This is a genomic window from Streptomyces sp. CB01881 (genome assembly GCF_002953255.1).
Classification (GTDB): domain Bacteria; phylum Actinomycetota; class Actinomycetes; order Streptomycetales; family Streptomycetaceae; genus Kitasatospora.
Map to the genome: position 1 here is coordinate 10,016,368 of NZ_CP026498.1, position 44,183 is coordinate 10,060,550.

General features: G+C 75.1%; 37 protein-coding genes. 13 read left to right on the plus strand and 24 right to left on the minus strand.

The window, feature by feature from the left end:
* Positions 1 to 126: 126 nt before the first annotated feature.
* Positions 127 to 498: a peptidase inhibitor family I36 protein gene (locus tag C2142_RS33110; RefSeq protein ID WP_148646488.1), complete on the minus strand. Its 372-nt coding sequence runs from the start codon at positions 496 to 498 to the stop codon at positions 127 to 129.
* A 224-nt stretch (positions 499 to 722) separates the two neighbouring features.
* Here C2142_RS33110 and C2142_RS33115 point away from each other — a divergent pair, with 224 nt between their 5' ends.
* Positions 723 to 1,595, plus strand: coding sequence for a TetR/AcrR family transcriptional regulator (locus C2142_RS33115; protein ID WP_148646489.1), 873 nt, complete (start codon positions 723 to 725; stop codon positions 1,593 to 1,595).
* Here the strand turns inward: C2142_RS33115 and C2142_RS33120 are convergent.
* From C2142_RS33120 to C2142_RS33145, 6 genes are all read right to left on the minus strand, one after another.
* Positions 1,517 to 2,377, minus strand: coding sequence for a helix-turn-helix transcriptional regulator (locus C2142_RS33120; protein ID WP_148646490.1), 861 nt, complete (start codon positions 2,375 to 2,377; stop codon positions 1,517 to 1,519). The two genes, C2142_RS33115 and C2142_RS33120, sit on opposite strands and share 79 nt — an antisense overlap.
* Before the next feature lie 597 nt (positions 2,378 to 2,974).
* On the minus strand, positions 2,975 to 4,252 hold the full coding sequence (locus C2142_RS33125) for an MFS transporter (protein ID WP_148646697.1): 1,278 nt from the start codon (positions 4,250 to 4,252) through the stop codon (positions 2,975 to 2,977).
* A gap of 282 nt (positions 4,253 to 4,534) precedes the next feature.
* A complete protein-coding gene (locus C2142_RS33130; protein WP_148646491.1) occupies positions 4,535 to 4,909 on the minus strand; it encodes a metalloregulator ArsR/SmtB family transcription factor in 375 nt (124 codons plus the stop codon).
* Positions 4,910 to 5,439: 530 nt separating this feature from the next.
* The gene (locus C2142_RS33135) at positions 5,440 to 6,045 is read right to left on the minus strand and encodes a disulfide bond formation protein DsbA (RefSeq protein WP_174315798.1); all 606 of its coding nucleotides are present in this window, start codon (positions 6,043 to 6,045) and stop codon (positions 5,440 to 5,442) included.
* Positions 6,046 to 6,261: 216 nt separating this feature from the next.
* On the minus strand, positions 6,262 to 7,656 hold the full coding sequence (locus C2142_RS33140; RefSeq protein ID WP_148646493.1) for an FAD-dependent oxidoreductase: 1,395 nt from the start codon (positions 7,654 to 7,656) through the stop codon (positions 6,262 to 6,264).
* Positions 7,657 to 7,792: 136 nt separating this feature from the next.
* Entirely contained in the window at positions 7,793 to 8,716 is a 924-nt protein-coding gene (locus tag C2142_RS33145; RefSeq protein WP_346766406.1) for a PaaX family transcriptional regulator C-terminal domain-containing protein, read from the minus strand.
* Positions 8,717 to 8,938: 222 nt separating this feature from the next.
* Between C2142_RS33145 and C2142_RS33150 the strand changes: the two genes are divergently transcribed.
* The 4 genes from C2142_RS33150 to C2142_RS33165 all read left to right on the plus strand — a co-directional run bounded on the left by C2142_RS33150 (position 8,939) and on the right by C2142_RS33165 (position 12,897).
* Positions 8,939 to 9,841, plus strand: coding sequence for an SDR family NAD(P)-dependent oxidoreductase (locus C2142_RS33150; protein WP_148646494.1), 903 nt, complete (start codon positions 8,939 to 8,941; stop codon positions 9,839 to 9,841).
* 146 nt (positions 9,842 to 9,987) lie between these two features.
* Positions 9,988 to 10,842 carry an amidohydrolase family protein gene (locus C2142_RS33155; RefSeq protein ID WP_148646699.1) on the plus strand — a complete coding sequence of 285 codons (855 nt, stop codon included), beginning with the start codon at positions 9,988 to 9,990 and terminating at the stop codon, positions 10,840 to 10,842.
* An 11-nt stretch (positions 10,843 to 10,853) separates the two neighbouring features.
* On the plus strand, positions 10,854 to 12,437 hold the full coding sequence (locus tag C2142_RS33160) for a long-chain fatty acid--CoA ligase (RefSeq protein WP_148646495.1): 1,584 nt from the start codon (positions 10,854 to 10,856) through the stop codon (positions 12,435 to 12,437).
* Positions 12,438 to 12,441: 4 nt separating this feature from the next.
* Entirely contained in the window at positions 12,442 to 12,897 is a 456-nt protein-coding gene (locus tag C2142_RS33165; RefSeq protein WP_148646496.1) for a MaoC family dehydratase, read from the plus strand.
* Positions 12,898 to 13,004: 107 nt separating this feature from the next.
* Here the strand turns inward: C2142_RS33165 and C2142_RS33170 are convergent, their stop codons facing one another.
* The 8 genes from C2142_RS33170 to C2142_RS33205 all read right to left on the minus strand — a co-directional run bounded on the left by C2142_RS33170 (position 13,005) and on the right by C2142_RS33205 (position 20,849).
* Positions 13,005 to 14,180, minus strand: a complete 1,176-nt coding sequence (locus C2142_RS33170; RefSeq protein ID WP_148646497.1) for a 4-hydroxybenzoate 3-monooxygenase — start codon at positions 14,178 to 14,180, stop codon at positions 13,005 to 13,007.
* Entirely contained in the window at positions 14,181 to 15,377 is a 1,197-nt protein-coding gene (pcaD, locus tag C2142_RS33175) for a 3-oxoadipate enol-lactonase (RefSeq protein WP_148646498.1), read from the minus strand.
* Positions 15,374 to 16,735: a 3-carboxy-cis,cis-muconate cycloisomerase gene (gene pcaB / locus C2142_RS33180; protein ID WP_241003316.1), complete on the minus strand. Its 1,362-nt coding sequence runs from the start codon at positions 16,733 to 16,735 to the stop codon at positions 15,374 to 15,376. Before pcaB ends, pcaD begins: the two co-directional genes overlap by 4 nt.
* A gap of 118 nt (positions 16,736 to 16,853) precedes the next feature.
* The gene (gene pcaG, locus C2142_RS33185; RefSeq protein ID WP_241002923.1) at positions 16,854 to 17,402 is read right to left on the minus strand and encodes a protocatechuate 3,4-dioxygenase subunit alpha; all 549 of its coding nucleotides are present in this window, start codon (positions 17,400 to 17,402) and stop codon (positions 16,854 to 16,856) included.
* Positions 17,399 to 18,169: a protocatechuate 3,4-dioxygenase subunit beta gene (pcaH, locus tag C2142_RS33190; protein WP_148646500.1), complete on the minus strand. Its 771-nt coding sequence runs from the start codon at positions 18,167 to 18,169 to the stop codon at positions 17,399 to 17,401. Before pcaH ends, pcaG begins: the two co-directional genes overlap by 4 nt.
* 6 nt (positions 18,170 to 18,175) lie before the next feature.
* Positions 18,176 to 19,357, minus strand: a complete 1,182-nt coding sequence (locus C2142_RS33195; RefSeq protein WP_148646501.1) for an acetyl-CoA C-acyltransferase — start codon at positions 19,355 to 19,357, stop codon at positions 18,176 to 18,178.
* Positions 19,354 to 20,094, minus strand: coding sequence for a CoA transferase subunit B (locus C2142_RS33200; protein ID WP_148646502.1), 741 nt, complete (start codon positions 20,092 to 20,094; stop codon positions 19,354 to 19,356). The genes C2142_RS33195 and C2142_RS33200 overlap by 4 nt, the downstream gene beginning before the upstream one ends.
* Entirely contained in the window at positions 20,091 to 20,849 is a 759-nt protein-coding gene (locus C2142_RS33205; protein ID WP_148646503.1) for a CoA transferase subunit A, read from the minus strand. Before C2142_RS33205 ends, C2142_RS33200 begins: the two co-directional genes overlap by 4 nt.
* 187 nt (positions 20,850 to 21,036) lie before the next feature.
* Here C2142_RS33205 and C2142_RS33210 point away from each other — a divergent pair, with 187 nt between their 5' ends.
* The 4 genes from C2142_RS33210 (at position 21,037) to C2142_RS33225 (ending at position 27,158) form a co-directional block, all read left to right on the plus strand.
* A complete protein-coding gene (locus C2142_RS33210; protein ID WP_277347286.1) occupies positions 21,037 to 23,025 on the plus strand; it encodes an IclR family transcriptional regulator C-terminal domain-containing protein in 1,989 nt (662 codons plus the stop codon).
* 306 nt (positions 23,026 to 23,331) lie between these two features.
* Complete coding sequence (locus C2142_RS33215) at positions 23,332 to 24,774, plus strand: APC family permease (RefSeq protein WP_148646702.1); 1,443 nt, start codon at positions 23,332 to 23,334, stop codon at positions 24,772 to 24,774.
* Positions 24,775 to 24,939: 165 nt separating this feature from the next.
* Positions 24,940 to 26,577 (plus strand): amidohydrolase, encoded by a 1,638-nt coding sequence (locus C2142_RS33220; protein ID WP_148646504.1) that lies wholly within the window; start codon positions 24,940 to 24,942, stop codon positions 26,575 to 26,577.
* A gap of 284 nt (positions 26,578 to 26,861) precedes the next feature.
* Entirely contained in the window at positions 26,862 to 27,158 is a 297-nt protein-coding gene (locus C2142_RS33225) for a hypothetical protein (RefSeq protein ID WP_148646505.1), read from the plus strand.
* Between the two features lie 32 nt (positions 27,159 to 27,190).
* On the opposite strand, the gene C2142_RS33230 is transcribed toward C2142_RS33225, so the two are convergent.
* From C2142_RS33230 to C2142_RS33245, 4 genes are all read right to left on the minus strand, one after another.
* Complete coding sequence (locus C2142_RS33230; RefSeq protein WP_148646506.1) at positions 27,191 to 28,708, minus strand: carboxylesterase family protein; 1,518 nt, start codon at positions 28,706 to 28,708, stop codon at positions 27,191 to 27,193.
* Between the two features lie 44 nt (positions 28,709 to 28,752).
* Complete coding sequence (locus tag C2142_RS33235) at positions 28,753 to 29,826, minus strand: 5'/3'-nucleotidase SurE (protein WP_148646507.1); 1,074 nt, start codon at positions 29,824 to 29,826, stop codon at positions 28,753 to 28,755.
* Positions 29,827 to 29,986: 160 nt separating this feature from the next.
* Positions 29,987 to 31,768: a glycoside hydrolase family 3 N-terminal domain-containing protein gene (locus C2142_RS33240; protein WP_241002924.1), complete on the minus strand. Its 1,782-nt coding sequence runs from the start codon at positions 31,766 to 31,768 to the stop codon at positions 29,987 to 29,989.
* A gap of 104 nt (positions 31,769 to 31,872) precedes the next feature.
* Entirely contained in the window at positions 31,873 to 33,177 is a 1,305-nt protein-coding gene (locus C2142_RS33245; protein WP_148646508.1) for an MFS transporter, read from the minus strand.
* 236 nt (positions 33,178 to 33,413) lie between these two features.
* On the opposite strand from C2142_RS33245, the gene C2142_RS33250 reads away from it, so the two are divergent.
* Positions 33,414 to 34,115 (plus strand): TetR/AcrR family transcriptional regulator, encoded by a 702-nt coding sequence (locus tag C2142_RS33250; RefSeq protein WP_148646509.1) that lies wholly within the window; start codon positions 33,414 to 33,416, stop codon positions 34,113 to 34,115.
* Between the two features lie 50 nt (positions 34,116 to 34,165).
* On the opposite strand, the gene paaK is transcribed toward C2142_RS33250, so the two are convergent.
* Positions 34,166 to 35,512, minus strand: a complete 1,347-nt coding sequence (gene paaK / locus C2142_RS33255) for a phenylacetate--CoA ligase PaaK (RefSeq protein ID WP_148646510.1) — start codon at positions 35,510 to 35,512, stop codon at positions 34,166 to 34,168.
* 288 nt (positions 35,513 to 35,800) lie between these two features.
* On the opposite strand from paaK, the gene C2142_RS33260 reads away from it, so the two are divergent.
* Both C2142_RS33260 and C2142_RS33265 read left to right on the plus strand, forming a co-directional pair.
* On the plus strand, positions 35,801 to 36,727 hold the full coding sequence (locus C2142_RS33260; protein WP_148646704.1) for an ATP-binding cassette domain-containing protein: 927 nt from the start codon (positions 35,801 to 35,803) through the stop codon (positions 36,725 to 36,727).
* On the plus strand, positions 36,724 to 38,304 hold the full coding sequence (locus C2142_RS33265) for an ABC transporter permease (protein ID WP_148646511.1): 1,581 nt from the start codon (positions 36,724 to 36,726) through the stop codon (positions 38,302 to 38,304). Before C2142_RS33260 ends, C2142_RS33265 begins: the two co-directional genes overlap by 4 nt.
* A gap of 166 nt (positions 38,305 to 38,470) precedes the next feature.
* Here C2142_RS33265 and C2142_RS33270 read toward each other — a convergent pair whose 3' ends face one another.
* Both C2142_RS33270 and C2142_RS33275 read right to left on the minus strand, forming a co-directional pair.
* Positions 38,471 to 39,052, minus strand: a complete 582-nt coding sequence (locus C2142_RS33270; RefSeq protein ID WP_148646512.1) for a hypothetical protein — start codon at positions 39,050 to 39,052, stop codon at positions 38,471 to 38,473.
* A 240-nt stretch (positions 39,053 to 39,292) separates the two neighbouring features.
* Positions 39,293 to 40,201, minus strand: coding sequence for a LysR family transcriptional regulator (locus C2142_RS33275; RefSeq protein ID WP_148646705.1), 909 nt, complete (start codon positions 40,199 to 40,201; stop codon positions 39,293 to 39,295).
* 251 nt (positions 40,202 to 40,452) lie between these two features.
* On the opposite strand from C2142_RS33275, the gene C2142_RS33280 reads away from it, so the two are divergent.
* Positions 40,453 to 41,148 carry a type 1 glutamine amidotransferase domain-containing protein gene (locus C2142_RS33280; RefSeq protein WP_148646513.1) on the plus strand — a complete coding sequence of 232 codons (696 nt, stop codon included), beginning with the start codon at positions 40,453 to 40,455 and terminating at the stop codon, positions 41,146 to 41,148.
* A gap of 176 nt (positions 41,149 to 41,324) precedes the next feature.
* On the opposite strand, the gene C2142_RS33285 is transcribed toward C2142_RS33280, so the two are convergent.
* Both C2142_RS33285 and C2142_RS33290 read right to left on the minus strand, forming a co-directional pair.
* Positions 41,325 to 42,812: an MBL fold metallo-hydrolase gene (locus C2142_RS33285; RefSeq protein WP_148646514.1), complete on the minus strand. Its 1,488-nt coding sequence runs from the start codon at positions 42,810 to 42,812 to the stop codon at positions 41,325 to 41,327.
* A complete protein-coding gene (locus C2142_RS33290) occupies positions 42,809 to 43,993 on the minus strand; it encodes a sulfite oxidase (RefSeq protein ID WP_148646515.1) in 1,185 nt (394 codons plus the stop codon). Before C2142_RS33290 ends, C2142_RS33285 begins: the two co-directional genes overlap by 4 nt.
* Positions 43,994 to 44,183 lie beyond the last annotated feature (190 nt).

Sequence of the window (44,183 nt, forward strand, 5' to 3'; positions counted from 1 at the left end):
CGATTCCGTGTCGGCGGCGGCGAGTTGGTGGCGTCCGACCGGTGGATCACTCCGTTCCGGGACGCCCCGGCCGGGCCGGCGCGAGGTGCGCAGGCCCGGCCGGCTGGTGTGGCCGGTGCGGTGGGGTCAGCAGTTGCCCCAGCTGTTGGCGCTGCCCCGGTGCGCGTGGGCGGAGTCGCTCGGGGAGGAGGTGCCCGGCTTGATCACCTTGACGGAGCCCGAGTAGTCCGAGTACTGCCAGACGAAGGCACACAGACCCGAGGTGCCGTGGTTGTACCAGGAGGCGTCGTGGTTGTTGATCGCCCAGGACTCCCAGGAGTTGGCGTCCTTGAACTTGTACATGTTGCCGCGGTACTCGGTCTGGTCCCAGACGCAGAGGTAGCCCGACGGGCAGGCGGCGGTGCCGGTCGTGGCGGCGCCGGCGCCGGCCACCGGGGCGGCGACGGGCAGCACGGCGGCGAAGCCGAGGGTGAGCAGAGAGGTCAGGAAGCGGCGCATGGGCGCACTCCTCCGGGAAGAGGGCGGGTGGGGTGGACGAAGGCCTTCGAGACGATGGACGGGCTCGTTTGGTGAATAACCGTCACTTCGTGAAGACCATTAACGACCTACCATGGCGCCAGCGCAAGCCGATGCACTCGAAGGAGTGCGTACAGGAACGATGTTGACGCCAGAACGGCTGCCGCCCGCGGCGGCCGATGCCCACGACGGAAGAGGCGGCAGGAATGCAGGGCACCACCCCGGACGACAGCGGATCCGGCCCCCCCACCCGCCGCCAGCGGCTCCGGGCGGAACTCGAACGCGCCGCCCGGACCGAGGCCCGCCGGCTCACCGCCGCCCACGGTGTGGAGGGGCTCAGCCTCTCCGCCGTCGCCCGCGGCGTGGGCGTCTCCCCGCCCGCCCTCTACCGGTACTTCGACGGGAAGCGCGGCCTGGTCCTGGCGGTCTACGAGGACGTCACCGTCGACTTCGTGGCCGAGGTCGCCACCGCGGCCCAGCGGGCCGCTTTCGACGGCGTGGGCGCCCAGCTCTACGCCGCCACCCGTGCCGTCCTGGACTGGGCGGTCGCCAACCCCGCCGAGTTCGACATCATCATGGGCGCCGGCTACGCCCGGCTCGCCGCCTCCGAACGGTCACTGGACCAGGTGCTCGTCCGCGAACTCGGCGGCCTCTTCGGCATCCTGTTCACCCGGCTTCGGGAGGACGGCCGGCTGGCGTACCCGGCCGAGGAGGAGATCGACCCCGCGCTGCTCGGCCAACTCCGGGTGTACGGCGAACTGTTGGGACCGGACTACCCGCCGGGCGTCGCGCTGCTGATGATCACGTGCTGGCGGCAGATCTACGGGCTGCTCTGCATGGCCGTCTACCGCCACCTGGCCGCCACCTTCGACGACTGCCTTCCGCTGTTCGACCACATGCTGGACGACCTGCTCGGCCGGCTCGGCGTCAGCCGCGCACCCGAGAGCGCGGACTCACGCCCGCCAGGACGCGACTCAACGCCCGTCCGTGACGGCGGTGTTCACGCGACCGGGGCGGCGGACCAGGAGAGCAGCATGCGCAGGGCGTCGTCCGACGGCGTGCCGGGATCGGCCGCGTAGGTGATCAGCGCCTGGTCGGGATCGTCGGCCGGGCGCAGCGTGTCGTAGGCCAGGTCCAGCCCGCCGACCAGCGGGTGGCGGAAGCGCTTGCGCCCGGAGGTCTTGTCCTGCACCGGGTGCTCCGCCCACCATCGGCGGAACTCCTCACTGCGCAGGGAGAGTTCGCCGATCAGCTCGGCCAGCCTCGGGTCGTCGGGCCGGCGCCCGGCCTCCAGGTGGAGGAAGGCGACGTTCTCCCGCGCGCAGGAGCTCCAGTCCGCGTACAGCTCGCGCGAGGCGGGGTCGAGGAAGGTGATCCGGGCGATGTTCCGCTCCGCCGGGGTGAGCCTCTCGAAGTCGCCGAAGAGGGCGGAGGCGGCACGGTTCCAGGCCAGTACGTCCATCCGACGGCCCATCACCATCGCGGGCGCATCGGTCAGTTGCTCCAGCAGCCGGGCGAGCATCGGCCGGACCGGCTGCGGCCCCTGCTGCGCGGACGGGCCCCGGCCGGCGCGGCGGGCGGGCCGGGGGCGGGCCAGCCGGTGCAGGTGGCGGACCTCGTCGGGGTCGAGCCGCAGGCCGCGGGCCAGCGCGTCGAGCACCGCCTCGGACGGGTTGCCGACACGGCCCTGTTCGAGCCGGGTGTAGTAGTCGACGCTCACCCCGGCGAGCTGCGCCAGCTCCTCCCGCCGCAGCCCGGCGACCCGGCGGCGGCCGCCGAAGTCCGGCAGGTCGACGTCCTCGGGCCGGAGCCGGGCGCGCCTGGTCCGGAGGAACTCGCCCAGGGTGATGGTGGTGTTCACAGGAGGATTGTCGCCCCGGCGGCGACCGGCAGCCTGGCCCTGGCAGGACCAGGCTGCGGGCCGGGCTGCCGGGGACCTGGCCACCAGGGCCCCTTCGCGTTGAGGACGACGGACCCGCACCCGCCGCGTCGAGCAGCGGCAGCGCGTACTGGACGGTGAAGAAGACGCCCTTGAAGTTGACGTCCACGGTGCGGTCGAAGTCCTTCTCGGTGACCTCGTCGCCGCGCCGGAAGACGGCGGCCCCGGCGTTGGCGAACACGCCGTCCAACCGCCCGTACCGCTCGCCGGTCACGCCCGTCAGGTGCTTCAGCTCGGCCGGCACGCCGGCGTCGGCGCGGACCGCGAGGAGGCGCTCACCCGCGTCCGGCTCCGCCGTGGCCCGCGCCGGCTTGGTCTCGTCCCGTCCGGTGATCACCACGCTCGCGCCGCCGCCCAGCAACAGCCTCGCCGTGGCGAGGCCCGTCCCCCGGCTGCCGCCGGTGATCAGCACCACCTTGCCGTCGAACTCCCCGGAGCCGCCCGGGTACCGGCTCACCAGGCCCGCCGCAACCGGGGTCCGGCAGGGCCACCCTTCCGGCCGCGCGGGGCCCGACCTGCCTACCGGGCCCGGCCGACGGGGGCGGCCGCCGGGCCCGCGGCGACGGTCGCCCGGGGTTCCGGCGCCGGCCCCGCGGGCCAGACCCGGGCCGCGACCGTGCCCGCCGCCAGCGCGAGTGCGCCCAGGACGACCGTCGCGGCCGGAAGGCCCGCGGTGGCGCCGAGCCAGCCGGCCAGCGGATAGGTCAGCAGCCAGCAGCCGTGCGAGAGGGAGAACTGGGCGGCGAACACGGCGGGCAGGTCGGCCGGGCGCACCGCGTCGCGCAGGACGCGTCCGGTCGGGGTGAGGATCAGCGAACCCGCGGCGCCGAAGCCGGCCCAGAGTGCGAGCAGGGCGGGCCAGCGCCAGCCGGCGGTGCCGCCCGGGCCGGCCACCGTGAGCGCGGCCAGTGCGGCGAGGAGCCCGGCGGTGCCGAACGCCGCCGGGAGCATCACCGCGCGGTCGGTCACCCGGTCCAGCGCACGGGGCAGCAGCAGCGCGACGGCCATCGAGCCCGCGCCGTACGCGCCCAGGGCGAGGGGGACGTCACCGGCCGGACGGCCGAGCTGGTCGCGGACGTAGACCACGGTGTTGACGATCACCATGGCGCCGCCGGCGGCGACCGCGAGGTCGAGGGCGAGCATCGCGCGCAGCCGGGGCGCGGCCAGGAAGAGACGGCCTCCGCGGACCGAGCGTTGCAGGACGCCGCCAGGGAGGGCGGACGGCGCCGGCTTGGGGAGGACGACGGAGACAACCAGGGCCGCCGAGGCGAGGAACCCGGCCGTGGTGCCCCAGAACAGCCAGTGGTAGCCGACCAGCGCCAGCAGTCCCGCGGCGAGCACCGGACCGGCGACGCTCTCCAGGTCGTACGCGAGCCGGGAGAGCGACAGCGCGCGGGTGTAGTCGCGCTCGGCGGGCAGGACTTCGGGGATCACCGACTGGAACGCCGGGGTGAACGCCGCCGAGGCGGCCTGGAGCAGGAAGATCAGCAGGTAGACCTGCCAGACCGTGGTGACGAACGGCAGCGCGAGGGCGACCGTCGCCCGGGTCAGGTCGGAGGCGACCATCAGACGGCGACGCGGGATCCGGTGGGCCAGCGCGCCGACGACCGGCGCGATACCGACGTAGGCGACCATCTTGATCGCCAGCGCGGTGCCGAGCACGGAGCCGGCGTCCGCCCCCGCGAGGTCGTAGGCGAGCAGGCCGAGGGCGATCGTCGCCAGACCGGTGCCCACGAGGGCGACGACCTGGGCGGCGAACAGGTGCCGGTAGGTGGGCTCGCGCAGCACGGACAGCATGGGGACCCCGCTCAGGCTCGGCGCGCACGGCGACGGCGCGCAGGACGACAGGGCACCGGCACGGCGCACGGACAGCCGCAGGGCGAACGGCCGCCGTACGGCAGCAGCACGAGCAGCGGCGGAGCGGACGCCGGAGGACCGGGGCGACGACATCAGCATAGGACAACATGTGCATACGTGTGCACCTATTGGCCAGAGAAGGCCCGCCTCCGTGGCCGCCCACCGACCCACCGTCTGCCGTCCGCCGCGCGGCCGCCCCGCCGCCGGCTACCGCTCCGCCGCTCAGTCGTGCGGGGGCAGCCCGCTGATCTGGTGGTCGGCGACGTTCAGCGCCTCGTTGACGAGCCGGCGCAGGTGCCCGTGCCGCAGCGCGTAGACGACCCGCCGGCCGTCCTTGCGGGTGGTGACCAACCCGGCCAGCCGGAGCTTGCTCAGGTGCTGGCTGACCGAGGGCCGGGCCGCACCGCAGGCCTCGGTCAGCGTCGTCACGTCGGCCTCGCCCTCGCCGAGGCGCTGCATCAGCGCGAGCCGGGTGCGGTCGGCGAGCAGCACGAGGATCCCGGCGGCCGTCTCCAGCCGTTCGTCGTTCCGCAGCCGCTCGTCGGCGTCCGGCTGCTGCGACCGATGCGCACCTGATAGCTGAAGGCTCCCGCTCATGGGCACATCGTAGAGGGCGCACGCGGCGGCCCACCTGTTCGCACGCGCCGCCACCGGCCGGCCCGCGCGCCCCTGGCCTTCCCCGTGGCGGCCCCGGTCACGGCACCGGTCACGGCACCGGCGACCACCAGCGCCGGGAGCGGCGGGAGCGGCGGTGCAGTACGGGGAGGGGTGGTGGAGTACGGGGAGGGGTGGTGGAGTGCGGGGAGGGGTGGCGCGCGTCCGCCCCCGCCCACAGCGGCGGGAGACGGACGGCGCGGAGCGGCGCAGGCGCGGCGGGACGCCTCCGGGCCGGCGCGCGGCGGCGGCGGAGCGGGGAGGCTCGGTGCTACCGGACGCTGGTGACGACCGGGGCCGCGGATGCGGCGGGCTGCCGTGGTGGCGTGCCGAGCGGTTCACGTCCCTCATCCAAGCCCGCCCGCCGATGCGCGGGCAAGCCCGGCCCGCCGCCCTGATGCGGCTCCGACACTCCCCTGACGCCCCCTTGACGGCGCCTCACCTCTCCTGGCGCGCAGCGGTGTTCATCCGGCTCAGGAGAAGTCCAGCGACCCCGTGCGGGTGCGCTTGAGCTCGAAGAACTTCGGGTAGCCGGCCAGCAGCCGCACGCCGTCGAAGACGTTCACGGCGTCCTGCCCGCGCGGGATCGCGCTGAGCACCGGCCCGAAGAACGCGGTGCCGTCCACGTGGATGGTGGGCGTCCCGACCTCCTCGCCGACCGGGTCCATGCCCTCGTGGTGGCTCTTGCGCAGTGCGATGTCGAACGCCGTGCTGCGGGCCGCGTCGGCCAGCGACTCGGGGAGGCCGGCCTCGGCCAGGGCCTCACGCAGAACGGTGTCGTCGGCGGCCCGGTCCTGGTCGTGCAGGCGGGTGCCGAGCGCGGTGTAGAGGTCGCGCAGGACGTGCTCCCCGTGCTGTTCGGCGGCGGCGATGCAGACCCGCACCGGGCCCCAGCCGGTGTCCAGCAGCCGGCGGTAGCGTTCGGGGAGGTCCTCGCGGCCCTCGTTGAGGACGGAGAGGCTCATCACCCGGAAGGTGAGGTCGAGTTCGCGGTGGCGCTCGACCTCCAGGATCCAGCGGGAGGTGATCCATGCGAAGGGGCAGACGGGATCGAAGTAGAAGTCGACTTTGTTGGTCACGGTGCCCAGCCTAGGAGAGAGGTGGACCGATGGACAGGGCCGGTTGTCCCCCTGGATTCTGGGCCACTTGAGCCTCTGGGCCGCAGGGGGCGGCCTGGTCGCGGGGCGCGGCCCGGTCGCGGGGCGGCCGGGCCGGTCGCGGGGCGGCCGGGCCGGTCGCGGGGCGGCCGGGCCGGTCGCGGGGCGGCCGGGCCGGTCGCGGGGCGGCCGGGCCGGTCAGCTGTCGAAGCCGAGGCCGAGCCGGTCCAGGCTCCGCAGCCAGAGGTTGCGGCGGCCGGCGTTGCGGTCCGCCTGCGCGAGCGACCAGCGGGTCGCGGTGATGCCGGCCCAGCGGACCGGCTCGGGCGGGAACGGCAGCGGCTTGCGGCGGACCATCTCCAGCGCGGTCCGCTCGGTGCGCTCGCCCGCGAGCAGGTCCAGCATCACCTCCGCGCCGAAGCGGGTGGCGCCCACGCCGAGGCCGGTGTAGCCGGCCGCGTAGGCGACCCGACCCCCGTGCGCGAGGTCGAAGAAGGCGCTGAACCGGGTGCAGGTGTCGATCGCGCCGCCCCAGGCGTGGGTGAACCGCAGGCCTTCGAGCTGCGGAAAGGTCCGGGCGAAGTGCCGGGCCAGGGTGGCGAAGGTCTCCGGCCGCTGGTCGTGCTCGGCCCGGACCCTGCCCCGGTAGTGGTAGACCGCGTCGTAGCCGCCCCAGAGGATCCGGTTGTCGGCGGAGAGCCGCACGTAGTGGAACTGGTTGGCGCTGTCCGAGAAGCCCTGGCGGCCCTGCCAGCCGACGGCGGCGAGCTGATCGGCGGTGAGCTGCTCCGTCATCAGCGCGTAGTCGTACACCGGGACGGTGTACGGGCGGTGGCGCCGCAGCAGCGAGGGGAAGGCGTTGGTGGCGAGCGCGACCTTGCCCGCGAGCACCCGGCCGTACCCGGTGCGGACGGCGATGCCGGGGCCGGAGGCGGCGAGCGCGACGGCGGGGGTGTGCTCGTGGATCCGCACGCCCTGCTCCAGACAGGCCCGCTTGAGGCCCCAGGCGAGCCGCGCCGGGTTGACCATCGCCACGCCCTCACGGTCCCAGAGCCCGCCCAGGAAGGTCGGCGAGTCGATCTCGGCCCGCACGGCGGCGGCGTCCAGCGGCGTGAGCTCCGTGCCGTAGCGGGCGGCCAGTTCGGCGAATCCGTGCAGTTCGTCGACCTGGTGGGGCTCGGTCGCCACGGTCAGCGAGCCGGTCCGCTCCCAGTCGCAGTCGATGCCGTAGCGCTTGACGGCGTCCTCCATCGCCTGGAGGTTCTGCTCGCCGAGCCGCTCCAGCCGGGCCAGCTCGCCCGGCCAGCGCTCGTGGCCGTTGGCCAGGCCGTGGGTGAGGCTCGACTCGCAGAAGCCGCCGTTGCGCCCGGAGGCGGCCCAGCCGACCTCGTGGCCGTCGACCAGGACGACGTCCAGTGAAGGGTCCCGCTCCTTGGCGATCAGCGCGGTCCACAGGCCGGAGTAGCCTCCGCCGACCACCAGGAGGTCGCACCGGGTGGTGCCGGCCAGCGCGGGGCACGGCTCCGGCCGACCGGGGTCGTCCAGCCAGAACGGGGTGGGCCGGGCGTCCTGCAGCGCGTGGACGGGATCCATGCGGGTCTCCTTCTGGTGCCGGGAGTGACGAGCTCCTCCTCTGCCATGAGAACGCCACCCGGGCGGCAACGTCAATGGTGTTGACATAAGCGCGCGGACCTCCGGCATCCGACCCCGCCCCTGGGCAGGACGCGGACTACCCGAGGTCGATCGCGTCCAGCACCTCCGCGGCGATCCGGGCCGCGGCAGGCTCGTAGCGGGCGGCCAGTGCGCGGAACGACCGCTCGGCGGCCGCGGCCGGCCAGTCCGCCGGGAGGTGCTCGGCCGGCAGGTGCGGGTCGCTCCGGACCAGCTCCAGCCAGTCCGTGTGCAGCAGCAGCTGGCAGGCCAGCGGATCACCGCCGGCGGGCTCGGCGCCGCCCCAGCGGGACAGGAACTCCCGGTAGCCGGCGGCGATGCCCTCGACGTCGAAGGCCGAACGCAGCAGGACGCCGGCGTCGGTGGGCGGCGCGGCGCTGGCGTGGAACACCTTCAGGTGCTCGTCCAGGCCGAGGCCGTCGAGCAGTGCCGTCACGTCCACGCGGCCGGGCGCGGCCCAGAGGCCGCTCTGCAGCGGGCCGAAGCCGCCCCAGACCAGCCGGGAGCGCAGGTCGTGGCGCTCGCTGCGCCAGGCGTCGGGCAGCGAGAAGCCGACCAGGGTCCAGCCGCCGTCCCAGTCGCGGTTGACGGCGCCGGTGCGCCAGATCCGGTCCTGCCCGTCCGCGAGCACCGTCCGCGCCCTGGGGGTGAGGCCGAAGTACATCCGGCGGCCCCGGCGGTGACGCTCCAGCAGCCCCCGGCCGACCATCCGGGCCAGCGTCGAGCGGACGGCGTCCTCGCCGACGTGGACCCGGGCGAAGACGTCGATGACACTGCCCGAGGAGAGGGCGGTCTCCCGCCCGAGCACGTGGATGCCGAAGAAGCTCAGCATCAGCGACTGCGGGCGCGGCACGGCGCCGGGCGCCCCGGCACCGGGCGAGGCCGCGGCGGGCGGGACGGCCGAAGCGGCCGCGCCGTCGGCGGGCGCGGCGGGTGACGCATCGGGCAGGCGGGTCTCCCCGGCGGGGTCTGAACTGGACACCGCCCCAGCGTAGGACGCGGCGCCCTGCCCGGGAACCAATATTCGGCACTTCATTGACGACAGACACGAATGTGCCTAGCTTTTCTCGTGCCGCCGGTGCCGTCAGTGCCGTCGTCGAGCGCGACCCGCGCCCGCCGCACCGGCCCCGCCGCGCACCCCGCGCACCCCCGCGCACCGTCCCCACGGACTCCCCGACTCCCCAACCCCTTCGAGAGGAACCCCATGGATCTCTCCGGAAAGGTCGCCGTCGTCACCGGCAGCGGCCGCGGCCTCGGCCTCGCCTACGCCCGGGAGCTGGCCGCCGCCGGCGCCGCGGTGGTGGTGAACGACGTCGACCCCGGGGCGGCCGCCGCGGCCGTCCGCGAGATCACCGCGGCCGGCGGCCGGGCCGTCGCCGAGGTGGTGCCGGTGGGCGGCACCGAGGCCGCCGAGGCGCTGGTCGCCCGCGCCGTGGACAGCTTCGGCCGGCTGGACGCGATGGTCACCAACGCCGGCGTGCTGCGCGACCGGGTGCTGTGGAAGATGACCGACGAGGACTTCGACGAGGTGGTCCGCGTCCACCTGCGCGGCACCTTCACCTGCGTACGGGCCGCCGTCGCGCGGATGCGCGAGCAGGGCGGGGGTGGCCGGATCGTGGTGGCGGGCTCCCCCGCCGGGCAGCGCGGCAACTTCGGCCAGACCAACTACGCCGCCGCCAAGGCCGGCATCGCGGCCATGGTCCGCACCTGGGCGATGGAACTGGCCAAGGCCGGGATCACCGCCAACGCGCTGATCCCGGTGGCGGCCACCGCGATGACCCGGACGATCCCGGCGTTCGCCGCACACGTCGAGGCGCTGGAGCAGCACGGCACGCCGCTGCCGGACACCCTGCGCAAGGGCGAGGGCTTCGGCACCCCGGAGGACGTGGCCGGCCTGGTCTCCTTCCTGGTCTCGGACGCCTCGGCCGGTGTCACCGGCCAGTGCATCGGCATCGGCGGCGACCGGCTCGCGCTCTGGTCGCACCCGGAGGAGTCCTCGGTGGCCTTCGCGGACGGCGGCTGGAGCGCCGACGCGATCGCCGCCGCCTGGCCGGTCTCGGTCGGGCGCCGCCCGGCGGAGTACGGCATCCCGGCGCCGCAGCTGTGAGCGCCGCACCGTCCGGCCCCGCACCGTCGAACGCCGCACCCTCCGGCCCCGCACCTTCCCGCCCCGCACCTTCCGGCCCCGCGCCGTCGAACGCCGGGCGGCCGGACGCCGGTCCGTCGGCCCCCGCCGGCCCGGACCCGGCCCGGCTGGTCGCCATCGACGTCCACACCCACGCCGAGGTCGCCGCCGACGGCGCAGCCTCGCTCCCGCCCGAGCTGGCCGCCGCCGCGGGCCGGCACTTCGGGGCCGGCCACCGCCACCCCACCGTGCCGGAGATCGCCGCGTACTACCGCGAGCGGCGGATGGCCTGCGTGGTCTTCACGGTCGACGCCGAGTCGGCCACCGGCCAGCCGCCGGTGCCCAACGAGGAGATCGCCGAGGCCGCACTCGCCAATCCCGACGTGATCATCCCGTTCGCCGGCGTCGACCCGCACAAGGGCCGCGCCGCCGTCCGGCAGGTGCGCCGCCTGGTCGCGGAGTACGGCGTGCGCGGCTTCAAGTTCCACCCCAGCCTCCAGGCCTTCCACCCCAACGACCGCCTGGCCTACCCGCTGTACGAGGCGATCGAGGAGGCCGGCGCGGTCGCCCTCTTCCACACCGGCCAGACCGGCATCGGCGCCGGCGTGCCCGGGGGCGGCGGCATCCGCCTCAAGTACTCCAACCCGCTGGCCGTGGACGACGTGGCCGCCGACTTCCCCGGGCTGGGGATCATCCTCGCCCACCCGTCCTTCCCCTGGCAGGACGAGGCGCTCGCGGTGGCCGTGCACAAGCCGAACGTCCACATCGACCTGTCCGGCTGGTCGCCGAAGTACTTCCCGCCGCAGCTGGTCCAGTACGCCAACACGCTGCTGAAGGACAAGGTGCTGTTCGGCTCGGACTACCCGCTGATCACGCCGGACCGCTGGCTGGCCGACTTCGCCGCGCTGCCGGTCCGGGACGAGGTCCGTCCGAAGATCCTGAAGGAGAACGCCGCCCGGCTGCTCGGGCTCGCCGGAAGCTGAGGAGTCCCGTCATGCGCAATCAGGGCATCGGTTCCTGGACCGCCCGCCGCGCCCGCAGGACCCCGCGGCGCACCGCCCTCGTCCACGAGGGCCGCACCACCGGCTACGCCGCCCTGCACGAGCGCTCCACCCGGCTCGCCCACGCCCTGCTCGGGCAGGGCGTGGGGCGCGGCGACCGGATCGCCTACCTCGGGCCCAACCACCCGTCCTTCCTGGAGGCGCTGTTCGCGGCGGGGATGCTCGGTGCCGTCCTGGTGCCGCTCAACACCCGCCTCACCGAGCCCGAACTCCGGTACCAGCTGGCCGACTCGGGCAGCACGGTCCTGGTGCACCACTGCGGCCGGGCCGGGGGCCGGGCGGACGGCCCGGCGGCGCGCCTCGCCGAGGCCGTCGCCACCGCCGTCGCCGTGGACGCCGGCCCCGGACTGCCGTACGAGGCACTGATCGGGGCCTCGCCGGACCGCCCGATCGACCTGGACGTCGGGCCGGACGACCTCTGCCTGATCATGTACACCTCGGGCACCACCGGCCGGCCCAAGGGTGCGCTGCTCACCCACGGCAACATCCTCTGGAACAGCCTCAACGTCCTGGTCGACACCGACCTCGGGAGCGACGAGGTGGCCCTGGTCGCCGCGCCGCTGTTCCACACCGGTGCGCTCAACATGAGCTGCCTGCCGACCCTGCTGAAGGGCGGCACGGTGGTCCTGGAGTCCGCCTTCGACCCGGAACGGACCCTGGAGCTGGTCCAACGCCACCGCGTCACCTGCATGTTCGGGGTGCCCGCCATGTACGACGCGGTGGCGGCGGCGCCGGGCTGGGCCGGCACGGACCTCTCCGGCCTGCGCACCCTGCTCTGCGGCGGCGCGCCCGTCCCGGCCCGCACCGCCCGTGCCTACCTGGACCGGGGGCTCGCCTTCGTCCAGGGCTACGGCATGACCGAGACCGCCCCGGGCGCGCTGGTGCTGGACCGCTCCGACGCCGTAGCCCACGCCGGGACGGCCGGGGTGCCGCACTTCTTCACCGACGTCCGGGTGCTGGCCCCCTCCGGCGAGGAGGCCGCCCCGGGCGAACGGGGCGAGGTCGTCATCGCCGGGCCGAACGTCACGCCCGGCTACTGGAACCGGCCCGAGGCCACCGCCGAGGCGTTCCGCGACGGCGCCTGGTTCCGCTCCGGCGACGTCGCCGAGGTCGACGGCGACGGCTACGTCCGCCTGGTCGACCGGATCAAGGACATGATCATCTCCGGTGGGGAGAACGTCTACCCCGCCGAGGTCGAGGATGCCCTGCTGGACCACCCGGCGGTCGCCGAGTGCGCCGTCTTCGGCGTCCCCGACACCCGCTGGGGCGAGGTCGGCCGCGCCGTGGTCGTGCTGCGCCCCGGCGCGCGGGCCGAGCCCGCGGAGCTGCTCGCCCACCTCGACGGCCGGCTCGCCCGCTACAAGATCCCGCGCTCCGTGCTGCTCGTCTCCGAGCTGCCGCGCAACGCCACCGGGAAGCTGCTCAAGGGCCCGATCAGGGCCCGCTACGGCCCCCCGGCCGCCGGCTCCCCGGATTCCATCGATTCCACCGATTCCCCCGCCCTCCCCGAGGAGTGACCACATGACCACCACCGTCCACGGACTCGACGGGATCCGCGCCCAGGCCGGCGCCGACCTCGGCCGCACCGGGTGGCTGGAGATCGCCCAGCCTCGCGTCGACACCTTCGCCGACGCCACCGACGACCACCAGTGGATCCACGTCGACACCGAGCGCGCCAAGGCCGGCCCGTTCGGCGCCACCATCGCGCACGGCTACCTCACCCTGTCGCTGCTGATCCCGCTCTGGACCGAGCTGCTCCAGGTCGAAGGCGTCTCGATGGCCGTCAACTACGGCCTCAACAAGGTCCGTTTCCCCTCCCCCGTCAAGGTCGGCGCACGCATCCGCGCGCACGGCCGGGTGGCCTCGGTCGAGGACGTCCGGGGCGGCGTCGAGGTGGTGGCCGACCTCACCGTGGAGATCGAGGGCGCCGGGAAGCCCGCCTGCGTCGCCCAGGCCGTCTACCGCTTCCTGGCCTGAGCACGGAGGAACCCCGAGGGGGCGGCCGCTGCCCGGCGGCCGCCCCCTCTTGTCCACTGTCCGTCGATCTGACGCTCCGTCAGTCCGGATTCTTCGGTCCGGATCCGTCAGTCCATCGGCAGGCCGGCGTAGTTCTCGGCCAGCGAGGCCGAGGCGGACGGCGAGGACGCCAGGTAGCGCAGGTGGGAGAGCCGCAGCCGGCGGTCGAACTCCGACTCCCCGGGATCCGCGTGCAACAGCGTGGTCATGGTGTACGAGAAGTGCTCGGCCCGCCAGACCCGGCGCAGCGCGGTCTCCGAGTAGGCGTCGAGCAGCGACTCGTCGCCGTCCGCCCGCCAGTGGGCGACGGCCCGGGCCAGCAGGGTGACGTCGGCGACCGCGAGGTTGAGCCCCTTGGCGCCGGTCGGCGGCACGATGTGGGCGGCGTCGCCGGCCAGGAAGAGCCGGCCGTGGCGCATCGGCTCGGCGACGAAGCTGCGCATCGGGGTGATGCTCTTCTCGGTGATCGGTCCGCGCCGCAGCGTCCAGGCCCCGTCGACGGCGAACCGGGCGTCCAGCTCGTCCCAGATCCGCTCGTCCGGCCAGTTCTCCACCCGGTCGTCCGGGTCCACCTGGAGGTAGAGCCTGCTGACCTGCGGCGAGCGCATGCTGTGCAGGGCGAAGCCGCGCTCGTGGTGGGCGTAGACCAGTTCCTCGCAGGACGGCGGCACGTCCGCCAGGATGCCCAGCCAGGCGAAGGGGTAGGTGCGTTCGGCGACGGTGAGCGCGCCCTCGGGGACGGACCGGCGGCCGATGCCGTGGAAGCCGTCACAGGCCGCCACCAGGTCGCAGTCCAGGACGTGCTCGGCGCCGCCGTGCCGGTAGCGGACCCGAGGCGAGTCGGTGCCGGCGCCCTCCACGGCGAGTGCCTCGGCCTCGAACAGGACGGTGCCGCCGGCCTGTTCGCGCAGCGCGGCGAGGTCCTTGACCACCTCGGTCTGGGCGTAGACGGTCACCGAGCGGCCGCCGGTCAGGCCCGGCAGGTCGATCCGGTGCGAGCGGCGGTCGAAGCGCAGCTCGATGCCGTGGTGGGTCAGGCCCTCGCGGTCCAGCCGCCCGGTGGCGCCGGCGGCGCGCAGCACGTCGACGGTGCCCTGTTCGAGGATTCCGGCGCGCTGGCGCCGCTCGACGTACTCGCGGGTGCGCAGTTCGAGGACGACGTTGTCGACGCCCTGGCGGTGGAGCAGGTGGGAGAGCAGGAGGCCGGCCGGTCCGGCTCCGATGATGGCGACGCTGGTGCGCACTCAGGACTCCGTGGGGTGGGTGGTGGTGGGAAGGCCCGGCTCGGCGAGGACGCGCTGGGCGGTGGCGAAGGCGGCGTTGGCCGCGGGGACGCCGCAGTAGACGGCGGTCTGCAACAGGACCTCCTTGATCTCCGCGGGGGTGAGCCCGTTGCGCAGCGCGGCCCGCACGTGCATCGCCAGCTCCTCCTGGTGGCCGTGGGCGGCCAGCGCGGTCAGGGTGACGCAGCTGCGGGTGCGGCGGTCGAGGCCGGGGCGGGTCCAGATCTCGCCCCACGCGTAGCGGGTGATGAAGTCCTGGAAGTCCGCGGTGAAGCCGGTGGTGCGGACGATCGCGCGGTCGACGTGGTCGTCGCCGAGCACCGCCCGGCGTACCGCGGAGCCGGCCGCGTGCCGCGCCTCGTCGTCCGCGGGGGTCGTGAAGTGGCCGAGCAGCGCGGCGAGGACGGCCTGCGGCTGCTCGACGGGGGCCAGGTGGGCCGCCTCGGCGATCTCCAGCAGGGTCGAACCGGGGATGCCGTCGGCCAGTTCGCGGGCGTGGGCGGGCGGGGTCGCGCGGTCCTCCCGGCCGGCGACCACGAGGGTCGGAGCGGTGATCCGGGCCAGGTCGGCGCGCAGGTCGTACCCGGCGAGCGCGTCGCAGCAGGCGGCGTAGCCGGAGCGGCCGGCCCCGCACAGGTCGGTGACCAGGGCGGCCACCCGGTCGGCGGCCTCGGGGACGGCGACGAACGAGGGGGTGAACCAACGGCCGGGCGCGGTCGGCGCCAGCGCCTCGGTGCCGCGCTCCCGGACCAGGTCGGCCCGTTCGTGCCAGCCGGCCGGTTCGCCGAAACGGGCGGAGGAGCAGACCAGGGCCAGCGCCGTGACCCGCTGCGGGTGGTGCACGGCCAGGTGGGCGCCGATCGCACCGCCGAGCGAGACCCCGGCGTAGCCGAACCGCATCGCGCCGAGGTGGTCGGCGAGTTCGAGCACCAGGCCGGCCAGGTCGGCGACGGCGGTCGCACCGGGCGCCAGGGAGGGCAGCACGCCGGCCGGGGTGCCGCCGTGCCCGGGCAGGTCGAAGCGGACCACCCGGTGGTGCCGGGCGAGGACGCGGGCCTGGGCGTCCCAGACGGCCGTCGAGGTGCCGAGCGAGGGGCCGAGGACCAGCACCGGCGCACCGGCCGGGCCCTCGACGGTGTGGTGCAGCCGGGCGGTCACGGGTGGGGCTCCTTCGGTGGGGCGGCGGTGCGCCGCAGGGCACGGTCGACGAGGAGGGGGGCGGCGCCGAGGTAGCGGGCCGGGTCGGTCAGTTCGGCCGCGCGCTGCGAGAGGAGTTCGCGCAGCACCCGTTCCTGTTCCGGCGACACGGCGGCCCTCGGCAGGGCGCCGGCGAGGGTCCGGCCCTCGGAGGCGGCCAGCGCCGCGGCCCGGCCCAGCAGGGCCCCGGCCGGTCCGCGGCCGAGCCGTTCGCCGAGCACGGCGGCGAGCCGCTCGGTGACCACCAGGCCGGCGGTGCGGCCGAGGCCGGCCAGCATCCGGTCCGGCAGCACCCGGAGCCCGGCGGCGAGTCCGGCGGCCGCCTCGGCCGCGCCGCCGGTGAGCCGGAGCAGCTCGCGCAGCGGCTGCCACTCGGCGTGCCAGGCTCCGGCGGGCCGCTCGTCCTCGGCCGCGAGCGAGCCGAGCAGGACGGCGGCGAGCGCCGGCGCCTGGCGGGCGGCCGCGGCGATCAGCGTCGCGCGCACCGGGTTGCTCTTGTGCGGCATCGCCGAGGAGGGGCCGCCGCCGCCCTCGACCAGCTCGCCGAGCTCGGTGCGGGAGAGCACCAGGACGTCGGCGGCCGGCTTGCCGAGCGCGGCCGTGGTGAAGGCCAGCGCGCCGGCCAGGTCGGCGACCGGGGTGCGCAGCGTGTGCCAGGGCAGGGCGGGCTCGGCGAGGCCGAGTTCGGCGGCGTAGGCGCGGACCAGGCCGGGCCCGCTGCCGGGCTCGGCCGCGTACGCCTCGAAGGCGGCCAGGGTACCGGCGGCGCCGCCGAGTTGGGCCGGGAGGCGGAGCGCGGCGAGCCGGTCCGCGGCGTCCAGGACGAGGCTGCGCCAGCCGGCCGCCTTGAGCCCGAAGGTGGTCGGGACGGCGTGCTGGGTGAGGGTGCGGCCCGCCATCGGGGTGGCGCGGTGCCGGGCGGCGAGGCCGGCCAGCGCGGCCTCGGTCCGCAGCAGGTCGGCCCGGACGGCGTGGAGGCTCCGCCGGGCGACCAGCATCAGGGCGGTGTCGAGGATGTCCTGGCTGGTGGCGCCGCGGTGCACGTACGCGGCCGCGGTGGGCGGGACGGCCGCGGTGAGGTCGGCGACCAGCGGGATGACCGGGTTGCCGCCGGCCCGGGCGCGCAGGGCCAGGTCGCGCGGGTCGAAGCGGTCCGCGCGGGCCGCGGCGGTGACGGCGGCGGCGGCCTCGGCGGGGGCGTGGCCGAGTGCGGCCTGGGCCCGGGTGAGCGCGGCCTCGGCGTCGAGCAGGGCCTGGAGCAGGGCGCGGTCGCCGGTGGCCGCCTCGACGGCGGTGCCGGCCCGGAGGGGCGCGAGCAGGCCGTGGTCGGCCTCCGGGCCGTGGCCGGCCGAGGCGCCGGGGCCGGACGCCCGGCGGCCGTCGGCGAAAGCCGGGAGGCCGTCGAAGTCGCCTGCGGGGGAACCGTCGAAGGTGCCGTCAGCGGAACTCAAGGAACACCGTCTCCTCCGGTCCCTGGAGCCGGACGTCGAACCGGTACCGGCCGGGCTCCTCCTCCGCCGCCAGCAGGGTGGCCCGGCGGCCGGCCGGCAGTGCGGCGAGCAGCCGGTCGGCCTCGGTGTCCGGCCCGGGCAGGTAGGCGCGGGTGAACAGGTGGTGCAGCAGCCCCCGGGCGAAGACGCAGACCGAGAGGTACGGCACGCCGGCGGGCGGCAGCGTGCGGACCGCCCAACGCCCGTCCGGGTCGGTGGCGACCCGGCCGAAGCCCGTGAAGGTGATGCCGTCACGTCCGGCGAAGCCGCCGGTGGTCTGGTCGCGGCGCATCGAGCCGGTACGGCCGGCCGGGACGGGCTGCCAGAACTCCAGCAGGGCGTCCGGTACCGGCTCGCCGGCTCCGTCGAACACCCGGCCGTGCAGGGTGATCGCGTCCGGGTGCCCGGCCGGGGCGATCTCCGGCCCGCCCGGGTAGGGCAGCGCGTAGCCGTAGAACGGGCCGACGGTCTGGGCGGGGGTGGGCAGTGCGGTCACCGGTCCTCCTCGCTCGGGGTCGCGTCCTCGGTCCAGGTCGCGGCGGGGCCGTCGAGGACGATGTCCCAGCGGTAGCCGAGCGACCACTCGGGGGTGGAGAGGTCGTGGTCGTAGGCGGCGACCAGGCGGGCGCGGGCGTTGTCGTCGGTGACGGACTGCAGGATCGGGTCGTAGCGGAAGAGCGGGTCGCCGGGGAAGTACATCTGGGTGACCAGCCGCTGGGTGAAGGCGGTGCCGAAGAGCGAGAAGTGGATGTGTGCGGGGCGCCAGGCGTTGGCGTGGTTGCGCCACGGGTACGCGCCGGGCTTGACGGTGGTGAAGGCGTAGCTGCCGTCGGCGCCGGTGAGGCAGCGTCCGACGCCGGTGAAGTTCGGGTCGAGCGGCGCCGGGTGGTCGTCGCGCCGGTGGGCGTAGCGGCCGGCCGCGTTGGCCTGCCAGATCTCGACCAGCTGGCCGCGGACCGGGCGGCCGTCCCGGTCGAGCACCCGGCCGTTGAGGGTGATCCGCTCGCCGAGCGGCTCGCCGGTGTGCTGGCGGGTGAGGTCGGCGTCCAGTTCGGTCACGTCGGTGGCGCCGAAGGCGGGGCCGGTCAGCTCGGCCGCCTCCGGGTCGGCGACGGCGACCAGCGGGTGCTCGGGGTGGCGCAGCGCGGAGCTGCGGTAGGGCGGGTAGGAGCGGACGGGGTGGTGGCGGACGACGCCGAGCCGCCGGTACTCCTCCTGTTCCCGGGCGATCTCCCGGGAGACGTCGTGCTGGGTGGCGCGCATGGCGGGTTACCTTTCGAGGACGAGGGCCAGGCCCTGGCCGACCCCGACGCAGAGGGTGGCCAGGCCGGTGCCGGAGCCGGCGGCGGCGAGCTGGTGAGCGACGGCGCCGGCCAGCCGGGCGCCGGAGGCGCCGAGAGGGTGGCCGAGGGCGATGGCGCCGCCGCGCGGGTTGACGGCGGCCGGGTCGAGGTCGGGCCACTCGGCGAGGCAGCCGAGGGCCTGGGCGGCGAAGGCCTCGTTGAGTTCGACGACGCCCAGGCCGGCGAAGCCGCGGCCGGCCCGGGCCAGGGCCCGACGGGCGGCCTCGACCGGGCCGAGGCCGTAGTACTGCGGCTCGGTGCCGGTGGCGGCGGAGGCGGTGATCCGGGCAAGCGGTTCGCGTCCGGTGGCGCGCAGCCCGGCCTCGTCGGTGACCAGCACGGCGGCGGCGCCGTCGCTGAGCGGGGAGGCGTTGCCCGCGGTGACGGTGCCGCCGGGGCGGAACACCGGCTTGAGCCCGGCCAGCGCTTCGACCGAGGCGTCGGGGCGGACGGTCTCGTCGCAGGTCGGAGCCGTGCCGGGGAGGGGCGCGAGTTCGCCGTCGAACGCGCCGGCGGCCCAGGCTGCGGCGGCCTTGCGGTGGCTGGCGAGCGCGAAGGCGTCCTGCTGTTCCCGGCTGATCCGGTACCGGTCGGCGACCAGTTCGGCGCCTTCGCCGAGGGCGACCGTCCACTCGGCGGGCATCCTGGGGTTGACCATCCGCCAGCCGAGCGTGGTGGAGTACAGCTCCTGGTGGCCGGTGGGGTAGGCCCGGCCGGGCTTGGGCAGCACCCAGGGGGCCCGGCTCATCGACTCGACGCCGCCGGCGACCATGACCGAGGCCTCGCCGAGCGCGACCGCCCGGTAGGCCTGGACCACCGCCTCCAGGCCGGAGGCGCAGAGCCGGTTGACGGTCACCCCGGGGACGGTGACGGGGAGTCCGGCCAGCAGCACGGCCATCCGGGCCACGTCGCGGTTCTCCTCGCCCGCGCCGTTGGCGTTGCCGAGGACGACGTCGTCGATCCGGCCCGGGTCGAGGGCCGGGCTGCGGTCGAGCAGGGCGCGCAGCACGTGGGCGGCGAGGTCGTCGGGGCGGACGGCGGCGAGCGCGCCGCCGTGCCGGCCGATCGGGGTGCGGACGGCGTCGACGAGGTAGACGGTCCTGGTCACGGCAGCTCCTTCACGGCGGCGGGGCCGGCAGCCGGAGGGACCGGGGCGGAAGGACGGACGGGGACGGAAGGACGGACGGGAGCGGCCGGGCGGACCGGGGCGCCCGAGCGGTCGCGCACGGGGGCGGCGGTGCGGGCGGCGAGTTCGGCGGCGGTGACGCCGGGGGCGGTCTCCACCAGCACCAGGCCGTCGGGGGTGACGTCCAGGACGCCCAGGTCGGTGATGATCCGGTGCACGCAGGCCCGGCCGGTGAGCGGCAGGCTGCACCGCTCGACGATCTTCGGGGTGCCGTCCTTGGCGGTGTGCTCGGTCAGCACGATCACCCGGCGGGCGCCGTGGACGAGGTCCATCGCACCGCCCATCCCCTTGACCAGCTTTCCGGGGATCATCCAGTTGGCGAGGTCCCCGGTGGCGGAGACCTGCATGGCGCCGAGCACGGCGGCGTCCAGGTGTCCGCCGCGGATCATGCCGAAGGAGAGCGCCGAGTCGAAGCAGCCGGCCCCGGGGAGCACCGTGACGGTCTCCTTGCCGGCGTTGACCAGGTCGGGGTCGACCTCGTCCTCGTACGGATAGGGGCCGACGCCGAGCAGGCCGTTCTCGGAGTGCAGCACCACGTCGACGCCGTCCGGCAGGAAGGACGGCACCAGGGTGGGCAGTCCGATGCCGAGGTTGACGTAGCCGCCGTCGGGCAGTTCGCGGGCCGCGCGGGCGGCCATCTCGTTCCTGGTCCAGCTCATCGTGCCCGCACCGTCCTGCGCTCGATCCCCTTGGCGGCCGCCTGCTCGGGCGTCAGCGTCACCACCCGCTGGACGAAGACCCCGGGCAGGTGCACCTCGTCCGGGTCGATCGCGCCCGGTTCGACCAGCTCCTCGACCTCGGCGATGGTGATCCGCCCGGCCATCGCGGCGAGCGGGTTGAAGTTGCGCGCCGCCCGGCGGAAGACCAGGTTGCCGAGCCGGTCGCCGCGGGCGGCCCGGACGAGGGCGAAGTCGGTGGTGATGCCGTGCTCCAGTACGTACGGGCGGCCGTCGAAGGTGCGCACCTCCTTGGGCGGGGCGGTGACGGCCGGCCGGCCGTCCCGGGCGTGCCGCCAGGGCAGTCCGCCCTCGGCGACCGGGGTGCCGACGCCGGCCGGGGTGTAGAAGGCGGGCACGCCGCAGCCTCCGGCGCGCAGCCGCTCGGCGAGGGTGCCCTGCGGGGTCAGCTCCAGCTCGATCTCACCGCCGAGGTAGCGGCGGGCGAACTCCTTGTTGTCGCCGAGGTAGCTCCCGGTGACCCGGTCGATCCGGCCGGCGGCGAGCAGGATGCCGAGGCCGCCGCCGTCGACGCCGCAGTTGTTGGAGACGACGCGCAGGCCGGCCGGGCCGCGCGCGTACAGGGCCTGGATCAGCACGTCGGGCACACCGCTGAGGCCGAAGCCCCCGACGGCGAGGGACGCGCCGTCCCCGATGTCCGCGACCGCCGCCTCGGCGGTCGCCAGCACTTTGTCCATGAACGGGTCCACTCCGTTTCGAGTGCGTTCGCCTGATGAACTATTGTTCATAATTGCGAGGGGCTTGAGTGTCGGCCGGAGCCGGGCCCCTGTCAACGGCGGCCGGTACGGTTTCCGCATCGTGATCAAGCCGCGACCTCGCGCCACCCCCGGCCCACACGCCGCCACCGGCCCCCAGGAGGACCAGATGCCGCAGCCCGCGCCGGACGCAGCGACGACGCCGGACCCGGACCCCGGTACGGCGACGCCGGACAGCGCGATGACGGAGCCGGCGACGGCGGCCACGGCGGCGGAGGAGGCCGCGACCGACTCAGCGACGACCCGCGTGACGGCGACCGGTGCGGCGACGGCGGCGGGCCCGGACGCGCCCGCGCCCGCCGGACGGGGGGCGGAGCCCGCCGAGCTCGTCGGCCCGCTGGTACGCGGCCTCACCGTGCTGCGCGCGATGGCCGCCGACCCCGCCCCCCGTCAGCGCCCCGGCGACCTCGCCCGGGCCACCGGGCTGGCCCGTTCCACCATCGACCGGGTCGCGACCACCCTGGTCCGGCTCGGCCACCTGCGCGCCGAGGACCGCGACCTGGTGCTCGCCCCCGGGCTCGCCCGGCTGGGCAACGCCTACCTGTCCTCCTGCGGGCTCCCGGAGGCACTCGGCCCGCACGCCGTGGCCCTCGCCGACGAGCTGGACGAATCGGTCTCGGTGGCCGTCCCGGACGGCGCCGGGGCCCGGTTCGTCCACCAGGCCACCCGGCGGCGTGCGATGGCGATCTCGTTCCGGATCGGCGACCTGCTGCCGGCCGAACGCTGCGCGCCCGGCGCGGTCTTCGCCGCCGGCTGGACCGCGGACCAGTGGGCCGGCTGGCGCGACCGGCACCGCGCCGACCCGCTGGACACCGGCTTCCCCGCCCTCCCGCCCCGGCCCGGCGGACCGGCGACGGGGGGCGGTGCGGCGACGGGCGGGGCGGCGACGGGCGGGGCGGCCGCGGGCGGGGCGGCCGCGGACCTGGTGGAGGAGCGGTTCCGGGAGCGCGCCCTCGCCGCCCGGGCCGACGGCTGGGCCACCGACGACCAGCTGATCGAACCCGGACTGGTCGCGATCGCCGCCCCGGTACACGGGCCGGCCGGCGCGGTGGTCTGCGCCGTCAGCGTGGTCAGCCACACCAGCCGCCACGACGCGGACTCGCTCGCCCGGCACGCGCTCCCCCGGCTGCGGGCCACGGCCCGGGCGATGGAGCACGCGCTCGCGGCAGGCGGGGCGCGGACGGCGGGCGGGGCGCACCACGACGGTGAGAGGCAGGACGGCGGGCGCCACGACAGCGGGGGCCGCGACAGTGGGCGCCACGACAGCGGACGGTACGACAGCGGACGGTACGACAGCGGGCCCAAGGAGGAGCTGGGCGCGGAGTTCCTGCAGTCGCTCGCCCGCGGGCTCGACGTGCTGCGCGCCCTCGGCCAGGCCGGTCCGGGCGGCACGCTCGCCGAGGTGGCCCGGGCCACCGGACTCCCCCGGGCCACCGCCCGCCGGTCGCTGCTCACCCTGCGGCACCTCGGCTACGTCCGCGCCGACGACACACGGTTCGCCCTGCTGCCGCGCGTGCTCGAACTCGGTTACGCCCGGCTCGCCGGCCTCTCCTTCGCCGAGCTGGCACTGCCCCACCTGGTCGACCTGGTCAAGGACGTCCACGAGTCCGCCTCCGCCGCCGTCCTCGACGGCGACGACATCCGGTACGTGGCCCGGGTACCGACCAGCCGGATCATGCGGATCGAGCTCGGCGTCGGCACCCGCCTGCCGGCCTGGGCCACCTCGATGGGCCGGGTGCTGCTCGCCGCCCTCCCGCCCGAGCGGCGCGAGGCGCTGCTCGACCGGGCGGAGCCGCAGCCGCTCACCCCGCACACCGTCACCGACCGCGCGGCGCTCGCCGGGCTGCTGGCCACCGCGGGCCGGGACGGGTACGCACTGGTGGACGAGGAGCTGGAGGAGGGCCTGCGCTCACTGGCCGTGCCCGTCCGGGACGGCCGGGGCGGCGTGGCCGCAGCCGTCAACGTCGCCCTGCACGCCGGACGCGGCACCGCCGGGCAGAGCCGCGCCGCCATCCTGCCCCGCCTCGCCGAGGCGGCGGCCCGGATCGAGGCCGATCTGGCCGAGGTGACCCGTTGGAGCCCCGCCGGCCGGGCGTGACACCGGCCTGCCCAACGACTGCCCGACGCGCAGGCCGTCCAAGCAGGCTGTCCGGACAGGCCGACGCGCAAGCCGTCCGAGCAGGCCGTTCGGGTGTCGCGCGTCTGCGGGAGCGCCCGCCCGGCCACGCCCCAGGCTTATGACAACAGCATTGACGTGTAGCGGGAGCGGCGGTTTCATGGCCAGCCACCGGCCGTTCGGCCGCCACCCCCATCCCCCCACACGCAAGGCGGTGTTCCGTTGGCAGAAACCGTCCAGGACACGGGTACCGGTCCGAGAGTCCACTCCACCGACTCCCCCGTCTCCATGCGCAAGTCCCTCGGTCTGCTCGACGGGGCGGCGATCGCCGCCTCCAGTACGGCGGCCACCAGCAGCATCGGCATCGGCCTCGGGCTGACGGCCGGCATCGTCGGACTCCACCTCCCGGCGATCATGCTGCTCGCCTTCCTGCCCGTGCTCGCCATCGCCGGCGGCTACGGCCGGCTCAACCAGGTCGACCCCGACGCCGGCAGCAGTTACCGCTGGGTCGGCCGCACGCTCAACCCCTGGCTCGGCTTCCTCACCGGCTGGGTCAACACGGTCGGCACCGTCGTCTTCATGGCGTACACGACGACGGTGACCGGCTCCGCGATCATCCAGCTGCTCGGCCAGGCCACCGTCCACTCCGTCCTCGGCCTGCGCCTGGACCCGGACTCCACCCTCCAGTGCACCCTGCTCGGGCTGGTCGTGCTGATCGCCGCCGCGCTGGTCGCCGTCCGCGGCCTCGACCTCGCCGCCCGCCTGCAGAAGTACCTGCTGGTCTTCGAGTACGGCGTGCTGCTCGCGTTCTGCGGCTACGGCCTGTTCGCCGGGGACCAGCCGTTCTCGCTGCAGTGGTTCAACCCCTTCGACATCCCCTCGCTCGGCGCGATCGCCCAGGGCATGGTGCTCGCGGTGTTCTGCTACTGGGGCTTCGAGTCGGTGTTCAGCGTCGGCGAGGAGGTCCGCGACCCGAGGGACGCCTCCCGCGCGGGCATCCTCGCCCTGGTCGTGATGATGCTGCTCTTCCTGCTCGCCGGCACCGCCTTCCAGCGGGTCCTGCCACTGGACGAGCTGGCCGACAACGGCGCGCAGGGGCTGGCCTACTTCGGCACCAAACTGGCCCACCAGCCGCTCGCCGCGCTCCCGCTGATCGCCCTGACCTTCTCCGCCGTCGCGTCACTGCAGGCGGCCGTCATCCCCACCGCCCGCGGCCTGTTCGCCATGGGACGCGACGGCGTGCTCGGCCCGGTCTGGACGAAGCTGCACCCCAAGCACGCCACCCCGGCGGTCGGCACCCTGCTGATCACCGGCATCGCCTGCGTGCTCTCCCTGCTCTCGATCGCCATCCCCACCGTCGGCGACCTCATCTCCGCCGCCGTCAACGCGATCGGCATCGTGGTCGCCCTCTACTACGCACTCACCGCCGTCGCCGCGGCCGTGCAGTTCCGCCACCTGCTGCGCACCGCGCCGCTGGAGGGCCTGCGCGCGGTGGTCGGGCCGCTGCTCGGCGCGGCCGCACTGCTCTTCGTCGGCGGTTACCTCGCCTGGACCTTCTACGACTCCGCCGACCACTTCGAACTCGCCGCCGACAACGGCTGGTTCGAGCTGCTGGTGCCCGTCCTGATGATCGCCTCCGGTCTGGTGGCGGCGGCCTGGGCCCGGTGGCGGCGCCGCTCGGCGTACTTCGACCGGCCGGCCGCGGCCGACACCGCGACCCCCACGACCTGACGAGCCCACGCCCCGACGACCCCACGCCCCCATCACCCGACAACCCACTACCCGACGACCCGACGACCCGACGACCCGACGACCCGACGACCACGGCGGGTACCACCGGAGCATCCGGGGTACCCCGCCGACAACCCGCACCCGAACCCGTCTGGAGCACCACCCATGAGCAAGGCCGACCTGGTCTTCACCCACGGACCCGTCCACACCGGCGACCCGGCCCGCACCCGGGCGACCACCCTGGCCGTGACCGGCGAGCGGATCACCGCCGTCGGCCACGACGAGGTGCGGGAGCTGGTCGGGCCGGGCACCGAGGTCGTCGACCTCACCGGCAAACTGCTGATCCCCGGCTTCCAGGACTCGCACATCCACGCCGTCTACGGCGGCACCGAACTGGCCGGCTGCGACCTGACCGGCACCGTCGGCGTGGACGACTACCTCGACCGGCTCCGCGCCTACGCCGACGCCAACCCCGACCAGGCCTGGATCACCGGCAGCGGCTGGTCGATGGAGAGCTTCGAGGGCGGCCTGCCCACCCGGCAGCTGCTCGACTCGGTGGTCCCGGACCGCCCGGTCTACCTGGTCAACCGCGACCACCACGGCGCCTGGGCCAACTCCCGGGCCCTGGAGCTCGCCGGACTCACCCGGGAGAGCCCCGACCCGGCCGACGGGCGGATCGAGCGCGAGGCCGACGGCTCCCCGAGCGGCGTCCTCCAGGAGGGCGCCACCAGGCTGGTTGCCCAGCTCGTCCCGCCGATCACCGCCGCCGACCGGCTGGCCGGCCTGCTGCGGGCGCAGCGGCTGCTCCACTCGCTCGGCATCACCGGCTGGCAGGACGCGCTGCTCGGCGAGTTCAACGGCCAGCCCGACCCCTCCGACGCCTACCTGGCCGCCGCCCGGGCCGGCACGCTGACCGCCCGGGTCACCGGCGCGCTCTGGTGGGACCGTTCCCGCGGGGCCGAGCAGATCCCCGAGCTCGTGGCCCGGCGCAAGGAGCTGGAGCACGGCCGGTTCCGGGCCGACTCGGTGAAGATCATGCAGGACGGCATCGCGGAGAACTTCACCGCCGCGATGATCAGCCCCTACCTGGACGGCTGCGGTTGCGCGACCGCCAACAGCGGCCTGAGCTTCGTCGACCCCGATGCCCTGCGCGAGCACGTCACCGCGCTGGACGCGCTCGACTTCCAGGTGCACTTCCACGCGCTCGGCGACCGCGCCGTGCGCGAGGCGCTGGACGCCGTCGAGGCCTCCGTCGCCGCCAACGGCCGGCGCGGGAACCGGCACCACCTCGCCCACCTCCAGGTCGTCCACCCGCAGGACATCGCCCGGTTCGCCCTGCTCGGCGCGATCGCCAACATCCAGCCGCTCTGGGCGGCGCACGAGCCGCAGATGGACGAGCTGACCATCCCCTTCCTCGGCCCCGAGCGCGCCGCCTGGCAGTACCCGTTCGGCGACCTGCTGCGGGCCGGCGCCACCCTGGCCGCCGGCAGCGACTGGCCGGTCAGCAGCCCCGACCCGCTGGCCGGGCTGCACGTGGCGGTCAACCGGATGGAGCCCGAGGCCACCGACGGACGGGTCTTCCTGCCAGAGCAGCGGCTCGACCTGGTCTCCGCGCTGGCCGCCTACACGGCGGGCTCCGCCCACGTGAACGGCCACGACGACGCCGGCAGCCTCCGGACCGGCCAGCTGGCCGACCTGGTCGTCCTGGACCGCGACATCCTCACTGCCCCCGCCGCGGAGATCGCCGAGGCACGCGTCGAACGCACCTACGTGGGAGGCGAGTTGGTGTACGCGGCGAACTGACCATCCGCATGAGGGGTGCGGCCCGAGGGGGATGGAGAGCCCCCTCGGGCCGCTGTCGTCCGGCGCGTCCGTTCTCCCCGGGCCCGGCCACACCCCGGTTCACGCCGTGCCACCGGTGAACCGACGGCCCACCGGCTACCTCCGTCGCATGGAACGGGCCGGAACTCTCACCACCCTCGCCGCGAGCGGAACCGGCACCGCCCCGCAGCGGCTCACCGAACTCGCCGACGAACTCGGCATTACCCGCTGCCGGCCTGCTGGTCGTCGCGGGCCACCCGGTGCCGTTGGAACTCCTTCCGCCGGAGCGCGACGCCAAGGTCATGAGGCGGTTCGCCGGCCGTGTCAGCCACTGCGACCACTCGCAACCGGCCTCGATGGAGGGCTTCGTCCGCTCGCTGCCGCGCCTCGCCGCCCCGAGCTCCTTCGTGCAGCCGGTCTCGCCGTACCACCGCCCCGCCGAGACCGGTTTCGCCGCCGTGCTCAACGGGTTGATCCGCAATCGCGGCTTCGGCATCCACGAACTACCGTTCATGGGACTGTCCCTGAGCACCCGGTGGCAGACGGGTGCGGCCCGGGCGTGACTGCCCGGGCCGCACCCGTCTGCCGCAGGTGGTCAGTCCAGCCAGATCTCGCGGACGGCGCGCAGCGGGTCCTGTTCGACCCGCGGCTCGGCGTCCCAGAGCATGGTGGCGCGGTCGTCCGCGTAGCGCGGCCAGGACCGGCCCGGGTCGAGGTCGCGGACGAAGGCGACCCAGGCGCCGTGGACCGCCTCGGCCAGCCGCTGCGGCGGGTGCTCGCCGAGCGCCGCGACGGCGCCCTCGGCGTCCAGCAGGTCGAAGGCGAACGGCAGGTCGATGCAGTGGTAGGCCTGGCCCGCACGGCCGGGGGCGGTGCCGGACCACTCGAACTGGTAGAGCCAGGTGGGCAGTCCGCGCGCCGCCCGGGCGTCGGCGATCGCCACGGCGGGGGCGCGGAAGACCAGGTCGGTGATCGCCTGGCCGCCGACCGTCCGGGGGTCGGCCGGCCGCCCGGCCGCCTCGTGGTGTGCGAGGAAGCGCGCGGCGTGCTCCTCGTCGAGGCCCAGTTCGGCGAGGAGGCCGCTCAGGGCCGGCCCGTCCGTGCCCGCGTCCGTGCCCGGGGCCGCGTCCCCCGCCGCTTCGGCCCCGTCCGCCGTCTCCGGGGCGAACTCGTGGGCGGTGAAGCCGATCAGCAGCGGAACGTCCGTACCGGCGTCGCCCCCGACCAGCGCCTCCGGCAGCGTGACCGGGATCAACTCGCCGTCCGCGAAGGGTCCGAGGAGCAACGGCGGCAGCTCGTCCCGGCCGGGACCGGGGGCGTCCAGCGCGTCCTGGAACGCGAGCAGCTCCTGGTCGGTCGCGTCGCGCAGGGCCGCCGCGGTCGCGGGCACGCCGGCCCGCTCGGCGAACAGCCGGGACGCCGCGCGGGCCGTCTCCCTGTCCTGCGGCCGCATCACCGCACCGGAGGCCGAGATGGCGGCGCGGAACAGCCCGTGCGCGGCAGGCGTGGCGAGCAGGGTCTGGACGGCGCCGCCGCCCGCCGACTGGCCGGCGACGGTGACCTTGGCCGGGTCCCCGCCGAAGGCCGCGATGTTGTCGCGGACCCATTCCAGGGCGGCGATCCAGTCCCGCACGCCCCGGTTGTCGGGCGCGTCCGCCAGGTGCAGGAACCCCTCGACGCCGAGCCGGTAGCCGGCCGAGACCAGGACCACGCCGTCCCGGTTGAAGGCCGCGCCGTCGTACCAGGGGCTGGCGGAGCAGCCCGCGACGTAGCCGCCGCCGTGGATCCAGACCAGGACGGGAAGGGCGGCCCGCGGGTCGGCGTCCGGGGTGAAGACGTTCAGGTTGAGGACGCCCTCGCCGGGGACGGTGGGCTCGGGGATGGTGGTGACATCCGCGAACGGCCGGCGCTGGGCGGTCGGCCCGTACGCGGTGGCGTCGAGCACCTCGGTCCACGGCCGTGGCGGGACGGGCGCGGCGAACCGCAGGTCGCCGACCGGCGGTTGGGCGTACGGGATGCCGAGGAAGCGGAGACCGCCGGCCCGGCGCTCGCCGCGGACCGGGCCGCTGCGGGTCGGGACGACGGGGTGGTCCTGCGGTGCTGCGGTGGTCATGCCGGGCCTCTCTCCGGTGGGGGTCACGGGCGTTCCGGTGGGGGTCACGGGCGCGGGGCCTCGTGCTCGACGAAGTACTGGAGCCGCTTCAACTCCTTGCCGCCGCCGCCCCTGACACCGTAGGTGCGGTCGGCGGTGACGGGTGTGACGGAGATCCGGCCGTCGCGCAGCAGGGCGGTGGAGTCGGCGTCCGGGAGGGTCTCGGTGCAGGCGTCGCCGGGGCGGTCGGCGCAGACGCCGAGCGCGATGTCGAAGCTGTCCGCGGCCCCCGTACGGGGCTGGTACGCGTGCCAGACCACCCGGCCGCGGCCGACGGCCGTCCACCGCGGGGCACCGGCCGGGCGGCCGGCGGTGACGTCCGGGTAGTCGACCTTGAGCGCGAACCGCTGGGTGAGCAGGCCGCGGGTACGCATCCCGGCCAGCAGCCGGGCGCCGAATTCGGCGGTGGCCCGGTAGTCGGCGAGGGGGAAGAACACGCCGCTGTCGTCACCGGCGGAGGAGAAGGCGACCGCCGGAACGCCAAGGTCGATCGCGGCGATGGCGGCGCCGACCGTCCCGGAGTCGTTGACCTGGGCGCTCACGTTGGGGCCGGAGTTGATGCCGGTGACGACCAGGTCGGGGCCGTCCGTCCAGCCCGCCTTCGCGGCGAGGCCCGCCCGTACGGCGAACTTCACGGTGTCGGCCGGGGTGGCGCTCGGGGTGCCGGGACCGCACGGGCCGTCGGAGAGGCACACGCCGTAGACCGGGGCGCCGGACGGGGCGCCGGCGCAGTCGTCCTGGTAGCCGGGGAGCGGTTCGGCCCGCCGGCCCAGGGTGAGGGTGCCGCCGTTGGTGACGGCCGTGCCCTTGCCGGACTGCACCTGCCAGGGCGCCATCACCACCACGTCGGCACCGGCGGCGCAGAGTGCGCGCCGCAGCTCGTAGAGGCCGAGGCCGTCGGAGTGCGAGGCCTTGGCGGCCTGCATGGAGTCGTCGTTGGTGAGCAGGACGCGCAGGCCGGCGAGCGGCCGGGCGGCGGGCGGCGTCCCGGCGGGTGCGGCGTCGGCCGCGGTGGCGGCGCCGGCCAGCACGGCGACGGAGGAGGCGGCGGCGAGGAGTCTTCGGGAGGCGGGTCTCATGCGGAGGACCTTTCGCTGCGGCTGAACGGGGGCGCGCGGAGGGGCATGCGGGCGGAAGGGCGGTCAGATGGGCGGGCGAAGGGGCGCGTGAAGGGGCGCGTGCGCGGGTGTGCCGGGAGCGTGCGGAGCGGTTCCGGGGGTGCGGGAGCCGTCGCGGGGCTCAGAGGTCCAGGCCCGCGCCGTACGGGAAGACCGGGTCGGCGGTGTCGTGCGGGACGTCCGGGCGGGAGGCCTCGACGGCGGCCATCGAGCGGGGCAGTTCGAAGGGCAGCCGGCCCTCCGCCCGGGCGCGGCCGAAGGCGACGTCCAGCAGCGCCTCGTCGCTCGCGCCGTAGTCGGCGACCAGGGCGGCCGCCCGCTCGGCGATCTCCGGGACGACGGCGGGCCGTTCGAGGTTGAGCAGGACGACGGTCGGCACCGCGTCGAGCACCCGCAGGATCGGGGTCAGCTCGGCCTCGGGGAAGTCGAGGTGCCCGGAGTGGAACATCGACTCGAAGCGGTTGGCCCGGTACTCGTACGGGGTGAACAGGCGCAGCACCGCGAGGTCGGCCTCGGCGGGGGTGCCGACCGGCTCTCCGTAGCGGGCGACGACCGCCCGGTCCAGCCCCTCGGTGTAGAGCCTGGGGCGCGGCCGGGTGACCGGCAGGGTCCGGTCGCGGTTGACCAGCACGGTGAGCGAGCGGCGCTGGGCGGACGCCCCGGCGGCGCGGAACCCGCTGTTGCCGACGATCTCCTCGGCGGCGTCCGGGTCGACGCGGCGCTGCTCGAAGAGCCCGAGGACGAACTTCTCGCGGAGCAGGCGCCGGACCGAGTCGTCCAGCCGCCGCTCGTCGATCCGGCCGGAGCGGACCAGTTCGACGACCACCTCGGGGCACTCCTCGCCGCCGAACTGGTCCACGCCCGCGTCCAGCGCCTTGGCGGCGCGTTCGGCGACGGTGAGGTGTTCGACGCCCCACGCACGGGCCTGGTGCATCTCCCCGAAGATCGGCTCGTCGTTGAGCAGGCCCCAGTCGGTGCAGACGACGCCCCCGAAGCCCAGCTCCTCGCGGAGCAGACCGGTGACGACGCCCTTGTTGAAGCCGAAGCCGACCTCCTCCCAGTCGGTGCCGATCGGCTGGCCGTAGTACGGCATCATCTGCGCGGCGCCGGCCGCGATCGCCGCCCGGAACGGCGCGAGGTGGTAGTCGCGCATGCCGCCCGGGTAGACCTGCTCCTTCCCGTGCGGGAAGTGCGGGTCCTCGCCGTCCTTCTGCGGGCCGCCGCCGGGGAAGTGCTTGACCATGGTGGCCACGCTCTCCGGCCCGAGGCGGTCGCCCTGGAAGCCCCGGACGTAGGCGTGGACGAGCTCGGAGGTGAGCGCCGCGTCGGCACCGAAGGTCCCCGTCTGGCGGGACCAGCGGGGCTCGGTGGCCAGGTCGATCTGCGGGTGGAGGGCGACCCGCAGGCCGACCGCCAGGTACTCGCGACGGGCCGTGTCGGCGAACCGGTGGACCAGTTCGGGGTCGCGGGTGGCGGCCAGACCGATCGCCTCGGGCCAGGCGGAGAAGGCGCCGGCGTGGATCGAGGCGCCGATGTTGAGGGTGAAGGAGTGCCGGGGGTCGGTGGAGACGGTGGCGGGGATGCCGAGCCGGGTGCCGGCGGCGATCTCCTGCACGGCGTTGTGCCACTCGGCGAGTTGGCGGGGGCCTGCGGTGCCGACCAGGTTGAAGTGGTTCACGCCCCGGCCCCGGATCAGGCCGGTGGTGTCGCCCGGGAACTCGGCGTCGTCGCCCTCCTCGACCGGGCGGCCGTCGGGGTGCATCGGGAGCATGGTGTGGAAGAGCAGGCCGGCCTTCTCCTCCAGGGTCATCCGCGCCAGCAGGTCGGCGACGCGTTCGTCGACGGGGCGGGACGGGTCCTGGTAGGGGTGGCCGTCGGTTCGGGGGGCGGGGGTGGTGCGCACGGCGGGTCTCCTGGGTTGGACGCGGGGCGTCGGGGGGTGCGGGGAACCGGGGGGAATGGGGTGCAGGGGTGTGGGCGTGGGGGCGTTCGGGAGGCGTCGCGGCGTCAGCGGACGCTCTTGATCGGAGCGACCGAGAGCGCCCCGAGCGCGATGATCAGCGCGCCCACCACGTACAGCGCGTTGTAACCGAGCGAGCCGACGACGAGGGAGGCCACGAACGGGGCGATGATCTGCGGACCGGCGTTGGCGATGTTCAGCACGCCGAGGTCGCGGGCGGCGTCGTCGGCGCTCGGCAGCACCAGGGTGACCAGGGCGGTGTCCACGGCCATGAAGCAGCCGAAGGAGATCCCGGCGAGTGCGGTGAAGAGCAGCATGCCGGTCCAGTCCGGCTGGATCACCGGGATCATCATGGTGGCGGCGCTGAGCACGCAGGAGACCGCGATGAACGGCTTGCGCCGGCCGAGCCGGTCCGAGAGCAGCCCGCCGACGACCGTGGCGAGCAGGGTGCAGACCGCGTCGACCGGCGCCAGCACCGCCTGGGCGCCCTCCGGGTCGAGACCTTCGGGCAGCGTGATGTGGTCCTGGAGGATGTAGTACTGGAACAACGAGACGGAGAAGAAGCCGAGCATCATCAGGAAACGGCCGGTGAAGGCCCACCGGAAGTCCGCCACCCGGAGGGTTTCCGCGAAAGCCGCGACCTGGCGGCGCAGCGGGACGGTCTCCACTGCGGGCAGTCGTTCGTCGCGGACCAGCAGGGTGAACAGCACGGCGACGACGGCGGTCACCGCGCCGAGCACCAGGTAGCCGGTGTCCACGTCGTCCGGCACGAAGCGGGTGGCCAGCATGACGCCGACGACCGAGCCGATCGGCGTGCCGATGCCGACCATCGCCGAGGCGAGCCCGCGGCGGTCGGCCGCCACCCGGTCCGGGACGATCGCGGTGAGGGCGGCCTGGTAGACGTTCATGGTGGCCTGCACCAGGCACCAGGCGATGGTGACCAGGAGGATGGTCCGTACCGCGCCGAGCAGCGCGAGGGTGGCGAACGCGGCGAGGCCGCCGCCGAGGATCCAGGGGTTGCGACGCCGGGAGCGGTCGGAGAGCAGGCCGGCCAGCGGGTTGAAGACGGTCGCGAAGATGGCGGCGACGCCGGAGACCAGGCCGAGGCTGCCGATCTTGCCGTCCGGGTCGATCTGCTCGATCTGGACCGGCAGCAGCACGCCTCCGATGCCTATGTAGACCATGAACATGGCGGCATGACCGAGCGTCAGCATCGGGAGCAGCCGGGCGAGGGGGCCGCCGCCTGCGGTCCCGGCTTCCGCCTCCGCCCCTCCCGTCGCCCCCGCCCCGGGCCTTTCCCCTGCTTCCGCGCCGACCTCGATGGCTCTTGCGGCTCTTTCGGATCTGCTCATGACCGGCCTCCTGGGTGGCCACTGGTCCCGTGATCGGGAAGGTCGAGGGTGGACCCCGGTCGCGGCACGGCTCGGCACCGGCCGGCGCATGCGGGTGGGCGCCGGCCGGGCGGCTCACATCGCCGTTCGGGGTGAGCAAAGGGAATCACGAAAAACCGAGTGGGCAATAGGTTTTTGATTTGTGACCCAGGTCACACCCCGGCGGGCCACCGGCAGCGGTGGTTAGGGTGACTTCCATGGACGTCAAGGACGGGCAGACGGCCCGCGGCACAGGCAGGGGCGCACCGCGCGGCACCTACGCGGTCGGCGACGAGCGGCGCTCACGCATCCTGGACGCCGCCGTCGAGCACTTCGCCCAGTGGGGATTCCACGCCACGTCGATGGCCCGGATCGCCAAGGACGTCGGCATCACCCAGGGCGGGCTGCTGCACCACTTCCGCAACAAGGAGGCGCTGCTGGTCTCGGTGCTGGAGGCGAGCGACGAGCACGACACCGAACGGTTCTTCGCCGAGGAGTGCGACACCGCCGCCGAGTGGTTCCACCGCCTGCTCGACCTGACCGCGTACAACAGCCGGCGCCCGGGCCGGACCAGGATGTTCAACGCCCTCGTCGGCGAGTCCGGCGATCCGGACCACCCGGCGCACGCCTTCTTCACCCGGCGCTACCGCGCCCTGGTCACCGACGCCGCGCAGTCGCTGCGCCGGGGCGTCGACACCGGCGAGCTGCGGGCCGACACCGACTGCACCGCCGAGGCCCAGCAGTTGCTCGCGGTCATGGACGGCCTCCAGCTCCAGTGGGTGCTGGACCCCGGGGCGCTCGACATGACCGACCGGCTGCGCGGCTACCTGGACCGCCTCTACCGCGGCCTCTCCACGGCCGGCACCGGCCTGCCGCCCCGGGGCCCCGGCCCGGACGCCGCACCGGGGCCGGCGGCGTAGCCGCGCGGCCCCGGCCCGCTCCCCCGTCCGCCCCGTCCGCTCCCTCCGCGCTACTGGTCGCGCAGGTCGGCGATCCGGCGGATCTTGCCGACCGAGCGCTCCAGGCTGTACGGGTCCAGGACCTCCACCTCCACCGTCACTCCGACACCGTCCTTGACCGCCCGGACGATCTCCGCCCCGGCGGCCTCCCGCTGCTCGGGGGCGGCGTCCGGACGGGCCTCGACGCGGACCGTCATGTGGTCCATCCGGCCGCGGCGGGTCAGGCGCAGCTGGAAGTGCGGCGCCACGGCCGGGGTGCGGAGCAGGATCTCCTCGATCTGGGTGGGGAAGACGTTCACCCCGCGCAGGATGATCATGTCGTCGCTGCGCCCGGTGACCTTCTCCATCCGCCGGAACGCCGGACGGGCGGTGCCGGGCAGCAGGCGGGTGAGGTCGCGGGTGCGGTAGCGGATGACCGGCAGGGCCTCCTTGGTGAGCGAGGTGAAGACGATCTCGCCGCTCTCGCCGTCCGGCAGCACCTCGTCGGTGAGCGGGTCCACCACCTCGGGGTAGAAGTGGTCCTCCCAGATGTGCAGGCCGTCCTTGGTCTCCACGCACTCCTGGGCGATGCCCGGGCCCATCACCTCGGAGAGGCCGTATATGTCGACGGCGTGGAGGTCCATCCGCTCCTCGATCTCGCGGCGCATCTCCTCCGTCCACGGCTCGGCGCCGAAGACTCCGACCCTCAGCGAGGTGCCGCGCGGGTCGACGCCCTGCTTCTCGAACTCGTCGAGCAGGGTGAGCAGATAGGACGGGGTGACCATGATGATCTCGGGCCGGAAGTCCCGGATCAGCTGCACCTGCCGGGCCGTCATGCCGCCCGAGGCGGGGATCACGGTGCAGCCGGCCCGCTCGGCGCCGTAGTGCGCGCCCAGACCCCCGGTGAACAGCCCGTACCCGTACGCGACGTGCACCTTGTGACCGGCCCGGCCGCCCGCCGCGCGGATCGAACGGGCCATCACGTCCGCCCAGACCGAGAGGTCGTGCTCGGTGTAGCCGACCACGGTGGGCCGCCCGGTGGTGCCGCTGGAGGCGTGGATCCGGCGGACGTCCTCCATCGGGACGGCGAACATGCCGAACGGGTAGGTGTCCCGCAGGTCGGCCTTGGTGGTGAAGGGGAAGCGGGCCAGGTCGGCGAGGGTCCGGCAGTCCTCGGGCCGCACGCCGGCCGCGTCGAACTTGCGCCGGTACAACTCGACGTTGTCGTACGCGTGGCGCAGCGTGCGGCGCAGGTGGGTGAGCTGGTGCGCCCGCAGCTCCTCGCCGGTCATCCGCTCGCCGGCGTCCAGCAGCTCGTCCGGGAGCGGCTCGCCCAGACGCGTCCGCGCGGGCTCCGGGCCGGTCGCTCTGCTGCTCATCGCGTCTCCTCAGCCGTCCGGGGGCCCGAGCGTGGCATTCGCCGACCGACCATTCGGTCAGCTCTCGAACAAGGCCAAGTAATCCAGCCGCCACACCGGCTGTCAAGGGTTGCCGCGCAGGTCGGGGCCCCGTGAGCGCAGCGGGGCATGACGAAGGACCGGGGTGGCGGGCGGCGGGCGTATGTCGAAAGTCGGGAGTGCATCTCTGCCGAACGGCAGATGGCAACGGACCGCCTGTCCGGAAGGCTCGACCGCGTCACCACCGGACCGACCGAGAAAGCGGAGCGCATGCTCGAACTGATCGACATCACCAAGGTCTACAAGGGCGGCAAGCGGGCCGTCGACGGCTTCTCCCTGCACCTGGGCCCCGGCCTGCTGGGACTGCTCGGCCCCAACGGCGCAGGCAAGTCCTCGCTGATGCGGATCGTCGCCACGGTGACCAGGCCCACCTCCGGCCGGCTGCACTACCGGGGCACCGACGCACTCGCCCGGCCCGAGCTGCTCCGCCGCCGTCTCGGGTACCTGCCCCAGGACTTCGGCGTCTACCCCAACCTGACCTCGCGCGAGTTCCTCGGCTACCTCGCCGCCGCCAAGGGGCTCTCCGCCCGCTCGGCGCGGGCCCGGATCGAGGAGCTGCTCGCCCTGGTCAACCTGACCGAGGCGGTGAAGCGGCCGCTCGGCGCGTACTCGGGCGGCATGCTGCGCCGGATCGGCATCGCCCAGGCACTGCTGGCCGACCCGCAGGTCATCGTGGTCGACGAACCCACCGCCGGCCTCGACCCGGAGGAGCGGGTGCGGTTCCGCAACCTGCTCAGCGAGCTCTCCGTGGAACGCGTGGTCCTGCTCTCCACCCACATCGTCCCGGACATCGAGTCCGTCGCCTCCGACATCGCCGTCGTCGCCGGCGGCCGGCTGCTGCGCCGCGGCACGCCCGAGCAGCTGGCCGGAGAACTGTCCGGGCAGGTTTGGGAGTTGCTCGTCAAGCCGGACGCCGTCACCGCACTGCAGGGCCGGTACCCGGTCAGCCGGATGGTACGGACGGCGGACGGCGTCCGGCTCCGGGTGCTCGCCGACCGGGCACCCTCCGACGACGCCGTCCCGGTCGCACCGGACTTGGAGGACGCCTACCTGGGCATCGTCCGGCAGGCGGCCCCGAACCCGGCTGGCGGGACCACCCCGGGCGGCCCGCTGCGGCAGCAGGCGGTGCGGCGATGACGGCACGCGCCCTGGCCGCCCTGGCGGCCGGAGACTTCCGCGACCGGGTACGGCGCCCCGTCTACACGGTCACGCTGCTCGCCGCCGTCGGCCTCGGCTACCTGGCCGTCCCGCCGGCCGGCGGGCACTGGGTGATCCTCGCGGTCGGCCGTCACCGCGGCGAGTACAACAGCGCGTACGTCGGGCTGGCGACGGCCCTCGCAGGTGCGCTCTGGCTCACCGTCGGCGGGTTCTACGTCGTCCGCAAGGGCATCGGCCGGGACGAGGAGACCGGGGTCGGCCAGATCCTCGCCGCCACCCCGCTGCGCACCTCCGCCTACCTGGTGGCGAAGTTCCTCAGCAACCTGCTGGTGCTCGGCTCGATGCTGGGCGTCCTGGCACTCACCGCGGCCGTCATGCAGCTGGTCCGCGGCGAGCACCGCGCGATCGACCCGGTGGCGCTGCTGACGCCCTTCGTGGTGACGGCCCTCCCGCTGCTCGCGGTGACCGCCGCGGCGGCCGTCCTCTTCGAGACGCTGCCGCTGCTGCGCGGCGGAGCGGGCAACGTGGTCTGGTTCCTCGTCTCGCTGGTCGTCGTGGTCGGCGGGCAGTCCTCGGGTGCGCCGTTCGGCGGACTGGGCGTCGGCCAGGCCGCCGGGTCGCTGCGCGCGGCCGCCCTGGCCGCCGGGGCCGGGCCGGTCGAGGGCCAGGAGTTCAGCCTCGGGCTGACCAAGGTGGACACCCCGCTGGTCCCGTTCCCCTGGGCGGGCGCCGGCTTCGACGGCGGATTCGCCCTCCAGCGGCTGCTGCTGGTGCTGCTCTCGGTGGCGCTGGTCGTGCTCCCGGCGCTCTGGTTCGGCCGCTTCGACCCCGCCCGCGGCCGTCCGGCCGCCGCCTCCGTCCACCCGGCCGCCGCGGAGGCCGCCGCGCCCGCCGCCCCTCCGGCCCCCGTCGCCCTGCCCCGGACGGCCCCCGCGTTCGGCGGCACCTTCGGGCGGCTGCTCGCCGGCGAGGTGCGCATCCTGGCCGGCGGGGTGTCGCCCTGGTGGTGGCTGGTCACGGCCGGGCTCACGGTGGCCGGCCTGACCGTCCCGATCGGCGCGGTCACCGGGTTCGTCCTGCCCGCCCTCTGGGTCTGGCCGGTCCTGATCTGGTCCGGCCTGGGCAGCCGGCAGGCCGAGAACGACCTGGAGGTCCTGCTGGGCGCCTACCCGGCCGCCCGCCGCCGCCTGCTCGCCGAGTGGGCGTCCGGCGTGGTGCTGGCCGCCGTGACGGGCGCGGCCCCGCTCATACGCCTCGCCGTCGCCGGGGACGCCGCCGGCCTGGCCGCGTGGGCCGCCGGAGCGCTCTTCGTCCCCTCCCTGGCGATGGCACTCGGCGTCCTCTCGCGCACCCACCGGGTGTTCCAGGCCCTCTACCTCCCGCTCTGGTACCTGGTGGTCAACCAGGTCGCCGCCTTCGACTACATGGGCGCCGTGCGCACCGCCGGTCACCTTGCCGGGCCTGCTCCCCTGCTCGTCCTCGCCGCCGCCCTGGCCCTGCTGGCCACCGCCTTCCTGGCCGGCGCGGCCCACCGGGAGGTGAGGGGAATGGGGTGAGGGAGATGAGGCGAGACGTCAGGGAGCGGCCGGCACGGGCCGACGCCGCACGCCCCGCCCCGCCCCGCCCCGCCGGCCGGCGTCCGGGCCCTCCCCGGAATACGACGGGAGGCGCGTCTCGTCGTCGGGCCGCCGCAGCGCGTCTGCGTCCTCCTCCGGCGCCGGGTCAGGAACCGCGCTGCCCCGTGATGCGCAGTGCGACCGCGATGTGGCTGTACCCGGGGATGGGCGACCCGGCGGCCTTCTCGTAGCGCACAGCGTCGGCGATTCCGAGCTTCTCGCCCGTGGCGAGCGTTCGGTTCGCCGTCCACAGGAGCGTGCGCAGCTGCTCGTTCTCGACGTCGAGCAGCGGGGCGGCGGGCTCCAACGAGACGCCGGTGCCAAGACGCCAGTCGGCCACCGCGGCCCAGAAAGCGGTCACGGTGTCCCAGCAGACCGCGCTTCGGGGTCCGAGCAGCAGGCGTATCTCGTCGGGAGACCGAAACGTTTCGAGACCGTGGGACACGAGGTTCTGGAGGTCCTCCAGGAACGTGACGACGAACTCGTACTCGGCCTCGTCCTCCAGCAGTTCCTCGACGACCGCCAGTACCTCGGCGGTCGCGCCGTGGTCCCGCCGGGCGACCCGAAAGGCGACCTGTCGGCAGACGTCGAAGTCGTCGGTGTCATCGACCGTTCCGGGCCTGACGGCTGCCAGGTCGAGGAGCCGCCGTGACCGCCCGGCCGGCCGTCGTCGCCAGGGGATTCGCATGGTGACCTGCTCCGCTCATGCTGATGGCGATCATGGTCGCCTGTGCCGGCCAGCATGGCACGGCGTTCCGCGCAGTCCGCACGGGGGGTCGGTGCGGCTCCGCGGAGTCGTCTCCATCGCGGGCCGGCGGCTCCGGCAGGACACGAGAGCCGGCGCTGCCGCCACCCGGACCGCTCCTGGCTGCAGGACACGTGGGTGCAGGCACGCTCCGGGCACCGGGTGCGGGTCACCAGGTGCGGGTCACCAGGTGCGGGCGGCTGCCAGGAGGTGGTCACGGACGCGGGGGAGGTACGGATTGGCGGGGGTACCGGGGCGTTGGACGAGGTAGCCGGTGTTGATCGGCGGGTCCTCGGGGTCGTCCAGCTGCACGAGGGCGCCGGAGTCGAGCAGGGGTGCGCAGAGGTAGCGCGGGACGACCGCGAACCCGGCCCCGGAGGCCACCGCGGAGACGACCCCTCGCAGGTCGGGCACGGTGAGCGCGGCACGGCAGTTGAGGCGCCGGCCGAACACGTGGCGCCAGTAGCGGCGCACGATGGGCAGGTCCTCGGCGTACGCGACGAGCGGCACCTCGTGCAGCGCGGCCGGGCCCTCGACGGTGAGCCGGCCGCGCAGGCGGTCGGCCCAGACGGGGGCGGCGACGAGGACGAACTCCTCGTCGCCCAGCGGGACGGCGGTCAGGGTGCGGCCGCGCGGGCGGGTGGTGGCGATCACCAGGTCGTGGCGGCCCGCCCGCAGCTCCTCCAGCAACGGGTCGGTCAGCCCGGCGGTCACCCGCAGCCGGACCCCGTCGGCGACCAGCGGGGCGAGGGCGGGCAGGACGAGGGTGCAGAGCAGTTCGGCGGGGCCGGCCAGGTGAACCGGTTCCGCCCCCGTCTCGGCCCGGGCACCCGGGCCCGCGGCGGCCGCGAGCGCGTCGAGCGGTGCGGAGATCCGGGCGGCCAGCTCGTCGGCGACAGGCGTCGGAACCACTCCGCGCGGCCTCCGCTCGAACAGCTCGCGCCCGCCCTGCCGTTCCAGCGCGCGGATCTGGGTGGTCACGGTCGGCTGCGACAGTCCGAGCACCTGGGCGGCGGCCGTGAACGAGCCGGCCCGGTAGACGGCCAGGAAGGTCCGCAACAGGTTGAGGTCCGCAGGCCCGGCGAGCGCCAGCGACGGTGCGGCAGGCCCGGCGAGCGCCGACGGCGGTGCGGCAGGCTCCGACGGCGTTGCGGCAGGCCCGGCGGGCCGGCCGGGCGCGGTGTGGTCGCGGTCGTTCACCCGGCCAGCCTACGACCGGACACCCATAGGCATTCCTATGGCAGCCATCGGCTCTGCCATTGGTGAGCTGCGGATCGACCGGCCTATGGTCGGATCCAACCTCCGGGCCCCGCCGGGCCCGCATTCAGAGAAGAGCTCCCCGCATGTCGAAGATCCTGTTCGTCGTCACCGGCGCCACCTACTGGACGCTCGCCGACGGAACCCGGCACCCCACGGGCTTCTGGGCCGAGGAGGCCGTCACCCCTTACGAGGCGTTCACGGCCGCCGGTCACGAGGTCACCGTCGCCACCCCCGGCGGGGTGGTCCCGACGGTCGACCAGGGCAGCCTGACCCCCGAGGTCAACGGCGGGCCGGAGGGCGCCGAGCGGATCACGTCCGGTCTGGAGGCCTTCACCGGTCTGCGGCTGCCGGTCAAGCTGGAGGACGTGGACCTCGCCGACTACGATGCCGTGTTCTACCCCGGTGGCCACGGCCCGATGGAGGACCTCGCCGTCGACGCGGTCTCCGGCCGGCTGCTCGCCGACACCCTGGCCTCCGGCAAGCCGCTCGGCGTGGTCTGTCATGGCCCGGCCGCGCTGCTGGCCGCCACCCGCGCCGACGGCACCAACGTCTTCGCCGGCTACCGGCTGACCGGCTTCACCGACGCCGAGGAGACCCAGGCCGGCCTCGCCGACAAGGCGAAGTGGCTGCTCCAGACCCGGCTGGTGGAGGCGGGTGCCGACTTCCAGGAGGGCAAGCCGTGGGCCCCGCACGTGGTCGTCGACCGCAACCTGGTGACCGGCCAGAACCCGGCCTCCTCCGCCCCGCTCGCGGCCGAACTGCTCAAGAAACTGGCCTGAGACCCGGAGCTCCCGACCCGCCGATGACGGCCTCCGCTGCCGGCCGGCCCGCCCGGCCGGCAGCCCCCGACCGCCTCGGCCCCGCGCGGCCACCGGGCACCGGGCACCGGGCACCGGGCATCGGGCATCGGGCACCGGGCGTGAACGCCGGGCACCGGGCGTGAGCTCCGGCAGCGTCACTGCCGGAGCTCACGCACCAGGTCCTGCGCGCCGCCGCTGACCACGGCCGTCACCGGGAGGCCCGCTGCGGCGAGCAGGCTGGCCGCGACGGTGGCCCGGCGGCCCCGGCCGCAGACCGTCCAGAACTCCCGGCCGGGCGGCAACCCGTCGATCCGGCCGGGCAGTTCGGTGAGCGGGATGGCGAGGGCACCGGGCACCGGCGGGTCGGCGGCGGGCCGCACGTCGAGCACCTGGACCGGCAACTCTCCCTTCGGCCCGGCAGCCCCACCCGCAACCGACCCACCCGCAACCGACCCACCCGCAACCGACCCACCCGCAACAGCCGGGCCCGCAACGCTCCCACCCGCCAGAGCTCGGCGCACCTCGGAGACGTCGGCTGTCCTGATCGCGGCCAACGGACGCCCGCTCGCCCGCCAGCGTTCCACACCTCCGTCCAACTGCCCCACCAGCCTGGCGTCGTAGCCGATCCGGAGCAGCTGGAGGACGGCTTCGCGGGCCGCGTCGGCGACCGGTTCCGGCAGCACCAGGACCAACGGCCTGTCCAACGGCACCACTTCACCGACCAGTGCCGCGAAGGAGCCGTCCAGCTCGTCGCCGAGCGACCCCGGCAGGTGGGCGTCGGCGAACGCCCGGCGGTCCCGCGCGTCGACCACCAGCGCACCGCGCCCGAGCGCCAGTTGGACCTCCTGGGGCGTCAGCGACAACAGCGCGGGCGGGCCGCCGAGGACGGCCGGGCCGGCCCGGTTCAGCGGCCCCATCTGCCGGTAGTAGGCGGGCGCGGGCGGCAGGCCGAGCATGCGGGTGGCCACGAACGCGTCCTCGTCGGCGGCCAGCAGTGCCGGGTTGGCGAGCCGCTGGTCGCCGACCGTACTGGTCCGCTCGCCGGCCACCGCACCGATCGTGCACGAGCTGCCGGCTCCGTGCGTTGGCAGCACCCTTGTGCCGGAGGGGAGTTGGGCGAGGCGCCGGAGCGAGCGGTACTGGGCGCGGGCCAGTTGCTCCGTCCGGGCGGCGCCGGAGAGGTCGGTCCGGCCCGCACTGCCGACCAGCAGGCTGCCTCCGGTGAACACCGCCGTCGGCAGACCCTCCCCCGACCCGCCGTCGAGAACCAGATAGGCGGTGTGCTCGGCGGTGTGGCCGGGTGTCTCCAGCGCCTGGACGCGCAACCCGCCGAGGGTGATCTCGTCGCCCTCCGCCAACGGCAGGTGGTCGAAGCCGTACCCGGCGCGGGCCGGCCCCGCGACCGTCGCCCCGGTGGCGGCCCGGACCTCCAGGGCACCGGAGAGGTAGTCGTTGTGGACGTGGGTGTCCAGGACGTACCGGATCCGCAGCCCGCGCGCCTCACAGGAGGCGAGCAGGGGCCAGCAGTCCCGCTGGGGGTCCACCACCAGGGCCTCGTCGCCGGAGGCCAGCAGGTAGCTGGTGTCGCCGAGGGCCGCAGTGGTGACGGGTTCGATGGTGTTCCCGCCGGCGCCGCTCCTCATGTCGGTGCCACCTCCTCGCGCCGGTGCCGCCCCGCCCGGGGGCCGCCCTCCTCCGGGGCCGTTCCCGCGCCGCTCCCCCGCCGTTCCCGCACGCGGCCCGGACCGCCGACGACCACGACCTCCACCCCGGCCACCGGGTTGCACCCGTACCCCTGCTCGTTCCACGGCGTCCGCAGCGGCTGGGTGCGCCCCTCGGCGTCGGTCGCCCGCGCCAGCAGGAGCCGTGGTCCCGGCACCCGCGGCGTCCACCGGTACGCCCACTCCGCCCAGGCGTACGGGCCTGCGGCGGGTGCCAGTTCGGCCGGCCGCCACCCGCCGCTGCCGACCCGCACCTCCACCCGGCGCACCGGAACCCCGCCCGACCAGGCCCGCCCGCGCACCGTGCAGAGGAGGCCCAGCGGCAGCCGCGCCCCGGGCGCCGGTCCCGTGATCAGCGACTTCACCCGGATCTCCCTCACCGGCCCCTCGGGCGTGCCGTCAGGGACGCCGCGGGAGCGCCGGTAGACGTACTCCTCGGCCTGGAACGGTCCGGTGAACGGCCGGGCCACCGCCTCCACCCCGACCAGCCACTTCACGTCCGCCACCCCGTAGTGGCCGGGCACCAGCAGCCGGACGGGCGCACCGTGGCCGGGTGTGAGCGGGGCGCCGTTCATGTGTGTGGCGAGCAGGGTGTCGGCGTGGAGGGCCAGGCCGGCCGGCAGGCTCCGCTCGAAGGCGGTGCGGTGGCCGTGCAGCTCGCCCTCGTCCGCGCCGGTGAACACCAGCTCCACCGCCTCCGGCCGCAGACCGGCCGACGCCAGCACCGTCCGCAGCGGGACCCCGGTGAAGCGGGCGCACCCCACGGCCCGCTGCGCCCACGGCAGGCCGGGCGGGCGGGGCTCCATCAGGCTGCGGCCGTTCCCGGCGCACTCCACCACCATCTCCAGCTCGCGCCCCGGAAGGGCCAGCAACTCCTCGTATCCGAGGTCGAGTTCGGTGTCCACCAACCCGCTCACCCACAACCGCCAGCCGGCTCGGCGCAGGTGCGGAACACCGAAGTGGTCGCGGACGAAGAACGCGCGGGTGGGCGTGAGGGGCTCGGCCAGCGCCGCCGCCGGCGTCTGTGCGTTGTACGGCTCGGTGGTGACCGTCTCGGGCGCCCAGCGTGGGGCGGTCGTCCCCTTGCGGGCTGTCGTCGTCATCCCGGCTCACCACCTGTGTGCGTCCATCGTGCCTGCCCCCGTGCGTGTTCCCGGTGCCTGCCCCGTACCCGACCCTGTACCCGCCCCCCACGCCTGTCCCCGTACGAAGCCCGGCGCGCCGGAAGCCCCGCGCCCCCTCCCCCACGCGCCGAAGCCCTGTGCCGGCCCACCGACCCACCGACCCACCGGC

Bases quoted from the DNA above. Each gene is read 5' to 3' on its own strand.
- C2142_RS33110 (WP_148646488.1), bottom strand. From the start codon at position 498: ATGCGCCGCTTCCTGACCTCTCTGCTCACCCTCGGCTTCGCCGCCGTG.
- C2142_RS33115 (WP_148646489.1), top strand. From the start codon at position 723: ATGCAGGGCACCACCCCGGACGACAGCGGATCCGGCCCCCCCACCCGC.
- C2142_RS33125 (WP_148646697.1), bottom strand. From the start codon at position 4,252: ATGCTGTCCGTGCTGCGCGAGCCCACCTACCGGCACCTGTTCGCCGCC.
- C2142_RS33130 (WP_148646491.1), bottom strand. From the start codon at position 4,909: ATGAGCGGGAGCCTTCAGCTATCAGGTGCGCATCGGTCGCAGCAGCCG.
- C2142_RS33140 (WP_148646493.1), bottom strand. From the start codon at position 7,656: ATGGATCCCGTCCACGCGCTGCAGGACGCCCGGCCCACCCCGTTCTGG.
- C2142_RS33150 (WP_148646494.1), top strand. From the start codon at position 8,939: ATGGATCTCTCCGGAAAGGTCGCCGTCGTCACCGGCAGCGGCCGCGGC.
- C2142_RS33160 (WP_148646495.1), top strand. From the start codon at position 10,854: ATGCGCAATCAGGGCATCGGTTCCTGGACCGCCCGCCGCGCCCGCAGG.
- C2142_RS33165 (WP_148646496.1), top strand. From the start codon at position 12,442: ATGACCACCACCGTCCACGGACTCGACGGGATCCGCGCCCAGGCCGGC.
- pcaH (WP_148646500.1), bottom strand. From the start codon at position 18,169: ATGCGCGCCACCCAGCACGACGTCTCCCGGGAGATCGCCCGGGAACAG.
- C2142_RS33200 (WP_148646502.1), bottom strand. From the start codon at position 20,094: ATGAGCTGGACCAGGAACGAGATGGCCGCCCGCGCGGCCCGCGAACTG.
- C2142_RS33205 (WP_148646503.1), bottom strand. From the start codon at position 20,849: ATGGACAAAGTGCTGGCGACCGCCGAGGCGGCGGTCGCGGACATCGGG.
- C2142_RS33210 (WP_277347286.1), top strand. From the start codon at position 21,037: ATGCCGCAGCCCGCGCCGGACGCAGCGACGACGCCGGACCCGGACCCC.
- C2142_RS33215 (WP_148646702.1), top strand. From the start codon at position 23,332: ATGCGCAAGTCCCTCGGTCTGCTCGACGGGGCGGCGATCGCCGCCTCC.
- C2142_RS33220 (WP_148646504.1), top strand. From the start codon at position 24,940: ATGAGCAAGGCCGACCTGGTCTTCACCCACGGACCCGTCCACACCGGC.
- C2142_RS33230 (WP_148646506.1), bottom strand. From the start codon at position 28,708: ATGACCACCGCAGCACCGCAGGACCACCCCGTCGTCCCGACCCGCAGC.
- C2142_RS33235 (WP_148646507.1), bottom strand. From the start codon at position 29,826: ATGAGACCCGCCTCCCGAAGACTCCTCGCCGCCGCCTCCTCCGTCGCC.
- C2142_RS33245 (WP_148646508.1), bottom strand. From the start codon at position 33,177: ATGAGCAGATCCGAAAGAGCCGCAAGAGCCATCGAGGTCGGCGCGGAA.
- C2142_RS33250 (WP_148646509.1), top strand. From the start codon at position 33,414: ATGGACGTCAAGGACGGGCAGACGGCCCGCGGCACAGGCAGGGGCGCA.
- paaK (WP_148646510.1), bottom strand. From the start codon at position 35,512: ATGAGCAGCAGAGCGACCGGCCCGGAGCCCGCGCGGACGCGTCTGGGC.
- C2142_RS33260 (WP_148646704.1), top strand. From the start codon at position 35,801: ATGCTCGAACTGATCGACATCACCAAGGTCTACAAGGGCGGCAAGCGG.
- C2142_RS33265 (WP_148646511.1), top strand. From the start codon at position 36,724: ATGACGGCACGCGCCCTGGCCGCCCTGGCGGCCGGAGACTTCCGCGAC.
- C2142_RS33270 (WP_148646512.1), bottom strand. From the start codon at position 39,052: ATGCGAATCCCCTGGCGACGACGGCCGGCCGGGCGGTCACGGCGGCTC.
- C2142_RS33280 (WP_148646513.1), top strand. From the start codon at position 40,453: ATGTCGAAGATCCTGTTCGTCGTCACCGGCGCCACCTACTGGACGCTC.
- C2142_RS33285 (WP_148646514.1), bottom strand. From the start codon at position 42,812: ATGAGGAGCGGCGCCGGCGGGAACACCATCGAACCCGTCACCACTGCG.
- C2142_RS33290 (WP_148646515.1), bottom strand. From the start codon at position 43,993: ATGACGACGACAGCCCGCAAGGGGACGACCGCCCCACGCTGGGCGCCC.